We start from the raw sequence: 56193 nt of genomic DNA on the forward strand, positions 1-56193 counted from the left end.
GGGCTCCTTCGCCACCACGATCGTCACCCGCGTGCCGGCCTCCCTGCGCGCTCCCGCGTCGGGGATCTGCGACAGCACGGTGCCTGGGTCGGCGTCGGCGTTCTCCTCCCGGATCGCGCGCACCTTGAAGCCCGCGTCCTCAAGAATCGCCTTCGCCTCGCCCTCGTCCTTCTTGGTCACGTCGGGGACCTCGGTCAGGCCGGTCGAGTGGTAGATCGTCACCAGGGAGCTCTTGCCGACCAGCGAACCCTCCGGCGGGTTGACCCTGGTCACCTCGCCACCGGGCTTGCTGGACTGCTTGTCCTCCTTGTCCCGGACGCGGAACCCGGCCTCCTCCAGCTTGGTGCGCGCCTCGGCCATCTGGTCGCCCACGACCTCCGGGATCCGGACCTGCGGCTTCCCGCTGGACACCGTGACGTCGATCGACCCACCGACCCGCACCGAGCGGCCCGGCGCGGGGTCCTGGGCGATGACCTGGCCCTTCGGGGCGTCCTCGCTCGCCTTGTCCGTCGTGCCGCCCAGCTTGAGGTTCTTCGCCGCCAGGGCCGCCTTGGCCTGCGACTCGGTCTTGCCGATCAGGCTGGGTGCGCTGGTGGTCTGCGCCGACCCGCCATTGATCAGTTGGTACGCCGCGAAGGCCAGCACGCCGAGCAGCACCAGTCCCAGCAGGGCGAGCACCCACGGCAGCGCCCGGCGATTCTCCTCGTCGTGGTCGTCGCGGTCGCCGGGCGCCCACCGCCGCTGCTCGGCGGTCTCGTTCGCCCCGGGCTCCTGGTCGGCCGTGGGCGCGAACCGCGCGGTAGCGTCCGCGGGCGCCGCGGCGACGGCGGTCGCGGCCGCCACGGTCGGCGCCTCCGAGGCGAGGACGTTCTCACCCGCCAGCGCGCGTTGGATGTCGGCGCGCATCTCCGCAGCACTCTGGTAGCGGTCGGCCGGGTCCTTGCGCAGCGCCTGCATCGTGATCCGGTCCGCCTCTGGCGGCACCCGGGACGAGACCGCGGACGGCGGTGGCGCCTCCTCGCGTACGTGCTGGTAGGCGACCGAGACCGGCGAGTCCCCGGTGAACGGCGGCCGGCCGGTGAGCAGTTCATACAGCAGGCAGCCGGTGGAGTAGACGTCGCTGCGGGCGCCGACCTGCTCGCTGCGGGCCTGCTCCGGGGAGAGGTACTGCGCGGTGCCGATCACGGCGGCGGTCTGGGTGAGCGCGGCCGAGACGTCGCTGATCGCCCGGGCGATGCCGAAGTCCATCACCTTGACGTCGCCGGCGGGGGTCACCATGACGTTGGCCGGCTTGACGTCGCGGTGGATGATGCCCGCCCGGTGGCTGTACTCCAGCGCGTCGAGTATCTCCGAGACCACTTCCAGGGCGCGTTCGGGCAGGATCGGCCGGCCCTCGCGGAGGACGTCGCGCAGCGTGCGGCCCTCGACGTACTCCATCACGATGTACGGCACCGAGACGCCGTTCAGGTCGCCCTCGCCGTTGTCGTAGACCGCGACGATCGAGTGATGGTTGAGCGACGCGGCCGACTGCGCCTCCCGGCGGAACCTCGCCTGGAACGTCGAGTCGGCGGCGTGTTCGGGGCGCAGGGTCTTCACCGCGACGCGGCGGCCCAGTCGCAGGTCGATACCCGCCCACACCACGGCCATGCCGCCGTGCCCGAGCTCCTCGTGGAGCTCGTACCGGCCGCCGAGTACGCGACGCGGGACCGTGCGTTCCGCGTCGCCGGAGGGGCCGGACTGTGCCCGGTCGTTGGGGGTCATCCTCGCTGTCCGATCATCGACGTCACTGTGTGCCTCGTCACCGAGAGCAGTTGGTCACCCGCGCAGCGCGGCCCCGTCGTACGAGCGCTGAAGCGGGGTCTTGCCGCCGTACGCTCTGTGTGCCGCCGGAAAGTCTAGGTGAGCGAGCCGCCGGGTACGACCAACCCCCTGGCGAGCCGCCCCGACCGAAGCCGAGTCCCAGGCTGGGCGGATGCCGGAGATCTCGGTAGAGTCCGGCGGATCTCGTGGTCATACCCCCTGTGGAGGTTGGAAGCAATGGGCTTGGGATCCGGCATCCTACTGATCGTCGTCGGGGCCATCCTGTACGGCGCCGTCGACGTCGATCTTCCCTACGTCGACGACGACGCCCTCGGGCTGATTCTGCTGCTGGCCGGCCTCGCCGTCGTCATCGTCGCCGTGGTCCTGCGTGCGGACCGGCCGGAGCGGGGGGTCGGGACCGGCATCGTCCTGATCGCCGCCGGCGCCATTCTGTACTTCGCGGTCGACGCCGACCTCCCCTACATCGCCGACGACGCGATGGGCGCCATCCTGATGGTCGCCGGTGCGATCGCGATCGTCGCCACCGCCGTCATGAGCAGGCGGCGGACGCCGAGCCGAAGGTCCGTGCAGGGCTACTACCAGCCCTGACGGTCGCAGGTTCCCGAGCGGCGTCGACCCGCACCTTCGGGTGGGGGGTGCGACGCGACCTTCGGATGATGTGGTGCCGGCGCCCCGGGCGTCAGGGTGAGCTTCATGATCACCATGACTCTTCGGCGCGCCGCCGTCACCGCCTGCGTCAGCCTCGCGGCCCTGGGCCTCCTCGTTCCTGGTGTCGCCCAGGCGGGGACCGAGGTCCACCCGGCGGACCCGCCTCAGCGCCCGTCCGCCGCCCCGTCCCTCACTCTCCCGCGACCCACCGGACCGTACGGCGTGGGATCGGACACGCTGCACCTCGTCGACGCCGCCCGGCCGGACCCGTGGGTGCCCGAGGCGGGCCCCCGAGAGCTCATGGTCTCGATGTACTACCCGGCGCGCCGGGCATCGGGGACGCCGACGGGATACGTCACACCACACGAGTCCGAGCTGATCCTCACCAGCCAGGGCGTCACCGACGTCCCCGCGGACATCCTGAGCACCGTCCGGACGTACGCCCGATCCGGCGCGGCACCGCGGGCCGGCAGACACGACTATCCGCTCGTCGTCCTCTCGCCCGGGTTCAGTTTCCCGCGGACCTCGCTCACGGCGCTGGCGGAGGATCTCGCCAGCAACGGCTACGTCGTCGCCGCCGTGGAGCACACGTACGAGTCGGTGGCCACGACCTTCCCCGACGGTCACGTCACCACCTGCGTGGCGTGTGAGGCGGACACGACACCGCAACGGATCATCCAGGGACGAGCCGCCGATGTCTCGTTCGTTCTGGACGAACTCGTGGGTCCGCACCCGGCCTGGCGGCTCGCCCGCCTGATCGCCCCGGCGCGGATCGGGATGGCCGGCCACTCCATCGGCGGCGCGTCCGGCGGATCCACCGCCGCCCGCGATCCGCGCGTCCGGGCCGCGGTGAACCTGGACGGCACGCAGTTCGACCCGCTGCCCGAGACCGGGCTGGACGTGCCGTTCATGTTCCTGGGCACCGAGGACGGCCACTCTCCGGGCGGGGGCGAGGACACCACCTGGGACCGGGACTGGCAGCGGCTGACCGGATGGAAGCGATGGGTCACCGTCAGCGGCAGCGGGCACTCCTCGTTCACCGACTACGGAACCCTGGCCGACCAGCTCGGCGTGGACATCGGGCAGACGATCGCCGGCGACCGTGCCGTGCGGATCACGAACGCGTACGTGGGTGCGTTCTTCGACCAGCACCTGCGCGGGCGGCACCGCCCACTACTCGACGGCCCGTCGCGGACGTATCCGGAGGTGCGCTTCCGGCCCTGACGTCCGGAGCGCATGTCAACGCGCTGTTGCAGCACGGGTTGCGAGCACGTAGCACTGCGAGGTCTTCTCCCAGCCCTCCGGCTCGCGGACGACCCGGGCGTGCAGCACGAAGCCGTTGTCCCGCAGGTCCGCGATCACCCGGTCCGGGCTCAGCCGGTACACGTCGTACGACACCTCGTGGCCGTACGCCTGCTCCAGCCGGACCTTCTGGTCCTCCCCCACCTGGAAGCCGAGCAGCAGCCGGCCGCCGGGACGCAGCACCCGGGCGAACTCCGCGAACACCGGCTCCTGCTCCTCGGGCGGGGTGTGGATGACGGAGTACCACCCGAGGACTCCGGCGAGTTCGGCGTCGGCGAGGTCCAGCGCGGTGATCGTTCCCTCGGCGAACCGCAGCCCGGGGTGGTCCCGGCGCGCCTGCGCCAGCATCCCCGGCGACAGGTCGACGCCTAACGCGTCCAGGCCGAGCGTGGCCAGGTGCCCGGTGACCCGCCCGGTCCCGCAGCCGAGGTCACCCACCGGTCCGCCGCCGTCGGCCAGGACGAGCTCGGCGAAGGCCGCGAGCATCGCCCGCTCCACCGGCTTTCCGGCGAGCTCGTCCCGGAACATCTCGGCGTAGTCGGCGGCCACGGTGTCGTAGGCGGTTCTGGTCACGTGCAGGTGGGGGGCTTCGACGTCGGTCACCCGCCCGACCGTACTGTCTACCCCGGACCCACTGTCGCCGCCGCTCCGCAGGCACCGCGGCGCAGCCCCGGAGCCCGCCCGCCACGTACGGACCTCGACCGGCCCAGCGCGGCCGTTTGTGCGGATCGGACAAATCCGCGCCGCCGACTCCGTGGGCTGCCGCGCTGATGAGGCGTGAACGACTTGGCAAAGTGGCGGATAGTGGAGCTTCACGAAGAAGGGGTGCGCTGATGACTGCTGGCAACGAGGCCGTTCTGGTGACCGGACTCGGCGCGACGACACCACTCGGCGGGGACGTCGACTCGACCTGGGCGGCCATGCTCGCCGGCGAGTCGGGGATCACTCCCCTCGAGGAGGAGTGGGCGGCCGACCTCCCAGTGCGGATAGCAGGCCGGTTGAAGGTCGACCCCAGCGAGGTCATGGGCCGGGTCGAGGCCAGGCGGCTGGACCGCTGCGAGCAGATCGCCCTCATCGCCGCCCGGCAGGCCTGGGAGCACGCCGGCCGGCCCGAAGTCGAGCCCGAGCGGCTGGCGGTGGCCATCGGCACCGGCGTCGGCGGGGTGCTCACCACCCTCGGCCAGGACGACGTGCTGGAGACGTCCGGCGTACGCCGGGTCTCCCCGCACACGGTGCCGATGCTGATGCCGAACGGTCCCGCGGCGTACGTCAGCATGGACCTCGGCGCCCGCGGCGGCGCGCACACCCCGGTCAGCGCCTGCGCGTCCGGCGCGGAGGCGATCGCCCTCGGGCTCGACCTGATCCGGCTCGGCCGCGCCGACGTCGTGATCGCCGGTGGTACGGAAGCCTGCATCAGCGCACTGCCGCTGGTCGGGTTCGCCAACGCGCGCGCCCACTCGATGCGCAACGACGCACCCCAGGAGGCCTCGCGGCCCTTCGACGTCGACCGGGACGGCTTCGTCTTCGCCGAGGGTGCCGCCGTGCTCGTCCTGGAGCGCGCCGACTTCGCCGCGGCCCGCTCGGCGCGCGTGCACGCCGCCCTCGCCGGCTCCGGCCTCACTTCCGACGCCGGTCACATCACCGCCGGTAGCCAGGAAGGCCAGGCCCGCGCGATCCGGATGGCGCTCAGGTCCGCCGGGGTGGCTCCGGAGGAGATCGGGCTCGTCCACGCGCACGCGACCTCCACTCCGATGGGTGACGTCACCGAGGCCGGTTCGATCACCGAGGCGATCGGCCCGCACCCGGCCGTGACCGCGACGAAGTCGATGACCGGCCACACGTTCGGGGCCGCGGGCGCGATCGGTGCGATGGCCACGATCCTCGCTCTCCGCGACCAGGTCGTTCCGCCGACGATCAACCTCCACCAGCTCGACCCGCAGGTGAAGCTCGACGTGGTGTCCGGCGAGGCGCGCAAGATGCAGTTGAACGCGGCGCTGGCGAACTCGTTCGGCTTCGGCGGCCACAACGCGGCGCTGGTGTTCACCACCGCACCGTGACCTGACCACGCACACTGACCCCCGTTCGCCGTGACCGGCGACGGGGGTCAGTCCGTCGCGGCCGGGTGGTCGCTCGCGCTCCTGCGGAGTACGCAGAACTCGTTGCCCTCGGGGTCGGCGAGCACGGCCCAGCCGTGGTCGGCGCCGCTGCGGCGGTCGGTGACCATGGTCGCCCCGACCTTGAGCAGGCGGTCGACCTCCGCGTCGGGATCACCCGCGGGGCGAAGGCACACGTGGGCGCGGTTCTTCACAGTCTTCGGCTCGGGCACCCGGCAGAAGAAGAGTGTCGGCCCGAACGCCTGGGCGATGCTGGCCTCTGGGTCACCGGGAAAGTCGTCCGCGGCCAACGGCCGGCCGGTGACCTTGCTCCAGAACTGCGCCAGCTCGAACGGCTCGGCGCAGTCGAACACGATGTTGTGCACGACGGCGGTCATCGAACCGTTATAACACCGCGTGTCAGTGCGACTCCAGACCGCGCAAGGCATCGGCGAGCGCGTCGAACACTCTTTCCACCACGGCCTTCTGGCCCGCGTGAACCTTCGTCACCTTGTCGCCGGCCATGATCCGCAGCCGGGCGGTGTCGTAGACCGTGCCGTGGGCGGCGGCGACGAACCCCGCGCCCAGGGTGGCGCCGGTCTCGTCGAAGCCCTCGGCGCGGAGCATGTCCACCAGCTCCGCGCGAAGCTCGTCCTGCTGCTCCAGCGTTCGCGCGCGCAGCGCCGGGGTCTCGTCGACGACCTTCCAGAACGCCTTGCCGTGCTCGACCACACCCGACATCGGATGGCGTTCGGCCAGCCATCCCAGGTGCAGCCTGCGCAGCGCCTCGGCGACCGGCTCGCCCAGCCCGCGCTCGCTGATCGCCTGCCGGAAGTCGACCACCGTCTCCGCGGACCGGTCCAGGAACAGATCCTCCTTGCGCGGGAAGTAGTTGAACACGGTCATCCGGGACACGCCGGCCGCCTCGGCCACCTCGGCGATGGTCACGTCGTCGAATCCCCGCGCGAGGAACATCCCGGTCGCGACGTCGGAGATCCGGCGCCGGGTCTCCCACTTCTTGCGTTCCCGCAGCCCGGTCATGGCGAAAGCATACTCAGTCGAAACTTGTACTGAGTATATTTTCATGTCATGGTGACTTCCATGCGCGAACCGAAGACCTGGGACGTACTCGTGGCCGGCGGTGGGCCGGTCGGACTCATGCTCGCCTGCGAGCTACGGCTGCACGGCGCCGACGTACTTGTGCTGGAACGCCTGACCGAACCGGACGCCACCATCAAGGCAGGTTCGGTGAACGTGCCCACGCTGGAGGCGTTCCGCCGACGTGATCTCCTCGCCCCGATCGAGCGGTTCCAGGCCGGCATGCTGGCCTCGGTCGCGCAGATGTGGGCCGAGCCGGGCAAGCCCGCGCCCGACGTGACTGTCGTACGGGAGCGGATGCGCACGGTGGGCGGCCACTTCGGTGGCCTGTTCAAGCTCGATCCGACCCGGCTGGACGCCGACGACCCCGACCTGGACATCACCGACGGCAACCCGCTGGCGGTGATGCCCCAGATCGAGGTCGAACGCCTGCTGGCCGACCGGGCCGCCGAGCTCGGCGTGGAGGTCCGACGCGGCGTCGCCGTCACCGAAGTCGATCGGGACGACGACGGGGTGAGCGTGCGGTGCGGCGGGGCGGAGGTGATCCGTGCGCGCTACCTGGTCGGATGCGACGGCGGGCGCAGCATCGTGCGCCGGCAGACCGGCTTCGACTTCCCCGGCACCGATCCCTGCATCACCGGACACCAGGCCATGGTGACGATCGACCATCCGGAGCGGCTGTCGAAGGGCTGGACCCGCACCGAGATCGGCACGTACGTCCACGGGCCGATGCCGGGCCGGATCCTCACCGTGGAGTACGACGGTCCGCCCACCGGCCGCGACCTGCCGGTCACCCGCGAGGAGCTGGAGACCAGCCTGCGGAAGGTCAGCGGGCAGGACGTACGGATCACCGCGGTGGAGAGCGCGACCAGGTTCACCGACAACGCCCGGCAGGTCACGGCGTACCGGAAGGGCCGGGTCCTGCTGGCCGGCGACGCCGCCCACGTGCACTCACCGTTCGGCGGCCAGGGACTCAACCTCGGCATCGGCGACGCCGTCAACCTGGGGTGGAAGCTGGCCGCGGTCGTGCGGGGCCGTGCCGACGTCGACCTGCTCGACACCTACACGACCGAACGCCACCCGATCGCCGCGCGCGTGCTGGAGATCACCCGCGCCCAGGTGGCGCTGATGCGGCCCGGCCCGCACACGACCGCGTTGCGGGACGTGATGTCGGACCTGATGGACACCCACGAGGGGAACGCCTGCTTCGTCAAGCTGATCGGCGGGTTCGCCCAGCGGTACGACCTCGGCGGCGATCACCCGTTGGTCGGCCGCCTGATGCCGTTGCTGCGGCTGGCGGACGGCACGACGCTCGCCGACCACTTCCACGACGGCGGCTTCGTCCTGCTCGACCTTTCCGGCGCCGACCAGTTGCGGGCGTTCGCGACCGGCACCGACCAGTGCGTGAAGGTCGTCACCAGCAAGGCGGAATCCAGCGGGCTCAGCGGACTGCTCGTTCGACCGGACGGCTACGTGGCCTGGGGTCGGGAGGACGGCACCGCCGAAGGGTTGCCGGAGGCGTTGTCCCGCTGGACCCGGACCAGCTGTCAACAGCCGGTTGGCGCGAGCAGGAGCTAGCTGTGGACCGCCCGCTGGGTGGGCTCACAGCCGGCGATCTTCAGCAGGACCTCGGCGACCTGGTCCGGCGCGGCCTCCATCGCCGTGTGCACGGTGGCCAGGTCGTACACCCGCCAGTCACCGCCGAGGCCGGCGGCGATCGGGTCGAAGATGTCCTCGGTCTCCCGGTTGGCCGTGCAACGGACGTAGCTGCACGGCACTCCCGCACCGACCGGTTGGGTGAGACGGACCGGTTCCTCGAAGCACCGCAGCGGATGGTCGGTCCACCGTGGGTTCATCCACCGGAGGTTCTCCTCCGTGGACGCGGTACGCCACTCGTCCTCCAGCGGGATGCGCCAGCCGTCACCCTCGCGCTCGGCGAGTTCGCGGTTGTGCCGGGCACCGCCGACCGGCACCAGGTCGTGCAGCGACTGCCCGTCGCGAGGGACGAAGGCATCCAGAAAGACAAGCTGGGCAAGGCGTTCGGGCACCCGGTCGCACACGCCGGTGACGACCATACCGCCGTAGCTGTGCCCGACGAGCACGACGTCGGCGACGTCGTCGTACTCCAGCACCCGGACGACGTCCTCGACGTGCGTGCCGAGCCCGACCTCCGGAGAGGCCAGGTGGGCCCGCTCACCGAGCCCGGTGAGGGTGGGCGTCCGGACGTCGTGCCCCTGCGCCCGCAGAGCAGACGCGACGTGTTTCCAGATCCAGCCGCCACACCAGGCGCCGTGGACAAGTACGAACGACGTCACCGCTTCTCCCTTGGACATGCCGGCCGCTGGACCCGGACCACTGCCAACGCTCAGTTGCGCCTGCAGACCATCAGGAGGTTGCCGTCGGGGTCACGGAACTGCAGGAACGACACACTGCCGATGTCCTCGATGTCGCTCTCGACCCTGACGTCGTTGGCCGTCAGGTGCGCGAGGCACGCCTCCAGGTCGGTCGACCACCAGAAGAACCGCGGCGGGCCGGCGATGTCGAAGTCCGGCTTGTTGGCGTCCAGCGCGAGGCCCACCTCACCGGTGGTCGGCAGGTCGTAGATGGTGTCCTCGTGCGAGGCGTCCCCGACCGGCAGGCCGAGCAACGCGGAGTACCACTCGATCGACCGTCGCATGTCGCGCACCGGGATGAACACCATGCCGACGCGGTTCTCGATCGGGGAACCTACGTGCCGGCCAGTCGCGTGCGAAGTCATGCGTCCTCCTTGACACCGCTTCCGGTGCCGTCCTGATGCGGTGTCGTCGCGATGAGTGGAATCGATTCCAGGAGCTCGGTCACGAAGACAGCGAAAGTCTGGTGAGGAGCGTATCCAGTGCCCGGCGTACGGCGGTCACCGCGTCGGACCGACGCCGGAATCCCCACACAGTAAGCGATCCCTGCCACTGAGCGACCAGGAGCTCACCCAGGCCGGGCACGCCGCCCGGCACGTCACCGGGTACGCCATCCAGGCGTTCCTCGACACCGGTGGCGAGGGTGTCAAGCCACGCTTGCCCCCGCGCGCGGAGCACCGGATCGCGCAGATCCTCACGGAGCAACATCAACTGGTCGGCGAAGTCGCCGGAATCAGCGGAATCCCCGGGGTCGTACTGCCCGGTCAGTCGTACGAGCAGGTCGACGACTCCCTCCGGGCCGGCCGGCGCCTCGGCGCACGCGCGCGCGGTCTCCTCGTCGAGCCGGTCCCAGGCGAACAGCAACGCCGCCCGCAGGAGGTTGGCCCTCGACCCGAACCGCTGCACCAGCGTCGACGCCGCGAGGTCGACCCGGGCAGCCAGCGAGCCGAAGGAGAGCGCGTCCGGGCCGGAGGCACGCACGATCGACAGCGCGGTGGAAAGGAGCGCTTCGTCGGGGACTGTTCGCTTGCGAGGCATGGCGGGATAGATTATAAACGAACGGTTGGTCACATACGCCGGGCAGGGTCGCATACGCCGGGCAGGGAGGAACAGCTTCGTGAACGCACTGAACGGCAGCGGCGCGCTGGACGGCAGGGTCGCCCTGGTCGCCGGCGGAACCCGTGGTGCCGGACGCGGCATCGCGGTCGAGCTCGGCGCCGCGGGAGCGCACGTCTACGTCACCGGACGGACCACCCGCGAACGCAGGTCGGAGTACGACCGGCCGGAGACGATCGAGGAGACCGCCGAGCTCGTCACCGCCGCGGGCGGCACCGCCACCGCCGTAGCTGTGGACCATCAGGAGCCGGAGCAGGTCGCCGACCTCGTACGCCGGATCGAGCACGAGTCGGGCCGGCTGGACGTTCTGGTCAACGACATCTGGGGCGGCGAGCTGCTGTTCGACTGGGACGCGAAGCTGTGGGACCACGACCTGGACAACGGTCTGCGGCTGCTCCGGCTGGCAGTGGAGACGCACCTGATCACCAGCCATCACGCCCTGCCGCTGCTCACCCGGCAGCCGGGCGGTCTCGTGGTGGAGATGACCGACGGGACCTACGACTACAACGCGCAGACCTACCGCGTGTCGGCGTTCTACGACCTGGCGAAGTGGTCGGTGCTGCGGCTGGCCTGGAGCCAGGGCAGGGAACTCGCCGAGCACGGCTGCACGGCTGTCGCGCTCACACCGGGGTGGCTGCGCTCGGAGATGATGCTCGAGCACTACGGCGTCACCGAGGAGACCTGGCGGGAGGTCCTCGATCGTCCGGTCCAGCCGCCGTTCCCGGACCCGGGGCACTTCGGCATCTCCGAGACCCCGCGGTTCGTGGGCCGGGCGGTCGCCGCGCTGGCCGCCGATCCCGACGTCGCCCGGTGGAACCAGGCCTCTCTGTCGTCCGGGCAGTTGGCGAAGGAGTACGGCTTCACCGACCTGGACGGCAGCACTCCGGACGCCTGGCGCTACATCGTGGAGGTTCAGGACGCCGGCAAACCTGCCGCCGCGCACCTCTACCGCTGACCTACCGGCATCCGCCCACCGAGGTCGCCGAGGTCGCCCGCGTTGCCGGCGTTTCGTCCGACCCGCTTCGGCCGTACGGCGGCCGGGGCAGGATCCCGGACGTGCGGACCGCCGAGATCTACATCCAGGCCGCCGCGATCCGGACCTCCTTCAGCCCCTTGTCGGACCGACCTCGGACCCGAGTAGAACCCGCTCGGCCGCAGCGACCTGTCGCCCCGACTAGGGTGATCGACATGGGACAGGTCGAGGTTGCTCTGGTGATACTCACCGACCAGCGCGGTCGGATCGTCATGCAGCACCGGACCGACGACGCACCGACCGATCCCAGCCGATGGACCGTTCCCGGCGGCATGATCGAGCCCGGCGAGGACCCTGAGGCCGCCGTCCACCGGGAGTTACTGGAGGAGACCGGGCTCCGGTGCGCCACATTGTCGCTGGAACGCGTGATCGAGCGACGGTTCCATGGTTCGCGGTCGGTGCGCTACCACGTGTTCGCGGGGACCACCGACGCCACGGACCAGGACATCGTGCTCGGCGAAGGTCAGGCGATGGTCTTCGTGTCGCAGGACGAGATCGGCCGCAAGGACCTGTCACCGATCGCCCGGGAGGTCCTCGCCGAGCGCCTGAACGGGCCGGAGCACGGTGACTCCGCTGTCGACGCCGCGGTCGACGCGGTGGCGCGGCGGCTGACCGAGGAGATCCCCCGACTGCTCGCCGAGCAGGACGTCCCCGGCATGGCAGTCGGGATCTGTGACCGGTCGGGCGTCCGCTGGTCGGCCGGCTTCGGCGTCCGCGTCCGTGGCGGGGACCAACCCGTGTCCACGCAGACGGTGTTCAGCATCCAGTCGGGTACGAAGATGTACACCGCGACCGCCGTGATGCTCACCGTCCAGCGCGGCCTGGTCGACCTCGACGCCCCGATCACGGCGTACCTCCCCGACTTCACCGTTCACAGCCGGTGGGAACCCGAACCCCAGCACCGGATGACGTTGCGGCACCTGCTCTCCCACACCGCCGGCTTCACCCACGAGGCGCCGCTGGGCAGCAACTTCGACGACCGCGACACGTCGTTCGAGGAGCACTGCCGGAGCATCTCCGACACCTGGCTGCGGTTTCCCGTCGGCCACCACTACGAGTACTCCAACCTCGGGATCGACCTCGCCGCGCTGGTCGTGCAGCGGGTCACAGGAGTGGCGTTCCACGACTTCGTACGTGAGGAACTCCTGCGGCCTCTGGGACTGCACCGCACCAGCCTCGACCACAAGGCGATCGCCGACGACCGCGATCGAGCGGTCGGGCACTCCGTTGCCGGCAGCCGGGTCCCGGTGCGCGTGCCGATGGTCGGTGCGGGTGGTGCGTACACGAACGTGGACGACGCCCTGCGTTACCTGATGTTCCACCTCACCGGCGGTCAGGGCGTGCTGCGGCCGGACCTGCTGGCGGAGATGTACGAGATCCCGAATCCCCTTCCAGAACAGCGGTTCGGGTACGGGCTCGGCGTACAGGTCAGCCGCTGGAACGGCCGCCGTGTTCTCAACCACGGCGGCGGCGGCTTCGGCTTCCAGTCCGCAATGGCCTGGGACCCCGACGCCGGCATCGGGGTGGTGATGCTCACCAACACCGACCAGCCGTTGAAGGCTCACCTGGCCACCGGCATGCTGGCCGACCTCACCGGCAGCGACCCGTACGTCCCGCCGATTCCTCCGGCGGCGGCCGACGTCGACCGTGGGACGCCGGCGACGATGGCCGGCGAGTACGTCGGGCGCGGCTTCAAGGTGATCCGGATCAGCGTCGACGGAGACCGGATTGCCCTGGAACGTGACCGGACCAGGCAGCCGGCGCGGGTGATCGGGACGAACGAACTCGTGTCCGAGGACGACGGCTACCAGCGGTTCCGGCTGCTCGGCCACGACGGCGGACCCGGCCGCGACTACCTCGTCAGCGTCGACGACGGCGCCACCTACTACCGCAACGACGCGCCGTCATTGGGCGACGACGCCACGGAGCTTTCCTACGGCGTCGACTACATGGGTACGCGCATAGGGAGGCTGCGGCTGCGGCACTCCGGTGACGGCGCCACTCTTGTCGGTGACGGCGACGAGTTCGGCTTTCCCCCGCTGCGGCTCACCGAGCACACGGCCGGGCTGTACTTCTGCGCGATGGGCGAGGCACTGGACCTGACCGTTGATCGTCCCACGTACGCCAACATCACCCTCCATCCCGACGACGCGAGCTGACCCGCGACGACACGTCCCAGCACCTTGGGCGGTATGTCCCTCCTGACCGACCAGGACCCCGGGCACCAGGACCGAAGCGGCCGTTCGGCGTATGGTGGCCGCCGGGGGACAGCCAAGGAGGTGTTCTGCCGTGAGAGTGACACGAGGGATTGGCGCCGCGGGCGTGTTCCTGCTCGCCACCGTCCTCATGATCGTTTCGCTCGTGTGCTGCGTGACCGTGGTGCTGCTCCCGTTGGGGATCCCGTTGGCGCTGTTCGCGGTGCGGCTGTACGGCAAGGGCACCAAGATGCTGCTCCCGCGCCCGCAGGAAGTGCAGCGCGGGCTGCACAAGCTGTGGGGGCGTAAGACCAAGAAGGTCCGTAAGGACACCGCGAGCGAGGTCAAGGGAGCCCGGAAGAGGTTCCGGAAAGCGCGCGACAACGCCGGCGACGAGGTCAGGGGAGCCCGGAAGGGCATCCGCAAGGCCCGCAGGAACGCCGGAGACCAGCTCGAGGGCGCGGCCAAGAGCGCCCGGAAGTCACGCAGGAACGCAGGACGCCGCGTTCGCAAGCTGCGCAAGTCCGCGAACATCTGAGCCTCGGCCGGATCGGCCTTCCGGATCGGACCGGCCGGTTGAGGACAGCTACCGCCTGATTCGGCGGCGCACCACCAGAGTGGGAATCGTGAAATCTGTTTCCAGCTGGTCCCTTCACCGCACCCTCGGCTCGTACATGTCCGGCGACCAGGCCGACGGCGGAGCCGACAACCTCGCGAAACCCGACGCCGGGATGGCCCTGCTCGACCTGCCGGCGGAGCTGCGGCGCCGCGGCTACGACACCGTGCAGTTGTGCCACTTCCACCTTCCCAGCCGCGATCCCGGCTACCTGGGTGAGCTCCGGTCGGCCCTGGAGTCGGAGAACCTCACCCTGGATGCCGTACTCGTCGACGACGGCGACCTCACGCATCCGAGCGACGCGGACACCCACCAGGACTGGATCGACGGCTGGCTCGACGTGGCCACCACGCTCGGCGCACACCGGGCGCGGGTCATCGCCGGAAAGCAGTCGCCGAGCCCGTCGCGGCTGGAGGACAGCGGCCGCCGGCTGGGCAAGCTGGCCGGGGACCACCCCGAGATCCGCGTCGTCACCGAGAACTGGTTCGCGCTCACCGCCGGAGCCGACGAGGTGCACGCAATCCTGGACGCGGCCGACGGCCAGGTGGGGCTGCTCGTCGACCTCGGCAACTGGACCGGTGCGGACAAGTACGACCAGCTCGCCGCGGTCGCACCGCGCAGCGAGACCTGTCACGCCAAGTGCCGCTTCGACGCCGACGGTCCTGACCGCGAGGACTTCACGCGCTCGCTGGAGGCGCTCCGCCAGGCCGAATACACCGGGCCGCTCGCCCTCGTCTACGACGGTGCCGACGACAACGAGTGGGACTGTCTGGAGCAGGAGCACGTCATCGCCACCAGCGTCTTTGGCTGAGCCGCTCGTCGCCCAAGATCCTGGGCGGCAGGTCCCCATCTTCGCCAGATCCCTGCTGGGCAAGGAGCATCGGACAATGCTGAATCCCGAGGTGGCGCCGGGAGCGTTCACCGAGCTGGACCGGTTCGTGTTCGAGTCGTGGGGTTACCTGGTGATCCCCGACGTACTGACCACGGCAGAAGCCGAGGAGTGTTACGACGCGTCGGCACGCCTGCATGCCGCTCGGGACAAGGAGTTCGGCCAGCTCGGCCGGGGCTACGAGACCGAGCCCAGCCTGGAACGCCTGATCGACCATCCGGCCGTACTCCCCAAGGTTCGTGGGCTGTTCGGCGACCGGTTCGTTCTGCAGTCGAGCTGGAACACCATGCAACCCGCGCACGGAGGGACGGGCGGGTGGCACCAGGACGGTTCGGGTGCGTACGACTTCGGCAGGCTCGGCTACCCGGTGCCGCTGATCCAGTTGCGGGCGTCGTTCCTGCTGACCGACCAGACGCGACCGGGCACGGGCAACATGGAGCTGATCCCCGGCAGCCACCGCAGCACGGTGCCGTTGCCCGCCGACATCCGTGCGGCTCGCGGGGACACGCCGATCGGGCACGTGATCTGCGCGCCGATCGGTTCGGTGCTGGTGTTCCACAACGGTGTCTGGCACCGGACGTACCGCCACGACGGGGACCGGGACCGCTACACCGCGCACTACGTCTACAGCCCACCGTGGGTACGCCCGGCCGACAGGCTCACCAACTCCGCCGATTTCCTGGAACGAACGACGCCCATGCGCCGGGCTCTGATGGGCGAGTTCGAACGGCCCGACGCACCGTACGGCGCGGGGTACGACCCACTGCCGTTCGACTGACTCTGCCGTTCGACTGACTCAGGGCCGGAGGACGCGTCGGCGCGGGTCGGACCATTCCGGGGGTACGTATTCGGGGTGGCCGTGGGTGCCCATCCGCACCAGCCAGCCTTTGTGGTGGACGGTGACGTGGTGGTAGCGGCAGAGCAGCACCCCGTTCGCCAGGTCCGTCGGCCCGCCATCGTCCCAGGCGGTCATGTGGTGCGTAATACAGCGCGGCTCCGGAATCTGGCAGCCGGGGAAGTGGCAGTGGCTCCCGTCGCGGATCGCCAGCGCACGCCGCTGGTGCTCTTTGAAGAACCGGTCGGAACGGCCGAGGTCGAGGACTTGCCCGTCTCCGCCGAGGACGACGGGGATGAGGTCGGCCTCGCAGGCAAGCCTGCGCACGGTGGCGGCGGAGATCGGTTTGCCGTCGCTGCCGAGGTAGCGGGCTGACCCGCCGCCTCCACACGTCGGGCACCCATCGTGGGGATCGATGGCACCCTCCGGCCCGACGGAGTCCTCCGGCCCCGCCGCGCCAGTCCCGGGCTCCGGCTCCGCTTCGGTGTTCGGTTGTGAATGTTGCCGTTGCCGGGGTGCTCGCGGTGGTGGTATCCCGTCCGCGAGTGAGCCGGTACCGGGTGATCGCCGTTTCGGCTTACCAGCTTGGCCTTCGTCCTGACCTTCTGCCTCCTCCGGCTTCGGCTCCCCGGCCTGGTCGGCCTTGGCGTTTTTGGTGGTGGCGTATTTGGGGTCTGTGCAGGGGCAGGTGCACGGCTTGGGCCGGATGATGGTTGCGGTGTCGTCGATGAAGCCCGCACCGGTGCCCTTGAGCATCGCTTCCAGTGGGATAGTGACCGCGACCTGCGGCGGTCTCCCGCCACGGACCGGTGCGGTCGCCGCAGCCGCGAGCAGCCCGAGAGCTTCGGCGAACGCGTCACCTCGCCGCTGGTCGATCGGCCGCCGGTCCGGCTCGGCCCCCTTCACCGGCTCCGCAAGGGGCTCGATGATCTTGCGGAGCAGTTCCATCTCCCACGCCGGCAGCGTGATGTGCACCGACTCCGACTGCGGAACCCCGTTCGGCACATACCGAAGCGACCGCTTCTGCTCGGCCTTGCGGTCCTTCCTCTCCAGCTCCTCCCGCATGAGCCGGTCGTACTCCTCCGGCGCGATCCGCTCCAGCAGTTTCTCGCCCAGCACCCGTAGCTCGTCGGGATTGGCGAACCGGGCTTTGGTGATCAGGAACTCCTCGGCCTGGTGGCGTTCGTCCAGGCCCACGTACTCGGGGAGTTTCTTGATCGCGTCGGCGATGACCTGCGCCTGTTTCGACGACACCACACCGGCCGCCAATGCTTCGCCGGTCAGCCGGGCCTCTTTGTCCAGGTCACGGGCGAGGCCGACGGCCGCGGAGGACTCGTGCTGACTCATCCGCTGAGCCGTCCGCAGATAGACCGTGGCGTTCGGCGCACCGGTCAACCTGCCGACATCACACGCCTCGGCCTGACGAACCACCTGCAGTTGGGCGGCGTGCAGCCGGGCGATCTCCCGCCCCAGCACCTCCAGCACCGGGCCGGCCTGCTCGGCCGTCAACGACAACACCGACGTCGACAGCACCGCGTCGTTGCCGGCCGTGACCAGACCCAGAGCACCCAGCAGCGGATGCGGCGATGCGCCGCCTCCGCTGCCGAGAGACTCCTGGGTGGTCGAAGACATGAGCGAATACTATCGGCCACCACCGACAGCAGTTCGTAGCCCACAGAGCGGGATTTCCCTTCGTACAAAGGAGAATCGAAGACCGCCCTGCCAGCAAGAGGCCCCTACTCGAAGGCCGACCTGCGTAAGATCCCGACGTCGTCAGTCGCCGTCGGAGTGCAGGCGTACGACTCCTTCTTCGTGGTCGACCAGGAAGAGCGTGCCGGGTGGGAACTCGCCGAGTGTCTCCGGCGGCAGCTGGACGGTGCCGTCACCGGCGACGACGGCGAAGTCCTGCCCGTCGCGTCCCTCCGCGCCGACACGGCCGTCCCGGATGGTGACCACCCGGCCGAGCTGGGTGCCCACCTCCGGGTCGTGGGTGACGACGACGACCGTGGTGTCGCGTACGGCGTTCACCGACTTCAGCGCGGCCACCACCTCGTCCCGGCCGGAAGTGTCGAGCTGGCTGGTCGGCTCGTCCACGAGCAGCAGTCCTGGTCCGGCTGCGATGCCGACGGCCAGGGCGGCGCGCTGTTGTTCTCCGCGCGTGAGCTCGGGCGGCTTCGACCTGGCCATCGCCGAAAGCCCAACCAGGTCGAGGATCTGCTCGGGTTCGGCGAGCTCGATGCCCTTGGTCGCAGCGGCCCTGCGCTGGGCGAGCCAGACGTTGCGCACCAGACTGGCGTACGGCAGGAGGTTGCGCGCGGATCCCTGCAGCACAACGCCGATCTCGGTGCCGCGCAACCGGTTCAGCTCCGCGTCGCTCAGCTTCCCGATGTCGTAGCCGCCGACCACGATCCGGCCCGCCGAGGGCCGCATCAGCCCGGACAGCAGGGAGATCAGCGTCGACTTGCCTGACCCGGAGGGGCCGACCAGCGCCACCATCTCACCGGAGTTGATCGACAGGTCGACACCGGACAGCGCGACGACGTCGGAGCCCTCGATCCGGTAGATGTGCACGACCCTTCGGCATGCCACCGCCAAGCCCATCAGCCACCCGCCTCCTGCCGTCCCTCGACCAGTCGTCCTTCGACGAGTCGTCCCTCGACCAGGCGGCGCTGCCACCAACCGCCGGCGACGGCACCCGCGACGAGTACCCCCACCACCAGCAACTCCAGCGCCGCGACGTGCGGCCACCGCGGCCAGTTCGCCAGCAGCGACGCGTCGACGCCGAGCGGCAGCCGTCTGCTGGTGGCGAACCACGCCACGCCCGCGGCGACCGCGCCGGTGACCGCACTGGTCACCACGATGCCGCCGTACGACCACAGCGCCGCACCCGTCGTCAGACGTTCGGCCGCGCCCTGGATGCGCAACGCGCGCATGCCGGGGTTCCACGTCCTGCGGTCGACGGCCACCACCAGTGCAAGGGCACCGAGGCCGACGAGGACGGTCACTCCCGCCGCGAGCTGGTAGGCGTGCAACGCCATCGCGGCCCCGGACTTCTCCAGCGAGTCGCGTACCCCGCCGACGGTCCGGTCGGTGACGATCGCCAACCCCTCCTTGCGCAACCGGTCGAGGACCTGGTTCGGAGTGCCGGGCGCCAGCCAGACCTGTGGTGTCGTCGCGAAGCCGGGCTCCGCCGTCAGGCGTTCGGCGTAGGTGAGGTCGATCAGCGCGCCCTTCGCACCGATGCCTGGCAGGGTCGCCACCTTCGCCTTCGCCACGAAGTCGACCGGCTCGCCGTCGATGTTGGTCAGCTGCTTGCCGGGCATGGTGCCGGCGATGATCGCGGGCAGCGGGTAGGGCACGTCGACGGCGTGGAGTACGTAGTCGTGACCGGGCCGCGGCGAGGTCTGGGTCAGCAGCAGGCCGTCCTGGTCGCCGATGATGCGCAACTGGTCGGTGATCGGTCCGCTGCCGGACGTACGCCACCGGCGGGGGTCGGCGAGTTCGGCACGGGTCAGTACGTCTCGGCCGTCCAACCGCAGCGCGGCGACGTTGACCCCGATGCGCTGCGCGCCCACCGCGGTGGTGCTGATGCTGATCCCGGCCAGCCGGCACTTGTCCTGGCACTCGCTGAGCTTGGCGCGGTAGATGGGTTTTCCGTTGGCTACCGGCCCGAACTTCACCGCCACCTGGTCGTTCTTCGGCGTGCGCAGCAGCACCGTGGCCGAGAGGGTCTTGTCGGCGGTGAACGGGTCGGTCTCCAGTCGTACTGTCAACTCGCCGTTGCCCACCATGATCGTCTCCGGCGCGGGTGGACGCAGCAGGCTCGCGAGCTTCGCCGGGCTCGGCCCCTCGCCGTGGCCGGCACCGTCCGGCCACCTGCCGACCTTCGCCAGCCTGGTGGCGTCGACGCCGAGGACCGGAGGCTGGGAGCCGTCCCCGCTCGGCGCGGACACCACCGCCATCGCGTGCCGGCCGCTCGGGTCGGCGGCCCGCACCGCGCGCAGGAGTTCGGTCCGGTCGACGTCCTGGACCTCGAGGACCCGCTCGGCGCCGAGCAGTTGCTCGGCCGTCGCCTCGCGTCCCTGGGCGGCCACGTCCGTCGTGGTCACGCCGAAACCGAAGGTGCCGAACGCCAGGGCGAGTACGACGAGCAGCTGCACCGAACCCGGCCGGCGGGCGAGGTAGAACGCCGCCACCGCGGGCCCGACCCGCCCACGGCGCAGGGACCACCGGCCGGCCATGCCGATCAGCGGCCGGACCGCGAGCGACACCAGCATCGCCACCGCGAGCACCACCACGACCGGTGCGGCGACCATGACACCGACCAGCGACCCGCCGAGGGACCGCGTCTCGGCCACGACCACGACGCCGAGGGCGACGACGACCACCTCGACCGCCGCCACGACCACGCGGCGGGAACGGGACGGGACCTGGCGCAGCAGCGCGCCTACCGGAGCGGAGAGTTCCCGGCGCAGGGCGAGCAGGGCGGCGACGATCGTTCCGGCGGCGGCGACCCCGGCCGCGAGCAGCTGGGCCCGGTCGACGCCCACGAAGGCGGTCTCCCCCGACACGGTGAGGGTGACGAGCGCACCGGTGACCAGGAGACCGACGGGTACGCCGGCCAGCAACGGCAGCAGGCTCTCCGCGGACATGCTCAGCGCCCGGGTCGGCCATCGCGCACCCCGCAACGCGACCGCTCCGATCTCCTGGCGGCGGCCCCACACTCCGTGCCCGACGGCGAGGTGGATGACGAACCAGCACAGGGCGATCAGCGGCGCCGCGGCGATCGGCAGCAGGGCACGGGCGTGCTTGCCGTGCGCCTCGATCCGGTCCAGCAGGGACGGCACGGTGGACAGCAGGCCGCCGCCGTACGGGTCGTCCTCGAGGAGCCGGCGCTCGGCCGCCTTGAGCTGCGAACGCACCACCGGAAGGCGGTCCGGCGTGAGCAGGCCGGTCGGCATGATCGAGTCGAGGTAGAGCGTCTCCTGCCGGTGCAGCAGGCTCCCGGTCGTCGCCCGGTTGGTCATGATCGCGGGCGGTCCGAGCCGGCCGAGCGGGTCCTCCAGCGACCAGTACGCCGACTTCGGGTGGTCTGCCTCGAACACCCCGACGACGGTGAGCGCGACCGCCGGGCCGTCCGGCTCCCACGTCTGGTCCTTGCGGCGTACGGGGGTGAGCGTCACCTCGTCACCGGCGTGCACCTTGGCCACGGGAACCAGCGCGGCCGGCAGCGCCACCTCCCGGCTGCCCACCGGGCACCTTCCCTGCGTGAACGTCACGTGCCGGCAGAAGCCGTCCCGGGCGAGCAGGTTTCGCGGTTCGGCCTCCGGGCGGCCGCGCTCGATCCCCCGGACGTGGAGCTGCGCGGTGGTGACCGGGGTGAAGCCCTTCAGCCGGGACCGTGCGTCGGTGTAGGTCTGCAGGCCGTCGGCCGACTCCAGCACGTCCGTACGCAGGTTCGGCGAGTCCACCGACAGCGGCGGCATCGAGACCGTGCGGTCGGCGTTGTCGGCGACGGCGACCTCGTTGCGGATGGCGGCCCGGTCGATGGCCACCGCGAACGCGGGCACGCACACCGCCGCGAGGGTGGCCGCCATGGACAGGACGAACAGCGTCAGCGCCTGGCCCCAGCGGGTGGCCAGCTGTGCGAGCACGACCGCGATCATGGCCGCGCCCGGCGTACGAGAGCGGAACCGGACGCGACGACTACCGTGCCCAGGACGACGACGGCGGCCAGTGCGGCGGCCAGGACGGGGTAGCCGCGGGTGTCCACGGTGGGCAGGACGTTCCAGCCGTCGACGAAGCCGGGGTACAGGATCCGGTCGACCGCGGCGCCGGCGACTCCGGCGGCGAGCCCGATCACCGCTGCTGTACCGACGAGAGTCCCGAGCGAGCCGTAGCCGACCGCGCGGATGGCGCGCGCGTCGACACCCTGGGCGCGCAGAGCGGCGAGCTCGGCCGCCCGGCCGGGGCGTTCGCGGGCGGCGTCGATCAGGACGGCGCCGGCCGCGAGCAGCAGGCCGACCAGCGCGACCGCGACCTGGAAACGTACACCGACCGCACTCCCCTCCGCGCGCAGCTGGGTCAGTCGGGTGGACATCGACTCCTCCCGCAGGGTCGTCAGCCCGTGGTCGTGCAGGCTCGCCACGACGGACGCGGGCGCGTCGGCGGACAGCCACACCTGCGGGAACCCCGAACCCGCGAGCGGGAACGGCACCAGCCGTTCGGCGTAGGTGAGGTCGACGATCGTGCCGACCTTGTCGTGGCGGGGTACGAGGGAACCGGTGCGGACGATCTGGGCGGGGACCGCCGCGCCGGGCAGCGGGATCAGCCGCGTCTCCTCGGCCGGGTCGGGCCGCCAGCCGGCGACGAGCGCGGGCAGCAGCACCGGGGTGTCCGCGACGAACGCCCAGTCGTTGCGGTCGAGCGGGACGTTCTCCGGCGGCTGGGAGACGGTGAGCCGCAGGCTGTCCTTCCCGGCGGCGATCGTGGGGCCGAGGTCGCGGGGGCCCACGGCGGGCCGCCAGCGTTCGGGTGCCGCGAGCAGCGCCGCCGGCAGCGACGACCGCTCGGTGACTGCCGCGTCGGTGGCACGGACACCCGTGCCGGCAGCCCCGGCCGTACTCCCACCGCCGGCCGGATACAGGTCGACCCGTGCGCCAGCGGTCGCCGGTTCGTACCCCACGCCGGTCGGGTCGGCGACGGACCCGGTGGCACCGTCGGCCCGCCGGTCGCCGAGCACCTGGACGCCGACCAGCCGGCAGCCGGCCGCGCAGGTGCGTACGTCTGCGGAGTACGCCTTCCGCGTGCCGGTCAGTGGGCCGACGATGGCGTCGACCGGCTTGCCGTCCTTGGCGGTTCGCAACCGGACCCGCAGGTGCAGCGGCTCACCGCCGGGGTCCTGGCCGGACGCGTCGACGACGAGCCGGCCGGTGCGCAGGGTGACCGGGTGCGGCGCGGACGGCCGCAGTGCGGCGGCGACGATCGCCGGGGCGCCGCCGTACTCCTTGCGCCATCCGGTGACCACCGACAGCCGGGTGGTGTCCATCGCAAGCACCGACGGGTCGCCAGTGCTCTCCCCCGGCTGGTCGACGACGGCCATGGCGTACTTCCCGCTCGGGTCGGCGGCGCGCACCGCGGCCATCAGCTGTGCCGGGTCGTCGGCGTCCACGGTGAGGACGCGGTCGGCGCCGAGCTCCAACGCGGCCCGCTGCACCTGGGTGCGCGACGTGGTGTCCCAGCCGACGAACGCGGTGGTGACCAGGGCGATCGCCACCACGACCAGCGCGAAAAGCCGGTGGGTCTCCGGCCGCCGCGCGGTCAGCGCCGCGATCAGCGCCATCGCCGGGCGGCCGGCCTGGCGGGCGCGGAGGGTGAGCGAGTTGGCCAGCGGCGGGACTCCCCAGGCGGCCACCAGCGCGACGGCGAGCGCGACCAGGGCGGGCGCGAGCAGTGGAAGTCCCTCCACGCTGCCGCCTACCACGACGGCCTGAACGACGCCGTACACCGACAGGCCGACGAGTACGACGTCCACCAGCGAACGCCGCCAGCCGGGACGGCGGACGGGGATCCGGCGCAGCAGGTCGCGCGCCGGGGTCAGCAAGGTGCCGACCTGTGCGGCCACCACGGCGACCAGCCCGCCCACCAGGGTCAGCCCGAGCAGCAACAGGGACAGCAGCAGGGCGGTGCGCTGGCCCGCGGCGTCGAGGTTTCCGGCCATGGCGCGGCCGACGGCGAAGCCCGCGGCCGCACCGACCACCGCTCCACCCACCAGCGGCACCACGCTCTGGCCGAGTACGAGCACCCACCCGCGTCCCGACGGCGCACCGTGCAGGCGCCACCAGCCGACGTCACCGCGGATCTGCACCGCGGCCTCCCGGACCACCACGGCCAGGGCGAACCACGTGAGCAGCAGCAGCACCACCACGCCGACCCCGACGCCGGCGAGGACGTTGCGCCGGTCCTGGGAGATCCGGTCGAGCAGGCCGTCCAGACCGGTGATGCTGGTGGAGAACCCCTGCTGTCCGAGGGTGGACAGGTCGGCGTTGATCTGTGACGCGAGCCCGTCGGTGTTCATCGTGGCGAATGCCGCGGGCGAAGCCAGCAGGTCGTAGGTGAAGGTGGTCTGCTCCCAGCCGCGCATCGTCGCCGGGACGGTGAACGCCGTCGCCTGCTTGCTGCGGTCGTCCGAACCGAGGCCGACGAGGTAACCGTCCGCCCAGTACGGCTCGCTGGGGTCGGTCACGCGGTAGACGCCGACCAGCCGGGCCCGGCTCGGCTTCTTCCCGCCGGTGAGCGAGAGGTCGTCACCGACCTTCAGGGACAGCTGGCTGGCGAAGGCCGCCGGGAGTACGACCTGACCGGCCGCGGTGGGACGGTTCCCGGTGACCGTGAGATGGCGGAAGACGTCGTCACGGTAGGCGACCTTGACCACGGCCGCCGAGCTCTTGGACCCCGCGAGGCGCACGCCGCCCGGTGCGAACGCGCCGTTGATGGTGGCGAACCCCGGCGGCCGGAACGCCTTCCGGGCGTCCTTCATGGCGGATTCGGACGCGGTGTCGCTGGTGCCGCGCCAGGCCGACAGCCAGCTCACCTGGACCAGCCGCTGCTCGACCGGGGCGCTCCCGACCGCGGCCACCCCGACCTGCTGCTGGGCCTTCACGGCGTAGAAGGGTGCGGCCGTGACCGCCGCGCCGGCGAGCAGCGCCACCAACATGACCACGATCGCCGGCCCGCGCCGGGCACCCAGTGCGCCCCGAAGCACCGCCCACATGCCGTGGCCTACGCCCTGGCCGTCGGGGATGCGGTCGGCTGGGTCACAGCCTGTGCCGCCTGTGCTGCCTGCGCGCCCTGGGCGTCCGCCGCGGGTTCTGACCGGACGATCTCGGCGCGCCCGTCGACGAGGTGCAGCTCGGCGTCACACACGGCGGCCGCGTCCGGGTCGTGGGTCGCGAACACCACGACCGCTCCCCGGTCGGCTTCCTTACGCAGCAGGTCCATCACCGTCTGCCGCGACACCGCGTCGAGCTCGCTGGTCACCTCGTCGGCGAGGAGTACGTCACCACGCAGGGCGAGGCCGCGGGCGATCGCGGTGCGCTGCTGCTGCCCACCGGACAGCTCCTCCACCAACTGGTCGCGCTGACCGGCCAGGCCCAGCGCCGTGAGGCACTCGACGGTGAGCCGGCGCGCCTCCGCCGCCCCGCGGCCGTTGGCCAGGAGCGCCACCTCGACGTTCTCACCGGCGGTCAGGAACGTCGCCAGGCCGTTGTCCTGCGGCACCAGCACCACGCCCTGGGAGACGGCGTGGTCGCGGTCACCCAGCGGCTCGCCGTCCAGACTGATCGTTCCCTCGGCCGGGCGCAGCAGACCGGCGATGGTGGACAGCAACGTGGACTTGCCTGCCCCCGAGCGTCCGCTGACCGCCAGCATGTGGCCCGGCTCCACGGTCACCGTCACGTCCTGCAGGACCGGTCGGCCGACGTCGTACGCGGCGGTCAGCCGGTTCACGGAGACGGTTCGCAAGGCTGCCTCGCATCACCTCGGGCCATGAGGGCATGGGTCGACCACACCCCGGGAAACTGTGCTGCACGCTACCCGGATCCCGCCGCCCGCGCGATGCCCGGCGATGCCCCATCCAGGACAACGCGTGGCCGGAAAGGGCAGGACCGAAAGTGCGCGCCCTACGTCTTCTTCCAGAAGTACTGCTCGGGAGCGGACGGGCCGGGCTCGCAGCAGTCGTCGATCATCTCCCCGCCGACACCGTGCAGGTCGTTCTGGACGACGTTGTACCTCGCCTCGGGCAGCACGGTCCCGATGACGTAGAACTCCTCCTGGGAGATGCGCAGGATCTGCATGAAGAGCTCGTCGCGCTTCTGCTTGTCCGGCGTGACCTTGATCTGGTCGAACAACCGCATCTGCCGCAGTGGACCGGTCGGCGGCTTCTCCCCCTGCGCGCCCTTCGACTCGTACCACCGGCCCCACTCCACCGCGTACGCCGCACCGGCGTCCACGGGGAAGTACCACCCCGGGCCGAGCATCGGCAGGTCGCCGCCGTCGCCGTCGTCCATCACCGCGTCGTGGTTGTTGGCATCGACCCGGTTGAACAGCAGGGTGGCGTCCTCCACCTTCACCTGCACGTCGACGCCGACCTTCTTCCAGTAACCGGACGCCAGTTGGGCGACGTCGGCCCACAGCGGGTTGAAGTTCGTACGTACCTCGACGGTGAATCCCAGCCGCTTCCCGTCCGGGCGCAACCGGAACCCGTCGCTGTCGCGCCGGCGGTAGCCGGCCTTGTCCAGATGCGCGTTCGCCTTCGCCGGGTCGTGCTGGGTGTACTGCTTGGCGAGTTGCTGAAGATAGAGCCCGGACTCCTTGCGGGGCGAGGTCTGCCACGGCTCACCCTGGTTGAGGAGTACGACCTTGATGATCTCCTGACGATTCAGGGCGTACGAGAGACCGATGCGAAAGTCCTTGTTCTGCATGACTTTCCGCATCTCCGGGTCCTTGTGCGTCTGGTTGAGCAGGAACGTCGCGTCGTTCATCCGCGACGAACCGATCGCGATGAAGTGGAAGCGGCCCTTCTCCCGCCCACGCGCGAAGACCGGCTTGCTCTGCAGGGTGACCAGTCCGGGCGTGACCAGGCTGTAGTCGCCCTGGCTCAGCTTGAGGGTGCTGACCTGTGGGTCGGTGATGATGTCGAACACGACCCGGTCGAGGTACGGAAGCTGCCGGCCGTCGCTGTCGGTCTTCCAGTAGTAGGGATTACGGCTGACCACCAGGCGGTTGCCGGACTGCGAGGACAGCTTCCACGGGTAGATGACCGGCAGGTCGGTGTTCTGCCAGGAACCGAACTCCGTCGGACCGTTGCCGCCCTTGTTCAGGAAGAGTTTCGTCCAGTCCGGCTGGCCTTCCTGCTTCGCCAGCTTGTCCGCGTCCGGGTTGTACTTCTTGTGGAACTGCTTCAGGTAGTGCTTCGGCAGGCAGTGGAGTACGGCACCACCGGAAGACGCGACCTGATCCAGGAACAGCCCCTGCGGCTTGGGAAAGGTGAACCGCACCGTCGTGGCGTCGACCTTCTCCAGCTTCGCGGGTTGGCCGTCCGGCGCGAACTGCGAGGGCATCACGGGGTAGAGGTCCTTGTTGCTCAGCACGTCCTCGTACCCGAACACCAGGTCGTCGGCCGTGTAGGGCTTTCCGTCCGACCACTTCATGCCGGCTCTCAGCTTGAACGTGTAGACGCGACCGTCCTGGCCGATCTCCCAGGACTCGGCGACGTTCGGCGAGATCTTTGTCTGGTCGACGTCCCACCGCACCAGCGGCTCGTACGACAGCGAACCGACCAGGTGCGGGTCGGCGTCCACCGACGTCAGGATGGTGTTCCAGGTGCCGCCGTACACACCGCCCGGCTCGGTGGGGCGGATGACCATCGGCTTGGCCGGCATCCGCTTGGCACGCGCCGGAAGCTTGCCGGCCTTCACCTGGTCGCCGAGGTCCGGCGCCTCCTTGAGTCCGGTCCCGGCCTTCCCTGCGCCCTCACCTCCGCCCTTGCCGCCGCCCTTGTCCGACGGGTTGAGCGACAGGGCGGAGCACCCGGCGACGGAGAAGGCCGCGACCGACGTGAGACCGAACCGGAACAGTTCGCGTCGGCTCGGCGTTCGCTCCGGCGCTCGATCCAGTGCCCGTTCCGCCGTACGGCCCGGCCGATGGTTCGGTGTTCCGGCTGTCTTCATCACGCACATGCTCCTCGTCGGAGTCGGGACCCCCGCTGGCGTGCGCCCATCGTGTCCGTACGGAATCTGCGTGTAAAGAGTGGCCGATGTTTGCGGCCGACCTCGGCAATCGATCTGTTTCGACAGCGACGTATGTCAGGCCGCGGGGAGTCCGCTGTTCTCCGGCAGATTCGTGTACGCACGACGGCGGGACCAGTCATGGGTGCAGGTTGAGATTGACGTCGATTCTTCTTGTGGGTAAGGGGTTTCCCGCGAGCAGTAGTGGATCTTGTTCGGTAGAATCGAACGCATGAGCGACGGCGGGGAGCACTTCGACGGCCACCTGGGCGATGGGTCCGGTGGTCGTCGGGTGCTGCCTGCCGGGTTCGCTGATCTGCCGGGCGGGCCCGAGTTGGCGGCGGCGGTCGCTTCGGTCGACGTCCGTGAGTGCAACGGGTGGGAGCTGGAAGAGCTGATCAAAGGCCAGCGGCGGTTGATCTGCTGGCTGGATGCTCAGTGTCTGGCGGCGGTGAACGAGCTGACCTACGCCGAGCCCGGCATGCGTGATGAGCCGGCCGGACGGACCGTCGCACCGGACCCGATGACCCCGGAAGTGCTCGAGCCGCTGCTGGGGTGGACCGGCTACCGCGCGCACCAGTACGTGTCTTTGGCCGCCACCCTGCCCCGCCTGCCCCGGGTACGTGAAGCTCTGGCGACCGGGAAGTTGGAGCTCAACGAGGTCCGCACCATCGTGGACCGGGTCACCGACGCCAAACCCGACCTGTGGGGCGCCATCGAGGACGCCATCTTCCCCAAGGTCCTGGAGTTGCGCGGCGGGTTGCTGCGCGCGAAGGTCGAGGCAGAGGTCCTCAAAGCCGACCCCGAAGCCGCATTGAAGCGGCATCGGGCCGCGCGGACCGGGCGGAACGTAGCGATGTGGCCCGCCGTCGACGGAGTCGCCGACCTCGCCATCCGCGGATTATCCGCCGCCAGGCCGCCGAGGCGTACGGCTACATCGACGCCATCGCCCGTGCCGTGAAGTCCACTGGCGACTCCCGCACCCTCAGCCAACTCCGCGCCGATGTGGCTGCCGCCCTACTGACCGGCACCGCCGACATCACCGACTGCTCCGCCCCCACGACCACCGGCAGTCAGGCCGACCAGACACCCGGCGAGACCGAACAGGACCAGACCGAGCAGGACCAGGCGGCAAAGGAGCAGGCCGAGCAGGGCGAGACCGGGCAGTGCGACGCGGAAGGCAGCGCGCCGCATGGACAGGGTGAGACCGAGCGGACCGACACCCAGTCCGAGCAGGTGCCGGACGAGCAGGCACAGGGTGAGCCCCAGAAGGCGTCGGGTGTGCAGGGGCACTGTGCCGTTCACCGCTTCCCCGACCACGACCGGCACAGCGCCGACTGTGACTGCGGTGACTGCGCTCCCGCCGGGACCGGAAACACCACGCCCCACTACGCCCCTGCCACTGCTCTGCCGCGCACGACGCCGCCGCCGAGCGCAACGCAACTACGGAGAACGCAGCCGCCGGACTTCCAGCTGCAGGGCAGATCCCGCAGCAGAACCGACGGCCCGATGAGGTGACTGACCCGTCAGCGGGCGGGACAACAACACCACCGCAAGCTTCGCCGCCCTGGTCTTCCTCGCAGCCGAGCTGGGGTGGGATACGAACGCGCGCGAAGATCCAGCTGAACGTTCCGCTGACCACCCTGATGGGACTGTCCACCCAGCCCGGTGAACTCGGCGGGTTCGGACCCGTCATCACCGAGGTCGCCGAACGCCTGGTCGCGAACAACCTCACCAACCCCGAAGCCCGATTCACCGTGGGTGTCACCCACCCGGTCACCGGACGGCTACTCCACCTGCATCCCATCCCGGCCAGGTTCCTGCGCGGGCTGCAGGCAGAACTCGTCCATGCCCGCGACCAGCGCTGCGTGTGGACCACCTGCCGCAGACCCGCAGCAACCTGCCACCTCGACCACAACACCGAACACCACGACGGCGGGGAAACCGCCGTGGACAACATCGCCCCACTGTGCCCCCGGCACCACAAAGCCAAAACCGACCGCGACTGGAAACTCCAACAGACCGGCCCCGGCGAACACACCCTCACCGACCCCTACGGCCGGCACCACCGAAGCGGAGCACCATCCCTCACCGACCCAGCACCACCCGAACCGGCACCCGCCACCGCCGGCACGAGGGCGGCCGACGACGACCTGCCGCCGTTCTGAGAGCCCGTCCCTGGTCCAGAGGTGGGTTACCCGACAAGGCGGAGGACCTCACCGAACAGTTCGGTGGGCGACGGGTTGACGAGGGCGCCCTCGGCCTCGCGGTCGGCGTACTCGCGCATGTCGGCCGCCTGCTCGTGGTCGAGGCTGAATGACGCCTGTGCGGACACGTAGTTCAGGTAGCCGGCGAGGTTCGCGCTGAACGCCTCCATGCCGGTCACGCGCCCGTGACCACCGGCCTGGCGGTAGGCGCGCAGGAACTCCCGCACCCGGTCGGCGTACACAACACCGTCGTCGGTACACCAGGTCGTCAGTACGCCGGCGAGCACCCGGTCCGGCATGCTCGGCCCGGCATCCTCCCAGTCCAGCAGCACGTGGCGTCCGGACCCGTCGATGAAGACGTTCTGAGGCTGGAAGTCCAGGTGACTGTAGATCAGCGCCGACCGGTCGGCCGGTTTCACCTGTGCGCACAGGGTGTTCAGGAGCGGGATCCGCTGCTCCAGCAGGGGTGCCCACGGCCGCTGGTCGGCTTTCCCCTTCACCAGCAGGGCGTCCCACTGTTCCGGCGTCGGCACCTGGTCGTGCCACGGGTCGGGATCGACATCGGCATAGGAGTGCCGCAGCCCGTGCAGAACGCCGAGCGTGTGCCCGACCCACCGGATGACGCCTGGCTCACCGGCCTCGACCGGGCGCCCTTCCACCCAGCTGAACACCCGCACGTCCGCGCCGCCGAGTTCGGCGGGCAGAGTGCACACGTACCGGCCGTCGACCGTACGCAGGTTGGCGGGCGAGGCGACCCCGGCGGCCGCCGCGGCGTCGCGGAGAGAGGCCTCCCGGACCACCGCGGCCTCGTCGAACCCCCAGAACAGTTCCTTGACCGCGTAGTCACGACCCGGAAGCGACAGCCGCCAGATCCGGCCCATCGCACCGCGGGCGACCGGGGTCAACCGGCCGTCGCCCGAAGGTTCACCTCGCTCCGAACGTTCAGGCTGCACGGGCGCACCGGTACGGCCGCTGTCGAGCGCGAACCTCTCACACACGTACCGGATCGCGGCCGGTGTCGGCTCCAACCTTCGCTGCACCGTCATGCCGACCTCGGCAGCCCGAGTGCGGCCAGCGCCTGACCGAGTACGTCCTCAGCGGGAGCGGTGGCGTCCAGGTCGATCACGACCCAACCGGTCGCCTCCCGGACGTCGCCGTCAAGGAACAGCACGAGCGGCACCAGGTCGTCCTTGTCCCGGAATCCCTGGGTGACCTCTGCGAACTCCGGATTCCCTATCCCGGGAGCGACACCTTCGATCATCACCAACCGTGGACCCGTCACCTGGGTGAGGATGTCCGCTCCGGCGCGTCGGGAGCAACCGGTTTTGACCTCAGTGGGGGCCAAGTGCCGTTCCCCTTGCCACACTGGTCGGCATGTCGCTGCGCAGTACGCCTCCCCCGCCGGTTCGTGGTCCAGTCGACGTCGCGAAGGACGCAGAGCGCCGCTCCTCCGCCGTACTCCCTCCACAGCTGCGACCCGGTGACCGTGTCCGGTTCGTGTCACCGGCCAGTCCACCGAGCCGGGAGGGTGTCGAACGCGGTATCGAGATCCTGACCGGCTGGGGCCTGCGGGTCGAGGTCGCCGACCACGTCTTCGACCAGGTGGGCTATCTGGCCGGTACCGACGACGATCGGCTGGCCGACATCAACGCGGCACTGCGCGACCCTGGCGTACGCGCTGTCTTCGCGACGCGGGGCGGCAAGGGCGCCTACCGCATCGCCGGCGATCTCGACTGGGACGCCGCCCGGCGCGACCCGAAGCCGCTGGTCGGGTTCAGCGACGTCACCCACCTGCATCTCGCCCTGTGGCGGCACTGCCGACTTGCGGGCATACACGGCCCGTTCGTCAACTGGTACGACGAGTACACGGGTCCCGACGCGGCGGAAGGGCTGCGCCGAGCACTGATGACCACCGACCGCGTCACGGTGCACGCCGACCCGGACGTACCCACCGCGAAGGTCACGATCGAGGGAACGGCGACCGGTTTCCTCCTCGGCGGCAACCTCACCGCGATCTGCAACGAGGTCGGCGCGGACCTGCCCAGCCTGGACGGAGCGATCCTGTTCATCGAGGACCAGAAGGGCACCGGGCTCGGCCAGGTCGACCGGCAGCTCACCCAGCTGCTGAGGTCCGGCTCACTGGACGGGGTGCGCGGCGTGGCTGTCGGCCAGTTCCCCGGCTTCGAGCAGGACACCGTGCACGGGTGGACGGTCATCGACGTACTGCGTGACCGGCTTGCCAGGCTGGACGTTCCGGTGCTCGGCGGTGTTCCGGTCGGCCACGCGAAACGACTCGACCTCCCCACTCTCCCGCTCGGGCCCCAGGCCACGATCGACACCGCGGCCGGGACCCTGAGCATCGAGGCAGGTGTGCGATGACGAACCGAGAACCACTTCGGATCGGCATCGCCGGAGCGGCGCGGGGAGCGGGCTTCGTCGCCGGGGTTCGGGTGGCGGAGTCGGCCGGGGCTGCACGACTGGAAGCGGTCTACGACCCGGACTCCTCCGCGGTGGAACGCTTCTCGCGAGAAAACGACGTGCCGACCACCTGCGCGAGCTTCGAGGAGTTGCTCGAACGCGTCGACGCGGTGGTGCTCTCCTCACCGCAGCACCACCATGCGCCCCAGGCGATCGCCGCACTCGACGCCGGCGTGCACGTGCTGTCGGAGGTACCCGCCGCGGTGAGCCTGTTGCAGAGCGAGGCACTCGTCGGGGCCGTCCGCGCAAGCACGGCGACGTACGCCATGGCGGAGAACTACTGCTACATCCGTGCCAACCTGATGGTTCGTACGATGGCGCGGTCCGGCGTCTTCGGCGAGCTCTACTACGGCGAGGGCGAGTACCTCCACGACGTCCGCGACCTGCAGCAGACGCCAAGCGGGCAACGCAGTTGGCGGTCGTACTGGCAGGCCGGCCGCAACGGTTTCACCTATCCCACGCACAGTCTCGGCCCACTGCTGCAGTGGTTCGACGACCGCATCGTCGCGGTCAGCTGCGTGGGCACCGGAAACCACACCGCACCCGAGCACGAGATCGACGACACCGTCGTCCTGCTCGCCCGTACCCGCCGCGGCGCCCTGCTGCGCGCCCGCCTCGACATGCTCTCCAACCGGCCTCACCTGATGGACTACTACTCGCTGCAGGGAACCACCGGCGCCTACGAGGCGGCGCGAGCGATTGGACAGGAGCCCCGGGTCTACGTGCGCGGGCGCAGCACCGAGGGCGCGTGGGACTCGCTGGACTCCTACGCGGCCGACTTCCTGCCCGCCCGTTATGCGCAACCACCGACCAGCGCGGGGCACTGGGGCGCCGACGCCTGGCCGATCCTCGACTTCCTCGAGACCGTACGCGAGGGGCGGCCACCCCAGGACTCGATGCCCGTCGACGTCTACGCCGCGCTGAACATGACCCTCCCCGGAGTCGTGTCCGAGGCCTCCATCAACCAGGGCGGGACCTGGATCGCGGTGCCCGACCCGACGAGGTTCACCGCCGGCATCGGCACCGAACCCGGCCGGGCGAGCCCGCTGGCCTAGGGTCTGACCCACCCCGAACGCCACCGGACCCGGCTCCCGTAGCAGCTTCGGCGACACCCCGGAGGAAAGGTCTGCATGAAGCTTCTTCTCACTTCCTCAGGCATCAGCAACCAGAGCATCTCCGACGCGCTCGTCGAACTGCTGGGGAAGCCGATTGCCGAGTCCCGCGCCCTCTTCGTTCCGACCGCCATCTACCCGTTCCCCGGCGGTGCCGGCATGGCATGGCGGGCGATCTCCGGAACGGCTCAGAGCCCGCTGTGCGAGCTGGGTTGGAAGTCCCTGGGAGTGCTGGAACTCACCGCGCTGCCGACCATTCGGGAAGAGAGTTGGGTTCCCATGGTCCGGGACGCCGACGCGCTGCTCGTCTGGGGCGGTGATGTGCTCTATCTGTGTCACTGGATGCGGCAGTCGGGCCTGGCAGACCTCCTGCCGTCGTTGAGCGATTCGGTCTACGTGGGCGTGAGCGCCGGGAGCATCGCGGTGACCCCCTACAACTGTGACGCGGAGTTCGACCTGGAGTTCGTGCCCACAGGCAGCGACATGGCGCAGGGAGCCGGGAGGGCGCTGGGGCTGGTGGACTTCACGTTGTATCCGCACCTCGATCGCGAGGACATGCCGGACACTTCTCTGGCCAACATAGAAAAATGGGCGGCCGGGATCCCGGTCCCGACGTACGCGATAGACGACGAGACGGCCATCAAAGTGATCGACGGCACCGTTGACGTCGTCTCCGAAGGGCACTGGAAGCTGTTCAACCCCTGACACAGAATCTGCGCTTCGACGCCATCAGTGGGTTCGCAACCCACGCTGATTCACGTTCTCGAACGACTCCGCGGCGCGGGCTGCGGTGCGCGACGCCCAGCGTCCGGTGCTGAGCAGCCCCAGCGCGACGATGCCGACGCCGAGTCCGAGTACCAGGAACCACACGCCGTGTGCCGTACGGACGAATGCCGGCCCGCCCTGCCCCACCGCGGATCCCACGACGGTTCCGGAGATCGCGACGCCGAGCGTGACGCCGACCTGCCGACCGGTGGAGACCACCGACGCCGCCACCCCGGTCATCGCGCGCGGCATGCCGGCGACCGCGGTGTTGGTGATCGGCGGATTGACACAGGCCAGGAAGACGCCGAACAGCAGGAAGGACGCGAGTACGCCCGGCAGCGGAGTGGACGACCCGAGCAGGAGTGACACGCAGCCACCCAGGGCCAACGCGGATCCGGCGACCAGCAGTGGCAGCCGGGGACCCCGCGTCCCGACGATGCGCCCCACGGCCGGGGACAGCGCCGCCACCAGCACCCCGACCGGCAGCATGCTCAGCCCGGCACTCAGTGGCGACATGGCCCGCACGTCCTGGAGGTACTGCGGGGTCACGAACAGGAACGCACCGAAGGCGCACAGCGCCAACAGCGCCGTCATGATCGCGCCGCCGAACGACACGCTGCGGAACAGGCGCAGCTCCAGCAGCGGATCCGCCCGCCGCGGCTCGTACGCCAGAATGCCCGCCACGCTGAGCGTGGCGACGGCGAGAAGGCCGAGGATGACCGGTGACGTCCAGCCGAATTGCCTGGACTCGATGATCGCGTAGACGACACTGCCCAGCAGCAGGATGACCAGCGTCTGTCCCACCGGGTCGAACCGGCGCGCCCGGGGTGCGCGGGACTCCGGCACGAACACCGCGGTGAATCCGATCGCGGCGACGACGATCGGTACGTTGACCCAGAAGATCGAGTGCCAGCCGAAGCCGTCCACCAGGGCACCGCCGAGGATGGGGCCAAGTGCCAGCGCCAGGCCACTCACCGAACCGAACACACCGATCGCCCTGGCCCGCTCGACCGGATCGGGGAACGCCGTGGCGACGATCGCCATCGCCACCGGGTTGAGCATCGTGCCACCGACGGCCTGCAGGGCACGCGCCGCGACCAGCCAGCCGATGCTCGGCGCCAGGCCGCACAGCAGGGAGCCGAGTCCGAAGAACGCCAGACCGATCTGGAAGACCCGCCGCCGGCCGACCCGATCGGCGGTCGATCCGCCCAGCACCAGGAAGCCGGCGAGCACGAGCGTGTACGCGTCAACCGTCCATTGCAGCCCGGATGTCGTGGCGTGCAAGTCGTGGCGAATCGCCGGCAAGGCGACGTTGACAATGGAAACGTCCATGATCACCACGAGCATGCTGATGCAGCAGATCGCGAGCACCACGGGGCGGTGGCGCCGGTCGAGTGCTGCCGCGGGGGCAATCGTCGAAAGCGTTGAGCTGCTCATGACGACGAAGCTAGGATTTAGAGCGTGCTCGAAGTCAAGCCGAAGTCCGAAGCCCTACCCGACCACGCCGTCCCGGAGGCGGGCCTGAGCATCGCCGAGGCCGCCGGCCGCACGGGCGTGAGTGCGCACACCCTGCGCTACTACGAACGCGCCGGCCTGGTCGTCACCGATGTCGACCGCACCGCCGGCGGACGGCGGCGCTACCACCAGCTCGACCTGGACTGGATCCTCGTCTGCACCAGGTTGCGCGCCACCGGCATGCCCATCAAGACCATTCGCCGGTACGCCGAGCTCGTGTCCGCCGGACGGGGCAACGAGGAGGAGCGCCTCGCCCTGCTGGAGGCGCACCGCACCGAGGTGCTCGCCCAGTTGGCCGACATCCAGGAGAACCTCCGGCTGATCGACCACAAGATCGACGTCTACCGCGGCCGGCTCGACGCCGGTGACGCCGACCAGCTGTGGGCGCCCACACCCGACGGCGAGGCCCGCGACCGCGCCGGCCGCTGATCACCTTCTGGCCCGCCGCGCTGGGATGCCGGGGCGGTTTTGGCCTGGGGCCTGATCGGTAGGTACTGCATGCCACAGGTCTTTGCCCAGAAGGTGCCCGGAAGGTCCTCAGAAGGTGCGGTGCAGGTGACGCGGTCGAGACGGGCGTCGGAGGCGGCCGGCGCTTCGGCACGCCGGGCCGTGCTGGTCGCGACCGCGTGTGGACTGGCGGCCGCAGCGATCGCCGCGGTCGCCGTGCCCGCGCCGTACCTGCCCCTGATCGGCTGGGACGTGGGAGCGCTGGCGTTCCTGTTCGTCATCTGGCGACGCATCGGCCGCCTCGACGGCCCGGCGACCGCCGCCGACGCGAGCCGGGAGGACCCCACCCGAGCTGTCGCCGACCTGACGCTGCTCGTCGCCGCGCTCGCCAGCCTGGTCGCGATCGGCTGGATGATCGTCAGTGCGAACGACCGGAATCCGCTGGACGTCGTCCTGCACGTCGGGCTCGGGGTCCTCAGCGTGATCGTCTCGTGGGTGGTGGTGCACACGATCTTCACGCTGCGGTACGCCCGCCTGTACTACTCGGACGGCCGCGGTGGCGTGAACTTCCACGACAGCGACCCCGAAGCCCAGCCGCGCTTCGTCGACTTCGCCTACATCGCCTTCACCGTCGGGATGACCTACCAGGTCTCCGACACCGAACTGCGCACCTCCGTGTTTCGCGCTCACGTGCTGCGCCAGGCGCTGATGTCGTACCTGTTCGGCGCGGTCATCCTGGCACTCCTGATCAACCTCGTCGCCGGGCTGAACCGCTGACACCGATGTGCGGGGCCTGCGGTGCTGTGGTCAGCCCAGTAGCCGGCATCCGTATTCGACGTAGAGGTCACGTAGCTCCTCTGGGTCGAGGCGCTTGCCGCTGTGCAGGACGTCGAGTAGTGCACTGGTGCGCGCGGACATGACGAGGAGGTATCTCGCCGGGTCCGGGTCGGGATTGCAGAAGGTGTGCGGGATGCCGCGCGGCCCGATCACCGCACCACCGGCAGGGACGTCGGCGCGACGGTGCCCGAGGTCAGTCCCGGACGCGGACCGGCCGGATCTCCACCCCACCGTGCCGCGTCTGCACCTCCGGCAGCCGGGAAGCCAGCTTGATCGCCTCGTCGAGGTCCGCGGCCTCCAGCAGGTAGTAGCCGCCGAGCACCTCCTTGGTCTCCACGAACGGCCCGTCGGTGACCATCAGCCGGCCGCCGGCGTCGTTCCGCAGACTCGTCGCCGCGCTCGTCGACTCCAGCTCGTTCCCGCCGAGCAGGCCGGACCCGGCGGCGGCACTGAACTCGCCGTGCGCCTTCATGTAGTCCTCCACCTCCTCGGCCGTCAACGCGTCCCACTTCTGCTCGTCTCCGTAGATGAGAACCAGATACTTCGCCATGACTGTGATGTCCGTTTCGGGTGGGGCTCGGTCGGCCCGTTCACGTGAGTGACGAACGAACCGTCCGCCGATCGACACTTTGCCCGGCCGGAGTTCACGAGTCGTCGACGCCCCACAGGACCCGCGCGAGCGCAGCCTCGCCATCGCGCCGTCAGTCGTCGGTGGTCGACGCTCGGACGACGAGCCGCGGCGGGACGAGTTCCAGGCCGTGGTGCGGCTGCCCCTCGATCGCGTCCAGCAGGAGTTCGGCCGCTCGCCTGCCGAGGTGTTCCAGCCGTGGGTCGACGGTGGTCAGCGGCGGGCGGCTGGCCAGTGACATGACGTCCCAGTCGTCGTAGCCGGTCACCGCGACCTGGCCGGGCACGTCACACCCGCGCTCGCGCAGCCGGTCGGTCACCCCGCGCGCCACCTGGTCGCTGCCGCACATGATGGCGTCGAACCCGGGGCCTTCCGGGCTGGCTGACGTACGCAGCAGCACGTCGGTGGCCTGCCGGCCCCAGCGTTCGGTCCACTCGCCGAACAACGGCTCACCGGCCACGTCCAGGCCGGCCCCGCGCAGCGCTTCCCGCGCCGCGTTGACCCGCACCTGCGCGCTGTGCCGGTCGGCGCGTCCGGTCACCAGCGCGACGCGCGTGCGGCCGAGCGCGAGCAGGTGCGCCACCGCCATCCGGGCGCCGGCCGCGTCGTCGGGCACCACCGACGCGTCGCCATCCGCCTGGGACGGCGCGTACGCGTAGACCACGGGAACGGGAACGTCGATCGGGCGGCGTGGCTCGGTGTTGCGTCCGGTGACGATGATGCCGTCGACGCGCCGGCCGAGCAGGGCGCGGACGTGGTGCTGCTCGCGTACGGGGTCGCCGCGGCTGGTGGCGAGGAGGGCGGACACCTGCCCGGCGGCGAGGGCGTTCTCGGCGCCGAGCATCACCGGGATGCTGAACCGCCCCGCCGAGTCCGAGCTGAGCAGGCCGACGCTGTAGGAACGCCGGGACGCGAGCGTGCGCGCGCTGCCGTCGGGGACGAAGCCCAGGCGTTCGGCCGCCTCGCACACCCGCTCCCTGGTGCTGGCCCGCAGTGCGCCCGTGTTGTTGAGGGCCTTGGACACCGTGCCGGGCGAGACGCCGGCGAGGGCCGCAACATCCACGATGCGGACGGGCCGTGAAGTGGAAGCCACGGTCGTCCCCTCCTCGGTTTTCCGTTTCCGTAGGTTTCCCGGAGCTGGGGTGGAGTGAGTGTAGCCAGCAGGCGGTCCCGGGGCAGCCCGAACCAAGCTGGCCGCATGTGGTCGTAACCGGTGCTGGAGTACGTCGCACCTGCGAAGACACCGCCTGCAGCCGATTCGACGTCCTTGACGCTTCTTCGAACCGCCGTCTAGCGTGCGGAAAACGTGTTCCTGACTTTCCTCACCGGCAACACGTCCTTACCGGCAACGTGTGTGAACCGTACGGAGGAGATGGATGACCACCACGCCCTCGGCCGCGACCGTCGACGGACCCGCGTCCCCGACATCACAGGCACGTGCCCGGCTGCGCCCGGTGTCCCTCGGAGACGTCCGGATCACCTCCGGCCTGTGGCACGAACGCGGTGAGGCGAACCGGCTGGCGTCCATCCCCAACGGCCTCCAGCGGCTGCACGAGGCGGGGAACCTGCGCAACCTCGACATCGCCGCCGGGCTGGCGCAGGGCGAGGCGGAAGGACCCGTCTTCGCCGACTCCGACGTCTACAAGTGGCTGGAGGCCGCGGCCTGGGAGTACGCCCGAACCGGCGACGAGAAGCTGCTCGCCGACCAGCTGTCGGTGACCGAGACCGTCGCCCGGGCCCAGGCCGAGGACGGCTACATCGACTCCGTCGTACAGATCCGGGAGAACGGCCAGCGCTACCGCGACCGCCCGCACGGCCACGAGCACTACGTCGCCGGGCACCTCCTCCAGGCCGCGGTGGCGCAGGTGCGGTGCACCGGCCGGCGCGACCTGCTGGAGGTGGCGATCCGGCTCGCCGACCACCTGGTGGCCACGTTCGGGCCGCACGCTCCTGCCGACGTCGACGGCCACCCGGTGGTCGAGATGGCCCTGGTCGAGCTGTTCCGCGAGACCGGGACGCAGGCATACCTCGACCTCGCGCAGTACTTCGTCGAGACCCGCGGCCACGGCGTGATGGCCTCCTACGGACGCGAACCCACGTACTTCTCCGACCGGGTGCCCGTGCGCGAGGCGACCACAGTCGAGGGCCATGCCGTCCGCGCGGTCTACCTCGCCGCCGGAGCGGCCGACGTGGCCACCGAGACCGGTGACGCCGAACTGCTGTCCGCGCTGGCCACGCAGTACGCCTCGATGGAACGCGGCAAGCAGTACATCACCGGCGGGCTGGGGGCCCGGTGGGACGGCGAGGCGTTCGGCGACCCGTTCGAGCTGCCCACCGACCACGGCTACGCCGAGACCTGCGCCGCGATCGGCGGCGTCCAGTGGGCCTGGCGGATGCTGCTCGCGACCGGTGAGGCCCGTTACGCCGACCAGATCGAGCGGATGCTGTTCAACGGTTTCCTCGCGGGCGTCTCGCTGTCGGGCACGGAGTACTTCTACGTCAACCCGCTGCAACTTCGGGTCGACGCCCACGCCGAAAGCGAGCGCAGCCCGGCGAACGGCCGGCGCGGATGGTTCGCCTGCGCATGCTGCCCGCCGAACATCATGCGGATGTTCTCCAGCCTGAGCGCCCACGTCGCCACGACCACCGACGACGGGGTGCAGATCCACCAGTACGCCAACGGCAGCATCGCCGCGGGCGGGCTCCGGCTCGACGTGGAGACCGCCTACCCGTGGGACGGCCGGGTCGAGGTGACCGTGCGGGAGGCGCCGAGCACGCCGGTGGAGCTCGCGTTCCGCATCCCTGCCTGGGCAGGCGGTGCGACGCTGGACGGTGAGCCGGTCGAGGCCGGTGACTACGCTCGGATCTCGCGCACCTTCGGCGAGGGCGACCGGCTCGTCCTCGACCTGCCGATGCAGCCGCGGCTGACCCAGGCCGACGAACGCGTCGACGCGGTACGCGGCTGCGTCACCATCGAGCGCGGCCCACTGGTCTACGCGCTCGAACAGTCCGACCAGGCAGGCGACGCTCCGGTGGACGACCTGCGGATCGTGCCGGGTGCGGTGTTCGAGGTGGAGCACCGTCCGGACCTGCTCGGCGGGGTGAGCGTCGTCCGTACGACCGGCCGGTCCGCCTCGCCTCCCCCGTCGGCCGCGCCCAGTCCCTATCCGGCTGTCGACACGACGTCGCCGAACGGCCGTACCGCGTCCGGCGGCGACGTGACGCTGGTCGCGATTCCCTACTACGCCTGGGCGAACCGCGGCCCGCAGCCCATGCGGGTGTGGATCCCCACGGCCTGAGGCGTACGGCTGTAGCGTTTCTACGTCGCCGGTCTCGCGTCCGGCTCTGTCAAGGGCTGGTTGTCGGCGCTGGTCGTAGCTTCGGCGCCGAGCAGATGCCTGCGCAGGAAGGCGAGTTCGGCGTCGACCGCCTGATCGTGCGCTTCCAGGAACGGCGCGTAGTGGCCGCCGGGCAGCCGGACGAGCTCGCCCCGGGGTGCCTGCTGCGCAACTCGTACGGCTGCTTCGACAGGTACGGACTGGTCCTGGTCGCACACCACCATCAGCAACGGGCAGCGCACCTTCGGGGCGTCGCGTCCCGGCCGATAGGACCCGGCGCCGAGCACGGAGCGGGCGGCAGCCGCCTGCTGCCATTCGGGATACCTGTTGCCCGGGTTGAGTGCGCGGTCCCCGTCCTGGGTGTCCGGGGTGGTGAGCAACGCGACGGTTCCCGGCGGACCGGACAGCGGGACCAGCCTCGGTGGGCGGCCGAACAGGCCACCGGCGGCGTCCAGCAGCGCACGGCCGAACAACCGAGCCATCGCCGACGCCGTCTGGTGGCGCCGCGCGACGCGGAAGCCGGCCGGCCCGTCGACGTACGGCATCTGCGCGATCGCCCCCGCAACCTCGGGATGGCGCGCCGCCGCCCGCAGGACATGTCCGCTGGAAATGGAGAACGCCCACAGGGCGATCCGGTCCCGGTCCACGCCGGGAAGGGTGCCGGCGAACTCGATGGCCGCCGACCAGTCGGCGAGCTGCTCGCTGATGCGCGCCACCTGGCGCGGACCCCCGCCGCTCTCGCCGAAGTTGCGATAGTCGAACGCCAGCACGCCGAAACCGGCGTCGTGGAAGCGGCCGGCGAACAGGTCGGTTCCGGGTTCCTTCGTCACGCCGAACCCGCCGGTCATGATCACGCAGGCGCCGTTGCGTCCTGGGTAGAACCAGGCGGCACAGTCGGCGTCACCACTGGCGAACCGGACGGCTTCCCGCTGCTTCCGCTGCATGGACCTCTGCACGTCGGCCTCCCCCACGCGCGTACTTCAGGCAACACAATGGAGTGAACCACGTGGTTCACTTGATGGGAAGTGTTTTCTCGGAACAAGCCTCAGGAACCGCACCCGGTGTGTGCCGGCGGGCGGCGGGGCTGCAGACGTACTACTCGTCCGCAGCCTCCTCCCGCTCCAGCGCGCGGACCAGCGCGTCGAAGCCCGCACTGTCGCTCGCGGAGTCGCCGCCGGTCCGCGCGTCGATCAGGAAGCCGCGCAGTGTCGCGAGGACGAGTTCGGCCACCTCCTGCTTGCGCCGCGCCGACCAGTGCTCCGGGCACAGTGCGACCAGGTGGGGGAGGTACTGCTGCGACGCCTCGCGACCCAGGGCGGCATACCGCGCCGGGTCGTACATCGCCAGCCCGATGGCTTGGTCGAGCACCCGGGCACGCTCGTCGGCGAGGACCGGCCACAGGGCCCGGATCCGGGCGGCCAGCGAGTCACCGCCGGACTCCCGCGCGGCGGCCAGTCCCGCCACCACCCGCCGGTCACGCAGCCGGAGGACGGCCTGCAGCAACAGGTCGTCGGCGTTGTCGAAGTGGTACAGCAACACCTTGTGCGTGGTGCCCGCCGCGCGTGCCGCCCGCCGCAGCGAGAAGTCGACCAGGCCGTTGGCCGCGAGGTCCTCGGTGACGAGTTCGAGCAACTCCCGCCGCCGGGCCTCGCCTCGCGGCGACCGGGTGGATCGGCTGTAGCCGGTCATCCGGGCAGCGTACCGAGGCCGCCCTGCTCGACCGTGCCCGCGCCGTCGCGGCGACACCTCGCGTGGCGCCAGCCGGGGAACCGACCCACGGCGTACTGGTCAACGGGTTCCGGTCCTCGAGGCAGGGCAGGTCACGCCGCCTCGTCGGCGTACTCGGGCCGGTCGTGGGTGAGATCGTCGAGCAGTGCGGCGAGCGGGTGGACCGGCGACCGGCCGAGCGGGGCGTGGACGCGCAACGCCTCACCAAGGTCGGCGTCGCCGTTGGCGACACCGTCTCGCAGCACGTGCAGGGCACGGCGGAGCAGGCGTACGTCGGCCTGGTGAACGGGTCCGCCGGCGACCAGTCCGTCCTGCACCCGGCGTACGGCATGAAGCGTCTGTTGCCCGGCCAGCGGCGCGGGCAGGGTCAGGAAGTCGTCAGCGTCCTCCCAGGCGGCGAGAGTGTCCAGGACGTCCTCGAGCCAGCGCAGCTGACGGGTGAGGGGCTCGGCGGTCGCGGAGCGCGACTTCGCGGCTGGGGCAAGATCGGTGACGGCCATGTCGAGGTTCCTCCATAGACCAGGCGGGTCATGACTGCCACGGGCGCACGCGGCCCATGCAGGGGACTGTCTTCGGTTGCCTGACGTGAGCGATGCGGTGCCCACCGGTGTCCGCGAGTCCTGAGGGGCCGCGCTGACAGAACTGGAGGAGGAGAAGCGGGTGCCACTGCGCGGGGGTTCGGGGGACTCGGAGGACTCGGGAAACTCGGCGGGCACCGCATCGCCGTTGCGTTCGAGCAGATGCGGTTCGAAGTGCGGGACATCACCTCCTGGACATCACGTGGTCGTCGTTGCTCACCTGTGCGCCGGCAGTTGAACCCAACTCGGCGGACCTCGCTGCCGACCACCTGGCCGACGGTTGACTGCCGAGAGAGCGTGCCTGCCTGGACGAGCTCGCCGCTGCGTTCCGCGAGGCTGTCGCGGCCGGCGGGGCGGCCGCCGCGGAGGGCTGAGGCGGCGTGCGGGTGGAGAGGGAGGATCCTCCCAGCACGCCGCCATCAGCTCGTCGAACTCCGCGCGAAGCAGAGCCGGATCGCCGCAGACCAGCTCGAGGAACGCCGCCCTGTCGTCGGTGATGTGCGTACCAGCCACTGTCGCCACCGGCCTTTCACACCATGTCCGCTGCGGTTCGTCTCCCGATCGGTCAGCGCCGGAATACTGCTCAGGCGTTGATCTGCTTCTTGTCGGAATCGGTACTGGAGATGGAGATCCTGCGGGGCTTCGCCTTCTCGGCGACTGGGATTCGCAACGTGAGAACGCCTCCTTCGTACGTGGCCTCGAGGCGCTCGGTGTCCAACGTGTCACCCAGGAACAACTGCCGGGAGAAGACCCCCAGCGGGCGTTCGGATACCTGCATCTCCACGCCTTCGCCCACCTCGGGCGGGCGGCGTTCGGCGCGGACGGTGAGCACGTTGCGCTCGACGTCGAGTTCGATCGCGTCGGCGGTGGTGCCGGGAAGGTCGAACGCGACCACGAAGTGGTCGCCGGAACGGTAGGCGTCCATCGGCATCGGATTCGGCCGGGACCACGTACCGGGAGAGTTGCCACCACCGAGGGCCTGCTGGGCGAGCCGGTCCAACTGCCGGAAGGGGTCCGTGCGCATCAACATCGTCCCCTGCACCTCCTGATCGTCGACTTGGACGGAAGTACGTCAATGCACGGGTTCTATGTATCATGTCGTCGAACCGATGACAAGTAGTTCCGTCAGCATCACGCTGACGTTCCCTGAATCCGGGAGCGCCGATGGTCCGAACGCCAGACACACCCAGGCGGTCAACCCGGCGCCCGGCGCCGACCGACGTCGACGAACCCACAGTGGCGTCGGCAATGGCCGACCTGGCCGAGGTGATGGCCCGCCTCGACCAGGCGGCCGCTCCCGACGGGCCGGCCATCCTGGACGCTCTCGCCACACTCCGCCGGCTTCGCGGGCAGCTCGCTACCTGGGAGCCGGCCCTCATCGACGCCGCCCGTACGCAGGGGCTCACCTGGACCGAGATCGCACCGGCACTGGGGCTGGCCAGCCGTCAGGCCGCCGAACGCCGGTTCCTGAGGCTCAACCCCCAGGCCGGCGACCGGGTCGCCGCCACCCGCGAACAACGCGTCCAGACCACCCGCGACCGGCGTTCCGGAGACCGGGCCGTCGCGGCGTGGGCGCGGACCCACGCGGCTCAACTCCGCGAACTGGCCGGCCAGATCAGCGCTCTCCCGGTACGAGACCAGGGCGGGCGGGCCACTCGCGAGGCCATCCACACCGCGCTCGGGGACGACGATGCCGCCACGCTCCTCGCGCCTCTGCGCGCCGCCGAAACCGCGCTGCGGCGAAACCACCGGGCCCTCGCCGCACGCGTCAGCTCCCTCGGCGAGACGACCACCAGGATCCGGAACGCCGACCACAGCCGGCGCAACCCAGCCGAACGAATCGAAACCGCCGCGATCTCTTCCTGCCGGAAACGGTCGTGATCGACCGACCGGGGTAGGTGGCCCGCACCACTCCTCGGCGATCCGAAGGTGGCCAGCGCCGCTGGGTAAGGCGAGTGATCGCGCGCTTGCTGACCAGGTGGGGAGTCCTTACGAGGTGGGAAGACTTGTGGGTGTCATAGGCCCCACAGGTCTTCCCACCTCGTGGCGATGCACCCCGGCGCGGCAGCACCTCCGTCAGGCTGCCTCGGTCGGGTGGAGCAGGACCTTCGTCCAGCCGGCCTCGCGCTTGTCGAACCGCTCGTACCCCTCCCGCGCCAAACTGCCGTCGTACCCGAGGAGAAGGCCCGCACTCGCGGCGATGCCCCGCGTCACTCGGTACGTCACTCCGTACGTCACTCGGTGCGGATCCGCGCGTACACGTGCTGGAGGACGTCCGAGATCGCCACGGTGGTCAGCACCGACGACCAGGCCCGCGCCACCCTCGGGGCGAACGTCAGCGCGGCGACATACCCGGTCGCGATCCACGGCGCCAGGCAGAACGGGCAGCTGACGAGCTCCCCGATTCCGTGCCGCAGTTCACCGTCCTTTCGCGCACTCTCGTTCAGCTCGGCCGAGCCGGCCGCGTCCTCGAACTGCGTGAACGGCACCCGGACCGGGCTGGTCACCGCGTCCTTGGCGAGGAGGCGCGCGAACTTGTGGGTGGCGACGCCGCCGAGGATCACGTCCGTGAGCGCGACGCGGTCGGGCAGTCGCCGACCGGTTGCGCGAGCCAGCACGGACATGGCTCCGGTTCCGCCGGCGAACACCGCCATCGCCGCGAGATATCCGCGCAGTGGCTGGTCGTGGCCGTGTTCGTACGTGTCCTGCTCGTCCGCCAGTCGGCCGAGCATGGTGGTGGCGTCGATGTTCATCGGGCGCTCCTTCCGGGCCGGCGGCACATCAGGACTGGGCTACCCGTCGAGAACCCCCGTACGCATAGCGAGAACCGTCGCTCGTCGGCTCCCGTGCTGTTTCGACGGCACCTGGCCGGGTAGTCCGGCGTAATGAATGCGCAGGGAGCCGAGGGCGAACGCCTGGCCCTGGGATTCGCCCACCTGATGGAAGAGCTGTGGGCGGCAGACTCCGAACAATCCACGTTGCTCTCGGTAGTAAAGGCCGCCGCCACCAGCGTCCCCGGAGCCATTGCGGCGGGCGTGTCGATGCGACGAGCGCGTGGCCGGATCGACACCGCTGCGGCGACCGCCGCCTTCGTGTCCGAGGTCGACAGGGCGCAGTACGAGCTTCGCGAGGGGCCGTGCGTGGCGTCCGTCGGCGACAACCTGGTGAACCTCGCCAACGACCTGCGGACCGACACTCAGTGGCCGAGGTTCGGGCCCGCCGCGGTGAGTCTCGGCGTGGACGCCATGTTGTCGTTCCGGTTGAGTGCGCGCGGCGAGGTGATCGGTGCGCTCAACCTCTACGCCGACCGGCCGCTGGCGTTCACCGAACATTCCTGCGCGGTCGGGACGATCTTCGCCGCGCATGCGAGTGTGGCGATCGCGGCGGCGCGCCGGGCGGAGACGCTGACCGAGGCGTTGAAGACCCGTTCCGAGATCAGCGAAGCCGTCGGGATCGTCATGGAGCGCCACCGCCTGACCAGCGAGGAAGCCTTCGAGGTGCTGCGCCGGATCTCCCAGAACCGCAACATCAAGTTGCGCGAGGTGGCGCACCGGATCCTCTACACCGGCGAGATTCCCGGTGTGCAGCGATGACCGCGCCACGGCCTGGCCCGGCACCGGCTCGTCATTCTGCGAGTACGCTGGCGCGCGTGCACGACATGACGGATCGGCTCGCCACCGGACTGGTGGAGATCACCGGCGGACTCACCGACGAGCGAGGCGATCCGGAGGTCCTGTTCCAGGTCACCGACGCCTGCGTGCAGGTGCTCGGCGCGACCGCGACCGGAGTGCTGATGGTCGACCCGCACGGGGTCGTCCGCGTCGTGACCGCCTCCGACGAGGGGGCCGAGTTCGTGGAACTGCTGCAGGCCCAGACCGACCAGGGTCCGTGCGTGGACTGCGTACGGACCGGCGAGATCGTGGTGGCGACCGACCTCTCCCACGAGACCAGGTGGCCGCGGTTCGCCACCGCGGCGATGGCTGCCGGCTACCACGCGGTGGACGCCCTTCCGATGAGGTTGGACGGCCGGGCGGTCGGCGGCCTGAACCTCCTCTACGCTGAGCCCGGGGAGTCTCCACGGTGGCGCCGAGACCTCGCGCAGTCGCTGGCAGATCTCGCGGTGCTGGGCCTTGCCCAGGAGCCGGGTGCACGGCGTACGGAACGACTGTTCGAACGCACGTTGGCAGCAGTCAACGACCGGGCCAAACTCGCCCAGGCGGTCGGCATGGTCGCCGGTGGTCTCGGCATCGACGTGGACCACGCCTGGACGCTTGTCCGCCACCACGCTCGCAGCCGCCAGATCGCCCTGCGCGTCGTGGCACAGGCCCTCACCAGTGGATCGCTGCGTCCGTCCGACCTGGACCACCCGGTCGGGCTGGACTGAACGCCCGCGACGCCAAGGAGAGCAACAGAAAGCACGCGGGTCGCTTTGCCCCGTCTGGTGCCGGGAAGCACCAGAAGAAGGAGACGAACGCCTTACGCGACAGGGAAACGCGCGCGTCAGACCAGTCAGGGAGCAGACCTGTGGACGAGGAGCGCTACCAACGCCTGTGGCGCAGCATCGCCGAGCGGGCAGAGGGCTCCGGATCAACCGGTTGGGCCGGAGCGGTGTGCGCCGCCGCCGTGTCGCTGGTCGGTGGCGTGGACGCGGCAACCCTGACCGTACGAGCGAACTCCCGCGCGCAGGAGACCTGGGGCGCCAGCGACGAGTGGGCGGCGAACCTCGAGGAGTTGCAGTACACCCTCGGCGAGGGCCCCGGGCTGGACGCCTTCAAGACCGGGAACGTCGTACTCGCGTCCCATCTGAGCTCCGAACAGGCCCGCTGGCCAGCGTTCGTCCAGGCCGTGTCGAGTCTCGGACTCGGCGCCGCCGCCGCGTTTCCCCTACAGGTCGGTGCGATCCGGCTGGGCACCCTCGACCTCTTCTGCCGTGCGGACGGCCGGCTGACGTCGCAGGAGCTGACGGATGCCGCGATCCTTGCCGACCTCGCGGTGTACGCATTGCTGCGGCAACTCGGTGACCCGTCCACGGACGATCCCCCGGAGGGACCGGATCCCGTGCCGAACATCGGCGACCTGCCGTTGTCGTACCACGAGGTGCATCTGGCCACCGGAATGCTGGCCGCCCATCTGGACGTGGAACTCGACGAGGCGTTCACGCGGCTGCGCGCCCGCGCCTACGCCGAGGACAGGCCGCTGCTCGCACTCGCGCGAGACGTCGTGGCCCGGCGGGTCCCGATCGACGACGAGGACTCCGACTGACCGGCGTGGTCCGTGTGGTCCAGGTGGTCAGGGTGGTGTGCGTAGTCAGCGCGATCAGGACAGGCAGACGCATCCTGGAGCGCAGGTGACCAGCACGAGTTCGGCGGGCCAGGTGACGGAGTTGGTCCGCGTGCGGCGGGTGGAGTCCTGGGCGACCTGCACGGTTCGTTGTCCGTCCAGGCCGGTGATGACGTCCGAGACAGCTCGATAGCCGTACGTGTAGTCAGCGGTCCCGAGGTCCTCGTCGATGGTGATCAGCAGAACCTGATGTCCGGTGACGTACCTGGCAGCAAGCGCCGAACGTGGCTCCACGTTCATCTGTCGAGGTTCTTCGAGGTCGGTCATGACGCCCCCTCGGGTAGCCCGGTCGAAGTGGGTGGGCAACCGACGGGGTCCGGGTCGGCTGTCCAGAAGGCGGGTTGCGTCCGGGAGGCGTCGTCGCCGCTCGGGTCTCCGCCGGGTCGGCACAGGGTCTGGGTGCACGTCTGACTTTTCCTGATGGGACGTTCGAATGAGGCGGGCACGTGCATCCAGGCCGCCGCGAGGTGCCGAAGCGGATCGAGTCGCGGCCTGATGACGAGGGCGTTGGAGCCGTCGGGAACGACGGAACCGTCGGGAATTGAGCCGGCGAACGCTCGCAATGAGTACGGTGCGGAGCGATTTCCCTGTGTGGACAGGGATCCGGGCTGGGAAGTCCGACTCGGGGGACTTGAGGGCTCGCTCATGCTTGGCCTCGCAACTCGAAGTTGCCGCGACGATGCCGCATGGCTTGCTGCCCAACCGGGATCGAAGCTACCACACCACCGGCGCCTTCACCGGGCTGCGAAGCAGCCGTGGCCGGGGCTGGACCAGGTGACCGTCAGTCGTGACTGAGTACCCGAAAGCCACCGCGGCTCACTCGTCGGAGGGACCTGCCTCCCCCTGCGGGCGCGTCCTTGCGCACCTCTTACACAAGCGGCGTACGAGCCCGTGAGCACCATCGGGCGTACGGATGGAAGGCTGGCGGCATGACGGCGGTGAACGACGTAGCAGGGTGTCTGGGGTGTGACCTGCTGGCGGGCAGGCGCGAACTGCCCGGCGGGATCATCCACCAGACCGATCACTGGGTCGTCCAGCATGTCCTCGGTCCACTGAACCTCGGCACGCTGATCGTCGCGCCTCGCCTCCACGTCGTCTCGGTGGCGGACCTGCCCATCGACGCGGCGGAGGAGTTGGGGCGGGTGCTGCGTGACGCCTCGCGGATGCTCGAGGCGCTGTGCGAACCCGAGCAGGTGTACGTCTGCCAGTGGTCGCACGGTGAGTCCGCGCGCAAGCATCTGCACTTCGTCGTACAGCCCGTCGCGGCTGATGTCGTACGAGCGTATGGCGGGCGGCGGTCCGAGCAGTTGCAGGCGGCGATGATGGTGACGGACTACGAGGCGCCGCGCAAGCAGGTCGAGGCGTTCTCCGAGCGGGCCCGGCACTGGTTTCGGGACGACGCGGGGTGACGCGGGGTGACGCGGGACAACTGCCGGCGTGCTCGTCAGGCGTGCTTGTCCGACGGTTGCGCGCCCGGCTGCACCGACCAGTTCGGCGGCTCGTCGTTACCTGACTCCTCGTCGCGCTCACTGTCTGCCGCGGTGGCCTGGATCTTGCCCGCCGCGTGGTGGACCGGCGCGTAGACGGCGTACAGGCGCATCGGATCGTCGCCGATGTTGGTGATGTTGTGCCAGGTGCCCGCGGGTACGAAGACCGCCCAGCCGTCCTCGACCTCCTGGTCGAAGTCCAGCTGGTCCTCCGCCGGGCCCATCTGCACCCGGCCCCTGCCGCCGTCGAGCCGGAGGAACTGGTCGGTCTCCGGGTGCGCCTCCAGGCCGATGTCCTCCCCGACGGGGATCGACATGAGGGTCAGCTGGAGGTACTTCCCGGACCAGGCGACCGTGCGGTAGTTGGAGTTCTCGAGGGTCGCGCTTTCCAGGTCGAAACTCTGCGGCTTCGGCCCGATGTCCTTGATGCTCACGGCCACTCTTTCAGGTCGACGTCAGGTCAGCTCGCGGGCCGCCGGTGTCACTCCGGATGTCGTGCCGGAGGTCATGCCGGCCCGCAGGGGCATTCTCACACTCGCGCCGGCCCGGTGAGCGTCAGAGCGCGGCGAGTCGGGCCCTGAGCAGGCAGAACTCGTTGCCTTCGGGGTCGGCCAGAACGTGCCACGACTCCTCACCCGTCTGGCCGATGTCCGCCCGGCGAGCACCGAGCTTGAGCGGGCGTTCGAGCTCGGGATCCTGGTCGCGATCGGTGGCGTTGACGTCGATGTGCAACCTGGACTCGAGCCATCCTCGAGACCGGTGGTTGACGCCCGATCGCCGTCACCACCGCGCTCCGCCAGCCGCTGGCCGGAGTCTGGGCGGTCGACATCAACCGGCGGGCGCTGGAGCTGACCCGGGCCAACGCCCGCGACCTCCCCAACGTCGTGGTCGCCGAGCCCGAACAGGTGCCGGCGTCGTTACGGTTCGCCGGCCTCTACAGCAACCCGCCGATCAAGATCGGCAAGGACGCACTCCACCAGCTTCTCGCCGACTGGCTGACCCGGCTCGATCCGGGTTCGCGGGCCTGGCTCGTCGTCAAGCAGGCGATGGGGGCCGACTCCCTGCAGCGCTGGCTGAACGACGGCGGGTTTCCGACCAGCCGCGCCGCGTCGAAGCAGGGCTACCGGATCCTGCGAGTCGACACTCCAGGGCCTCCTCCTCCGCCGCTGGCGCGTGAGGACCTCGCCACGATCGCCGCGCACACCGGCGGTCCGTGGACCGTGCTGGGCCGCTTGAGCGGTGGCTTCTCCGACACCGTTGCCCTGTTGGGACGCAACAACTCGCGCGCCGTCCTCAAGGTCAAGGAGGGTGCGTGGTGGCGGGAGCAGCTGAACCGTCTGGTGCCGGTCACTCAGGAGCTTCGGGCCCTGGGCTACCCGACTCCGGAGGTCATCGGCTGCGGCTCGCTGGACGAGGACCGCTCGTACCTGTTGACCTCCTGGACTCGCGGGGCGTCCCCGGCTTCGCCCAACCGTCGGCAACTGGACGCCGCGCTGTCGGCGGCCGACATACACCGGTCGGTTCGTCCGTCGGCTGACCGCGACTGGTCCGCGATGATCACGATGTTCCTGAACGGCGGAATCGGCGAGCATCAGTTCCATCCGGCGACGAGTGCGTACGCTCGCCAGGCGCTGGCCGTCCTGCCCAAACCAGTGCCATCGTTGCCTTCCGGCGACCTGACTCACGGCGATTTCACGTTCCGCAACATGCTCTTCGACGGCGACGACCTGAGTGCGGTCGTGGACTTGGAGGGCTTCGGGACGGGCACGGTCGCGGTGGACCTGTTGGCCCTGCTGCCGTTCCTGTCCGATCCGGACCACCGGCGCGTCGTCGTCGAGCATGCGGTCGAGCTCACCAGCGCGGACGTCGTGGCAGCCTGTCTGTGCCACCGGATCCTCGCTGGACTCGACTGGGCCAGCCAGCACGTCGAACTCCTCGACGACGCCGTGGACCGCGCCGAGCTGCTGCTGTCGCTGCTCCCGTAGCTTCGGGCGCAGGTGAAGTTGTCCGCGACGTCGGTGCTGCCGTGGCCGTCGTAACGGGCGACCAGTGGGTACGCGCACAGCGGTCTGGTCTGCACGATCTTGCCGTCGTCTCCGTTCCTGACCGCCCCGATGCTCCGCGGCGCGTGGCCGTGTTCCACCCAGGACGTCAACGCGGCGAGCGGGTCGACCGGCACCGGCCCGATCTGCAGGCCCGGCACGTCGCCGCAGTGCCCGACTCCTGGCGCGAGGAAGAGGCGAGCGTACGTCTGCGTGACCTGCGCTCCGTCGAGGTGGCGTACGGCGTCGTAGTAGCGGATCACACCCTGCGGTGGGATGGCATAGTCGGCCAGTCCGGCCCAGAGGACGAGCTTCCCGCCGCCGGCGTGGAACCTGCTGAGGTCAGGATTGTCGCCGTCGAGTTCCGCACCGAACCGGTCGACGCCGCGCCCGAACAGCATGTCGTACGTCTGAGTGGTGAGCGTTGTCCAGTCGAACGACGGGTTCCGCGTCACCCAGTACTGCAACCACGAGGTGCCGAAGTAGAGCGGACGCCCAGTCAACTGGCCGTTGACAGGAAGCGTCAGGGCCAGGGCGTTGGTCGAGGTGCCTGGCTCCAGCCCGTACCACAGGAACCGGCTCCGCCCGCGCCCCTGCTCACCGGTCCGTGGCCCTTGCCAGATCTGCGCCATGACCGTCGCGTCTGTACGAGTGATGGTCCCGCAGGCGGTGGCTCGTCCGACCAGCGTCCGCAGGTCGAACCGGCAGGCGTCGACGTTCCCGATCACACCGTCCGTCACCCCGTCGAGTGCGTCGCAGTGTGCGACCACGGCCGCCTGGAATGCCGCGAACTTGCAGCTGGGTACGAAGTCGTGTGCACGCTGCATCACGAACTGCGGCCATAGTTGGGCGGCCGATAGTTTCGAGAACGACACCGCGGGCGCGCCGGACAGAATCCCGTCGTAGTCGTGCGGGTAACGCTGCGCCTCGACCAGGCCCTGGCGTCCGCCCTGCGAGCAGCCGGTGAAGTAGGAGTAGTCGGCTTGCCGCCGGTAGAAGTCGGTGGTGACCTGCTTGCCCGCTACGGTCATCTCGTGGACCGCGCGATCGGCGAAGTCCCTGATAGCGGCGGAGTCGAGCTCGCCGGGCGCCTTCAGCGCAAAGCTCCCGTCCCATTGCAGGGCAAGGTGTCCGGTGTCGGTGGAGGCCGTCGCGTAGCCGCCCTTCAGTGCGCCGGCGAGTGCGGTGTAGGAGATACCGGACACGAAACCGCTGCCGCCGACTCCCTGGAAGCGGTGATTCCAGGCGGTGAGAGGCAACCACAACTCGATGTTGACCTCGTCATGCGTGGGCGGGTTCGTTCTGACCAACCGCACGTCGCAGTACGCCGGCAGGTCTGCCAGCACCGTGCCGGGCTTGTCCGCGCCAGGCGCTCCCGGCCCTGGTGGGACGGTGAAGCTGCCACTTGTGTTCGTGGTAGCACTCTGCACCGTCGTGTCAGGTAGTCGGAGGCCCGACAACCCGGCGCACCGCTGCGCCGGCGACAGAGCTGCCGCCGTGACCGGAGGACTCGCCGCCGCGTCGGCCGGGTGTGTGGCCACCAACATCCCGGTAGTCACCATTCCGAGGGCGCCAACCACGACAAGTTTGCCTTTGACCACTCGCCATCGGCGTCTGCAGGTCGTCGTCCACAACTTCTTCATTGATCTACCTCTCCCGTCTCTACTCCGCGGGGAAGAGGCACACCCGCTTCCCCGACTCGTCGAGAGAAGCGTTTCGCGAAGGCGGGACCTGCACATCGGCGCGGAGGTTGAACTGTTCGTACGTCCACGCCACCAACTGTTGGTAGTTCCACCCGCTGGTTGGCGCGCGGGCTACACCCTGAGGTGGATTGCCGTTCCGGCGGTGACCGGGCCGTGGGTCGCTTGGACGTACGACAGTGATGAGATGGCAGGTATGAACTCGACTGCTGCCGCCGTCGGCGGTGCGGTGACGTTCGTGTGGCTGGGTATGGTGCTCGCCATCTCGTTCCTGGAGGCGCCGCTGAAGTTCCGCGCTCCCGGCGTAACGATTCCGCTCGGCCTCGGCATCGGTCGGCTGGTCTTCCGGGCGCTCAACGCCGTCGAGGTGGTGCTCGCCCTGGCGATCGTGATCGCCGTCGCGCTGAGTGGGCCGTCGGCGGTGGTCGTGGCGTTCACCGTCGTCGTGATCGTCCTGCTGGTCGTACAACTCGCTGTGATCCGTCCGCGGCTGAACCGGCGGTCGGACGAGGTCCTCGCCGGCGTCCTCGACACAGGAGCCCGAGCGGATGCGCCCGCAGGTGCGGGCGTGCGCGCCGAATCCGAGCAGCCGCGCTCACACGGCCACCTGGCCTACGTCGCTTGTGAGGTCGTGAAAGTGATCGCCCTCCTGGACCTCGGCACCAGCCTGCTCGCCCGTACGTAAGCGCGCCCACCCCCCCCCCGAGCGTGACGTACCCGACACTCGTCAAAGTGGAATCTGAGATTCGTCTTTACCTACACTGAGGCCGTGCGAATGACGGCGAGCACCGACCTGGCCCTCCGAGTAGTGATGCGGCTGGCCGTGGCGGACGGGGACAGGAACGGCGACAGTGGCGCAACCTCGATGCCCACCACCCGCGAGGTGGCGGACGCCGTAGCGGTCCCGTACACCCACGCCGCGAAGGTCGTCACCCGCCTGCAGCACCTCGGCGTCGTCGAGGCACGACGCGGGCGCAACGGTGGGTTGACGCTCACCGAAGCCGGCCGCTCGAGCTCCGTCGGGTGGCTCGTTCGCGAGCTCGAAGGCGTACGCGACGTCGTGGGTTGCGAGGACGACCCGCCCTGCCCGCTGCGTTCCGCGTGCCGGCTGCGTTCGCTGCTACGCAAGGCGCAGGAGGCGTTCTACTCCACGCTCGATCCCGTTACCGTCGAGGATCTCGTGGGCTCCCCCACGGGTCCGGTTCTTCTCGGTTTGGCCGCGCGACCCGCGGCGAGCTGAGTGCGCATGTGCGCGAAACATCAACGCTCCAACGCGATCCACCACCGTTCCACCACTAAACCACCTTGGAGGTAGGCCATGCTGTCCGAGCAGTCGGCCGCCATGATTCGTGCCACTCTGCCCGCCGTCGGCGCGGCGATCGGCGACATCACCGGTCTCTTCTACGACAGGATGTTCGCCGCCCACCCCGAACTGCTCCGTGATCTGTTCAACCGGGGCAACCAGGCGAACGGCACCCAGCGGCAGGCGCTCGCCGGCTCCATCGCGGCGTTCGCCTCGGCTCTCGTCGAGCGTCCCGACGTACGGCCGGACGCCATGCTCTCCCGGATCGCCCACAAGCACGCGTCGCTCGGCATCACCCGCGACCAGTACGCGATCGTGCACAAGTACCTCTTCGAGGCGATCGCGGAGGTGCTCGGCGACGCGGTGACGCCCGAGGTCGCGCAGGCGTGGAACGAGGTGTACTGGCTGATGGCGAACGCGCTGATCGCCATCGAATCTCGCCTCTACGCCGAGGCCGGCGCGGCCGATGGTGACACCTGGCGCGAGTACCGCGTCGTCGGGCGGTACGAGGAGACCGCGGACGTGGCGATGTTCCTCGTACGCCCGGTGGACGAAGGCCCGCTGCCGCCGGCCCGGCCGGGACAGTACGTCTCGGTGCAGGTGGAACTGCCCGACGGCGCGCACCAGATTCGCCAGTACAGCCTGTCCGGAACCGCGCCGGACGCCCTGCGGTTCGCAGTGAAGCGGATCGTCGGCGCCCCGGACGGTGAGGTCTCGAACTTCCTGCACGACCGCGTTCGCGAGGGCGCCGTCCTGCGGGTGAGCGCGTCGTTCGGCGACGTGAGCCTGGACGACGAGGACGGCCCGGTGGTGCTCGCCTCCGCGGGCATCGGCTGCACGCCCATCATGAGCATGCTCGACCA

General features: G+C 70.1%; 55 protein-coding genes and 1 pseudogene (2 of these 56 running past the window's edge). 27 read left to right on the forward strand and 29 right to left on the reverse strand.

Annotated features, from left to right (window positions below; genetic code table 11):
- Positions 1-1761 carry the 5' portion of a Stk1 family PASTA domain-containing Ser/Thr kinase gene (gene pknB / locus F4554_RS28820; protein WP_179790757.1) on the reverse strand. 132 nt of this gene lie to the left of the window's left edge, so the window shows 1761 of its 1893 coding nt (coding positions 1-1761); its start codon is at positions 1759-1761; the stop codon falls past the left edge of the window.
- A 276-nt stretch (positions 1762-2037) separates the two neighbouring features.
- Here pknB and F4554_RS28825 point away from each other — a divergent pair, with 276 nt between their 5' ends.
- A complete protein-coding gene (locus F4554_RS28825) occupies positions 2038-2409 on the forward strand; it encodes a hypothetical protein (RefSeq protein WP_179790758.1) in 372 nt (123 codons plus the stop codon).
- A gap of 105 nt (positions 2410-2514) precedes the next feature.
- On the forward strand, positions 2515-3693 hold the full coding sequence (locus F4554_RS28830) for an alpha/beta hydrolase family protein (RefSeq protein WP_238341433.1): 1179 nt from the start codon (positions 2515-2517) through the stop codon (positions 3691-3693).
- Between the two features lie 15 nt (positions 3694-3708).
- Here the strand turns inward: F4554_RS28830 and F4554_RS28835 are convergent, their stop codons facing one another.
- Positions 3709-4374: a class I SAM-dependent DNA methyltransferase gene (locus F4554_RS28835; protein WP_337796240.1), complete on the reverse strand. Its 666-nt coding sequence runs from the start codon at positions 4372-4374 to the stop codon at positions 3709-3711.
- A 230-nt stretch (positions 4375-4604) separates the two neighbouring features.
- Here F4554_RS28835 and F4554_RS28840 point away from each other — a divergent pair, with 230 nt between their 5' ends.
- Entirely contained in the window at positions 4605-5828 is a 1224-nt protein-coding gene (locus tag F4554_RS28840; RefSeq protein WP_179790759.1) for a beta-ketoacyl-[acyl-carrier-protein] synthase family protein, read from the forward strand.
- 47 nt (positions 5829-5875) lie between these two features.
- Here F4554_RS28840 and F4554_RS28845 read toward each other — a convergent pair whose 3' ends face one another.
- Positions 5876-6262 carry a VOC family protein gene (locus F4554_RS28845; RefSeq protein ID WP_179790760.1) on the reverse strand — a complete coding sequence of 129 codons (387 nt, stop codon included), beginning with the start codon at positions 6260-6262 and terminating at the stop codon, positions 5876-5878.
- A 22-nt stretch (positions 6263-6284) separates the two neighbouring features.
- Complete coding sequence (locus F4554_RS28850; protein ID WP_202889500.1) at positions 6285-6905, reverse strand: TetR/AcrR family transcriptional regulator; 621 nt, start codon at positions 6903-6905, stop codon at positions 6285-6287.
- A 60-nt stretch (positions 6906-6965) separates the two neighbouring features.
- Between F4554_RS28850 and F4554_RS28855 the strand changes: the two genes are divergently transcribed.
- Positions 6966-8540 (forward strand): FAD-dependent monooxygenase, encoded by a 1575-nt coding sequence (locus F4554_RS28855; RefSeq protein ID WP_179790762.1) that lies wholly within the window; start codon positions 6966-6968, stop codon positions 8538-8540.
- Here the strand turns inward: F4554_RS28855 and F4554_RS28860 are convergent.
- The 3 genes from F4554_RS28860 to F4554_RS28870 all read right to left on the reverse strand — a co-directional run bounded on the left by F4554_RS28860 (position 8537) and on the right by F4554_RS28870 (position 10393).
- The gene (locus tag F4554_RS28860; protein WP_202889501.1) at positions 8537-9295 is read right to left on the reverse strand and encodes an alpha/beta fold hydrolase; all 759 of its coding nucleotides are present in this window, start codon (positions 9293-9295) and stop codon (positions 8537-8539) included. The two genes, F4554_RS28855 and F4554_RS28860, sit on opposite strands and share 4 nt — an antisense overlap.
- Positions 9296-9327: 32 nt before the next feature.
- On the reverse strand, positions 9328-9720 hold the full coding sequence (locus F4554_RS28865; RefSeq protein WP_179790763.1) for a VOC family protein: 393 nt from the start codon (positions 9718-9720) through the stop codon (positions 9328-9330).
- A 79-nt stretch (positions 9721-9799) separates the two neighbouring features.
- Complete coding sequence (locus tag F4554_RS28870; RefSeq protein WP_179790764.1) at positions 9800-10393, reverse strand: TetR/AcrR family transcriptional regulator; 594 nt, start codon at positions 10391-10393, stop codon at positions 9800-9802.
- 79 nt (positions 10394-10472) lie between these two features.
- Here F4554_RS28870 and F4554_RS28875 point away from each other — a divergent pair, with 79 nt between their 5' ends.
- From F4554_RS28875 to F4554_RS28895, 5 genes are all read left to right on the forward strand, one after another.
- Complete coding sequence (locus tag F4554_RS28875; protein ID WP_337796241.1) at positions 10473-11426, forward strand: SDR family oxidoreductase; 954 nt, start codon at positions 10473-10475, stop codon at positions 11424-11426.
- Positions 11427-11659: 233 nt separating this feature from the next.
- Complete coding sequence (locus F4554_RS28880; protein WP_179790765.1) at positions 11660-13663, forward strand: serine hydrolase; 2004 nt, start codon at positions 11660-11662, stop codon at positions 13661-13663.
- Positions 13664-13793: 130 nt separating this feature from the next.
- Positions 13794-14237 carry a hypothetical protein gene (locus tag F4554_RS28885; RefSeq protein WP_179790766.1) on the forward strand — a complete coding sequence of 148 codons (444 nt, stop codon included), beginning with the start codon at positions 13794-13796 and terminating at the stop codon, positions 14235-14237.
- Positions 14238-14325: 88 nt separating this feature from the next.
- Entirely contained in the window at positions 14326-15126 is an 801-nt protein-coding gene (locus F4554_RS28890) for a sugar phosphate isomerase/epimerase family protein (RefSeq protein WP_337796242.1), read from the forward strand.
- Positions 15127-15202: 76 nt separating this feature from the next.
- Complete coding sequence (locus F4554_RS28895; protein ID WP_179790767.1) at positions 15203-15982, forward strand: phytanoyl-CoA dioxygenase family protein; 780 nt, start codon at positions 15203-15205, stop codon at positions 15980-15982.
- Between the two features lie 18 nt (positions 15983-16000).
- Here the strand turns inward: F4554_RS28895 and F4554_RS28900 are convergent, their stop codons facing one another.
- From F4554_RS28900 to F4554_RS28925, 6 genes are all read right to left on the reverse strand, one after another.
- Complete coding sequence (locus tag F4554_RS28900; protein WP_179790768.1) at positions 16001-17671, reverse strand: HNH endonuclease signature motif containing protein; 1671 nt, start codon at positions 17669-17671, stop codon at positions 16001-16003.
- A gap of 141 nt (positions 17672-17812) precedes the next feature.
- Complete coding sequence (locus F4554_RS28905) at positions 17813-18640, reverse strand: ABC transporter ATP-binding protein (protein WP_179790769.1); 828 nt, start codon at positions 18638-18640, stop codon at positions 17813-17815.
- Positions 18640-21693 carry a hypothetical protein gene (locus tag F4554_RS28910; protein ID WP_179790770.1) on the reverse strand — a complete coding sequence of 1018 codons (3054 nt, stop codon included), beginning with the start codon at positions 21691-21693 and terminating at the stop codon, positions 18640-18642. Before F4554_RS28910 ends, F4554_RS28905 begins: the two co-directional genes overlap by 1 nt.
- An 8-nt stretch (positions 21694-21701) precedes the next feature.
- Complete coding sequence (locus F4554_RS28915; RefSeq protein WP_179790771.1) at positions 21702-24812, reverse strand: hypothetical protein; 3111 nt, start codon at positions 24810-24812, stop codon at positions 21702-21704.
- An 8-nt stretch (positions 24813-24820) separates the two neighbouring features.
- Positions 24821-25561, reverse strand: a complete 741-nt coding sequence (locus F4554_RS28920) for an ATP-binding cassette domain-containing protein (RefSeq protein ID WP_179790772.1) — start codon at positions 25559-25561, stop codon at positions 24821-24823.
- Positions 25562-25719: 158 nt separating this feature from the next.
- Positions 25720-27768: an ABC transporter substrate-binding protein gene (locus F4554_RS28925; protein WP_179790773.1), complete on the reverse strand. Its 2049-nt coding sequence runs from the start codon at positions 27766-27768 to the stop codon at positions 25720-25722.
- A 289-nt stretch (positions 27769-28057) separates the two neighbouring features.
- Here F4554_RS28925 and F4554_RS28930 point away from each other — a divergent pair, with 289 nt between their 5' ends.
- From F4554_RS28930 to F4554_RS28940, 3 genes are all read left to right on the forward strand, one after another.
- Positions 28058-28786 (forward strand): DUF222 domain-containing protein, encoded by a 729-nt coding sequence (locus F4554_RS28930; protein ID WP_179790774.1) that lies wholly within the window; start codon positions 28058-28060, stop codon positions 28784-28786.
- Positions 28783-29343: a prolipoprotein diacylglyceryl transferase gene (locus F4554_RS28935; RefSeq protein WP_179790775.1), complete on the forward strand. Its 561-nt coding sequence runs from the start codon at positions 28783-28785 to the stop codon at positions 29341-29343. Before F4554_RS28930 ends, F4554_RS28935 begins: the two co-directional genes overlap by 4 nt.
- Positions 29344-29471: 128 nt before the next feature.
- The gene (locus F4554_RS28940) at positions 29472-29993 is read left to right on the forward strand and encodes an HNH endonuclease signature motif containing protein (RefSeq protein ID WP_179790776.1); all 522 of its coding nucleotides are present in this window, start codon (positions 29472-29474) and stop codon (positions 29991-29993) included.
- A 26-nt stretch (positions 29994-30019) separates the two neighbouring features.
- On the opposite strand, the gene F4554_RS28945 is transcribed toward F4554_RS28940, so the two are convergent.
- Together F4554_RS28945 and F4554_RS28950 are read right to left on the reverse strand one after the other, a co-directional pair.
- Positions 30020-31078, reverse strand: coding sequence for a phosphotransferase enzyme family protein (locus tag F4554_RS28945; RefSeq protein WP_179790777.1), 1059 nt, complete (start codon positions 31076-31078; stop codon positions 30020-30022).
- Positions 31075-31314 (reverse strand): hypothetical protein, encoded by a 240-nt coding sequence (locus F4554_RS28950; RefSeq protein WP_179790778.1) that lies wholly within the window; start codon positions 31312-31314, stop codon positions 31075-31077. Before F4554_RS28950 ends, F4554_RS28945 begins: the two co-directional genes overlap by 4 nt.
- A gap of 92 nt (positions 31315-31406) precedes the next feature.
- On the opposite strand from F4554_RS28950, the gene F4554_RS28955 reads away from it, so the two are divergent.
- From F4554_RS28955 to F4554_RS28965, 3 genes are all read left to right on the forward strand, one after another.
- Complete coding sequence (locus tag F4554_RS28955; RefSeq protein WP_179790779.1) at positions 31407-32411, forward strand: S66 peptidase family protein; 1005 nt, start codon at positions 31407-31409, stop codon at positions 32409-32411.
- Complete coding sequence (locus F4554_RS28960; RefSeq protein ID WP_179790780.1) at positions 32408-33565, forward strand: Gfo/Idh/MocA family protein; 1158 nt, start codon at positions 32408-32410, stop codon at positions 33563-33565. Before F4554_RS28955 ends, F4554_RS28960 begins: the two co-directional genes overlap by 4 nt.
- A gap of 75 nt (positions 33566-33640) precedes the next feature.
- Positions 33641-34327: a Type 1 glutamine amidotransferase-like domain-containing protein gene (locus F4554_RS28965; protein WP_179790781.1), complete on the forward strand. Its 687-nt coding sequence runs from the start codon at positions 33641-33643 to the stop codon at positions 34325-34327.
- Positions 34328-34351: 24 nt separating this feature from the next.
- On the opposite strand, the gene F4554_RS28970 is transcribed toward F4554_RS28965, so the two are convergent.
- Positions 34352-35824 (reverse strand): MFS transporter, encoded by a 1473-nt coding sequence (locus tag F4554_RS28970; RefSeq protein ID WP_179790782.1) that lies wholly within the window; start codon positions 35822-35824, stop codon positions 34352-34354.
- 24 nt (positions 35825-35848) lie between these two features.
- Here F4554_RS28970 and F4554_RS28975 point away from each other — a divergent pair, with 24 nt between their 5' ends.
- Both F4554_RS28975 and F4554_RS28980 read left to right on the forward strand, forming a co-directional pair.
- On the forward strand, positions 35849-36331 hold the full coding sequence (locus F4554_RS28975; RefSeq protein ID WP_179790783.1) for a MerR family transcriptional regulator: 483 nt from the start codon (positions 35849-35851) through the stop codon (positions 36329-36331).
- A gap of 126 nt (positions 36332-36457) precedes the next feature.
- Complete coding sequence (locus F4554_RS28980; RefSeq protein ID WP_179790784.1) at positions 36458-37126, forward strand: DUF1345 domain-containing protein; 669 nt, start codon at positions 36458-36460, stop codon at positions 37124-37126.
- Positions 37127-37156: 30 nt separating this feature from the next.
- Here the strand turns inward: F4554_RS28980 and F4554_RS28985 are convergent, their stop codons facing one another.
- The 3 genes from F4554_RS28985 to F4554_RS28995 all read right to left on the reverse strand — a co-directional run bounded on the left by F4554_RS28985 (position 37157) and on the right by F4554_RS28995 (position 38907).
- Positions 37157-37339, reverse strand: coding sequence for a hypothetical protein (locus tag F4554_RS28985; protein WP_179790785.1), 183 nt, complete (start codon positions 37337-37339; stop codon positions 37157-37159).
- 40 nt (positions 37340-37379) lie between these two features.
- A complete protein-coding gene (locus F4554_RS28990) occupies positions 37380-37736 on the reverse strand; it encodes a YciI family protein (protein ID WP_179790786.1) in 357 nt (118 codons plus the stop codon).
- A gap of 151 nt (positions 37737-37887) precedes the next feature.
- A complete protein-coding gene (locus F4554_RS28995) occupies positions 37888-38907 on the reverse strand; it encodes a substrate-binding domain-containing protein (protein WP_179790787.1) in 1020 nt (339 codons plus the stop codon).
- A 283-nt stretch (positions 38908-39190) separates the two neighbouring features.
- Here F4554_RS28995 and F4554_RS29000 point away from each other — a divergent pair, with 283 nt between their 5' ends.
- Positions 39191-41113 (forward strand): glycoside hydrolase family 127 protein, encoded by a 1923-nt coding sequence (locus tag F4554_RS29000; RefSeq protein WP_179790788.1) that lies wholly within the window; start codon positions 39191-39193, stop codon positions 41111-41113.
- A 20-nt stretch (positions 41114-41133) separates the two neighbouring features.
- Here the strand turns inward: F4554_RS29000 and F4554_RS29005 are convergent, their stop codons facing one another.
- From F4554_RS29005 to F4554_RS29020, 4 genes are all read right to left on the reverse strand, one after another.
- Positions 41134-42108, reverse strand: coding sequence for an alpha/beta fold hydrolase (locus F4554_RS29005; RefSeq protein WP_202889503.1), 975 nt, complete (start codon positions 42106-42108; stop codon positions 41134-41136).
- Positions 42109-42247: 139 nt separating this feature from the next.
- The gene (locus F4554_RS29010; protein ID WP_179790789.1) at positions 42248-42841 is read right to left on the reverse strand and encodes a TetR/AcrR family transcriptional regulator; all 594 of its coding nucleotides are present in this window, start codon (positions 42839-42841) and stop codon (positions 42248-42250) included.
- Positions 42842-42972: 131 nt separating this feature from the next.
- Positions 42973-43380 (reverse strand): hypothetical protein, encoded by a 408-nt coding sequence (locus F4554_RS29015; protein WP_179790790.1) that lies wholly within the window; start codon positions 43378-43380, stop codon positions 42973-42975.
- 661 nt (positions 43381-44041) lie between these two features.
- Positions 44042-44488 carry an Hsp20/alpha crystallin family protein gene (locus F4554_RS29020; protein WP_179790791.1) on the reverse strand — a complete coding sequence of 149 codons (447 nt, stop codon included), beginning with the start codon at positions 44486-44488 and terminating at the stop codon, positions 44042-44044.
- Positions 44489-44622: 134 nt separating this feature from the next.
- Between F4554_RS29020 and F4554_RS29025 the strand changes: the two genes are divergently transcribed.
- The gene (locus F4554_RS29025) at positions 44623-45339 is read left to right on the forward strand and encodes a hypothetical protein (RefSeq protein ID WP_179790792.1); all 717 of its coding nucleotides are present in this window, start codon (positions 44623-44625) and stop codon (positions 45337-45339) included.
- 195 nt (positions 45340-45534) lie between these two features.
- On the opposite strand, the gene F4554_RS29030 is transcribed toward F4554_RS29025, so the two are convergent.
- Positions 45535-45672: a hypothetical protein gene (locus F4554_RS29030; protein WP_179790793.1), complete on the reverse strand. Its 138-nt coding sequence runs from the start codon at positions 45670-45672 to the stop codon at positions 45535-45537.
- A 20-nt stretch (positions 45673-45692) separates the two neighbouring features.
- Positions 45693-46211, reverse strand: coding sequence for a DUF1360 domain-containing protein (locus F4554_RS29035; RefSeq protein ID WP_179790794.1), 519 nt, complete (start codon positions 46209-46211; stop codon positions 45693-45695).
- Between the two features lie 132 nt (positions 46212-46343).
- On the opposite strand from F4554_RS29035, the gene F4554_RS29040 reads away from it, so the two are divergent.
- The 3 genes from F4554_RS29040 to F4554_RS29050 all read left to right on the forward strand — a co-directional run bounded on the left by F4554_RS29040 (position 46344) and on the right by F4554_RS29050 (position 48720).
- Complete coding sequence (locus F4554_RS29040) at positions 46344-47051, forward strand: GAF and ANTAR domain-containing protein (protein ID WP_179790795.1); 708 nt, start codon at positions 46344-46346, stop codon at positions 47049-47051.
- Between the two features lie 65 nt (positions 47052-47116).
- The gene (locus F4554_RS29045; protein WP_238342476.1) at positions 47117-47842 is read left to right on the forward strand and encodes a GAF and ANTAR domain-containing protein; all 726 of its coding nucleotides are present in this window, start codon (positions 47117-47119) and stop codon (positions 47840-47842) included.
- Positions 47843-47982: 140 nt separating this feature from the next.
- Positions 47983-48720, forward strand: a complete 738-nt coding sequence (locus F4554_RS29050; RefSeq protein ID WP_179790797.1) for a GAF and ANTAR domain-containing protein — start codon at positions 47983-47985, stop codon at positions 48718-48720.
- 54 nt (positions 48721-48774) lie between these two features.
- Here F4554_RS29050 and F4554_RS29055 read toward each other — a convergent pair whose 3' ends face one another.
- The gene (locus tag F4554_RS29055; RefSeq protein WP_179790798.1) at positions 48775-49065 is read right to left on the reverse strand and encodes a hypothetical protein; all 291 of its coding nucleotides are present in this window, start codon (positions 49063-49065) and stop codon (positions 48775-48777) included.
- Between the two features lie 662 nt (positions 49066-49727).
- Between F4554_RS29055 and F4554_RS29060 the strand changes: the two genes are divergently transcribed.
- Positions 49728-50207, forward strand: a complete 480-nt coding sequence (locus tag F4554_RS29060; RefSeq protein WP_179790799.1) for an HIT family protein — start codon at positions 49728-49730, stop codon at positions 50205-50207.
- Positions 50208-50242: 35 nt separating this feature from the next.
- Here the strand turns inward: F4554_RS29060 and F4554_RS29065 are convergent, their stop codons facing one another.
- Together F4554_RS29065 and F4554_RS29070 are read right to left on the reverse strand one after the other, a co-directional pair.
- A complete protein-coding gene (locus tag F4554_RS29065) occupies positions 50243-50719 on the reverse strand; it encodes a cupin domain-containing protein (protein WP_179790800.1) in 477 nt (158 codons plus the stop codon).
- Between the two features lie 121 nt (positions 50720-50840).
- Entirely contained in the window at positions 50841-51017 is a 177-nt protein-coding gene (locus tag F4554_RS29070; RefSeq protein ID WP_202889504.1) for a VOC family protein, read from the reverse strand.
- Between the two features lie 41 nt (positions 51018-51058).
- On the opposite strand from F4554_RS29070, the gene F4554_RS32745 reads away from it, so the two are divergent.
- Positions 51059-52270 (forward strand): phosphotransferase, encoded by a 1212-nt coding sequence (locus F4554_RS32745; RefSeq protein ID WP_420360764.1) that lies wholly within the window; start codon positions 51059-51061, stop codon positions 52268-52270.
- Positions 52271-52287: 17 nt separating this feature from the next.
- Here F4554_RS32745 and F4554_RS29080 read toward each other — a convergent pair.
- A pseudogene (locus tag F4554_RS29080) lies at positions 52288-54066 on the reverse strand (tannase/feruloyl esterase family alpha/beta hydrolase); the annotation flags it as partial.
- Between the two features lie 148 nt (positions 54067-54214).
- On the opposite strand from F4554_RS29080, the gene F4554_RS29085 reads away from it, so the two are divergent.
- The 3 genes from F4554_RS29085 to F4554_RS29095 form a co-directional block, all read left to right on the forward strand.
- Complete coding sequence (locus F4554_RS29085) at positions 54215-54712, forward strand: hypothetical protein (RefSeq protein WP_202889505.1); 498 nt, start codon at positions 54215-54217, stop codon at positions 54710-54712.
- Positions 54713-54796: 84 nt separating this feature from the next.
- On the forward strand, positions 54797-55267 hold the full coding sequence (locus F4554_RS29090) for an Rrf2 family transcriptional regulator (protein WP_179790802.1): 471 nt from the start codon (positions 54797-54799) through the stop codon (positions 55265-55267).
- Positions 55268-55369: 102 nt separating this feature from the next.
- Positions 55370-56193, forward strand: partial view of a globin domain-containing protein gene (locus F4554_RS29095; protein ID WP_238341435.1) — the 5' portion only. 340 nt of this gene lie beyond the right edge of the window; only the first 824 of its 1164 coding nucleotides appear in the window; the start codon lies at positions 55370-55372; the stop codon falls past the right edge of the window.

Source organism: Actinopolymorpha rutila (assembly GCF_013407855.1).
Lineage (GTDB): Bacteria > Actinomycetota > Actinomycetes > Propionibacteriales > Actinopolymorphaceae > Actinopolymorpha > Actinopolymorpha rutila.

Coding starts and splice junctions, on each gene's coding strand:
- F4554_RS29020 (WP_179790791.1), bottom strand. CDS start 44,488: ATGTTGATGCGCACGGACCCCTTCCGGCAGTTGGACCGGCTCGCCCAG.
- F4554_RS29045 (WP_238342476.1), top strand. CDS start 47,117: ATGACGGATCGGCTCGCCACCGGACTGGTGGAGATCACCGGCGGACTC.
- F4554_RS29015 (WP_179790790.1), bottom strand. CDS start 43,380: ATGGCCGTCACCGATCTTGCCCCAGCCGCGAAGTCGCGCTCCGCGACC.
- F4554_RS28940 (WP_179790776.1), top strand. CDS start 29,472: ATGGGACTGTCCACCCAGCCCGGTGAACTCGGCGGGTTCGGACCCGTC.
- F4554_RS28925 (WP_179790773.1), bottom strand. CDS start 27,768: ATGAAGACAGCCGGAACACCGAACCATCGGCCGGGCCGTACGGCGGAA.
- F4554_RS29025 (WP_179790792.1), top strand. CDS start 44,623: ATGGTCCGAACGCCAGACACACCCAGGCGGTCAACCCGGCGCCCGGCG.
- F4554_RS28960 (WP_179790780.1), top strand. CDS start 32,408: ATGACGAACCGAGAACCACTTCGGATCGGCATCGCCGGAGCGGCGCGG.
- F4554_RS29010 (WP_179790789.1), bottom strand. CDS start 42,841: ATGACCGGCTACAGCCGATCCACCCGGTCGCCGCGAGGCGAGGCCCGG.
- F4554_RS28865 (WP_179790763.1), bottom strand. CDS start 9,720: ATGACTTCGCACGCGACTGGCCGGCACGTAGGTTCCCCGATCGAGAAC.
- F4554_RS28915 (WP_179790771.1), bottom strand. CDS start 24,812: ATGTGGGCGGTGCTTCGGGGCGCACTGGGTGCCCGGCGCGGGCCGGCG.
- F4554_RS28870 (WP_179790764.1), bottom strand. CDS start 10,393: ATGCCTCGCAAGCGAACAGTCCCCGACGAAGCGCTCCTTTCCACCGCG.
- F4554_RS28930 (WP_179790774.1), top strand. CDS start 28,058: ATGAGCGACGGCGGGGAGCACTTCGACGGCCACCTGGGCGATGGGTCC.
- F4554_RS28905 (WP_179790769.1), bottom strand. CDS start 18,640: ATGGGCTTGGCGGTGGCATGCCGAAGGGTCGTGCACATCTACCGGATC.
- F4554_RS29085 (WP_202889505.1), top strand. CDS start 54,215: ATGGCAGGTATGAACTCGACTGCTGCCGCCGTCGGCGGTGCGGTGACG.
- F4554_RS29040 (WP_179790795.1), top strand. CDS start 46,344: ATGAATGCGCAGGGAGCCGAGGGCGAACGCCTGGCCCTGGGATTCGCC.
- F4554_RS28845 (WP_179790760.1), bottom strand. CDS start 6,262: ATGACCGCCGTCGTGCACAACATCGTGTTCGACTGCGCCGAGCCGTTC.
- F4554_RS29055 (WP_179790798.1), bottom strand. CDS start 49,065: ATGACCGACCTCGAAGAACCTCGACAGATGAACGTGGAGCCACGTTCG.
- F4554_RS28840 (WP_179790759.1), top strand. CDS start 4,605: ATGACTGCTGGCAACGAGGCCGTTCTGGTGACCGGACTCGGCGCGACG.
- F4554_RS28855 (WP_179790762.1), top strand. CDS start 6,966: ATGCGCGAACCGAAGACCTGGGACGTACTCGTGGCCGGCGGTGGGCCG.
- F4554_RS28945 (WP_179790777.1), bottom strand. CDS start 31,078: ATGACGGTGCAGCGAAGGTTGGAGCCGACACCGGCCGCGATCCGGTAC.
- F4554_RS28955 (WP_179790779.1), top strand. CDS start 31,407: ATGTCGCTGCGCAGTACGCCTCCCCCGCCGGTTCGTGGTCCAGTCGAC.
- F4554_RS29000 (WP_179790788.1), top strand. CDS start 39,191: ATGACCACCACGCCCTCGGCCGCGACCGTCGACGGACCCGCGTCCCCG.
- F4554_RS28990 (WP_179790786.1), bottom strand. CDS start 37,736: ATGGCGAAGTATCTGGTTCTCATCTACGGAGACGAGCAGAAGTGGGAC.
- F4554_RS29060 (WP_179790799.1), top strand. CDS start 49,728: ATGACGGCGGTGAACGACGTAGCAGGGTGTCTGGGGTGTGACCTGCTG.
- F4554_RS28900 (WP_179790768.1), bottom strand. CDS start 17,671: ATGTCTTCGACCACCCAGGAGTCTCTCGGCAGCGGAGGCGGCGCATCG.
- F4554_RS28850 (WP_202889500.1), bottom strand. CDS start 6,905: ATGACCGGGCTGCGGGAACGCAAGAAGTGGGAGACCCGGCGCCGGATC.
- F4554_RS28965 (WP_179790781.1), top strand. CDS start 33,641: ATGAAGCTTCTTCTCACTTCCTCAGGCATCAGCAACCAGAGCATCTCC.
- F4554_RS28825 (WP_179790758.1), top strand. CDS start 2,038: ATGGGCTTGGGATCCGGCATCCTACTGATCGTCGTCGGGGCCATCCTG.
- F4554_RS29035 (WP_179790794.1), bottom strand. CDS start 46,211: ATGAACATCGACGCCACCACCATGCTCGGCCGACTGGCGGACGAGCAG.
- F4554_RS28860 (WP_202889501.1), bottom strand. CDS start 9,295: ATGTCCAAGGGAGAAGCGGTGACGTCGTTCGTACTTGTCCACGGCGCC.
- F4554_RS28880 (WP_179790765.1), top strand. CDS start 11,660: ATGGGACAGGTCGAGGTTGCTCTGGTGATACTCACCGACCAGCGCGGT.
- F4554_RS28970 (WP_179790782.1), bottom strand. CDS start 35,824: ATGAGCAGCTCAACGCTTTCGACGATTGCCCCCGCGGCAGCACTCGAC.
- F4554_RS28830 (WP_238341433.1), top strand. CDS start 2,515: ATGATCACCATGACTCTTCGGCGCGCCGCCGTCACCGCCTGCGTCAGC.
- F4554_RS28895 (WP_179790767.1), top strand. CDS start 15,203: ATGCTGAATCCCGAGGTGGCGCCGGGAGCGTTCACCGAGCTGGACCGG.